This is a genomic window from Psychromonas antarctica, assembly GCF_022267535.1.
Taxonomy (GTDB): domain Bacteria; phylum Pseudomonadota; class Gammaproteobacteria; order Enterobacterales; family Psychromonadaceae; genus Psychromonas; species Psychromonas antarctica.
The window spans coordinates 1-42555 of sequence record NZ_JAHNZV010000021.1; the positions used below are offsets into that span (position 1 = coordinate 1).

Below are 42555 nucleotides of genomic sequence, written 5' to 3' on the forward strand. Positions count from 1 at the left end.
CCCCCCCCCCAACTCCTGGCAGATGAGAAACAGGCATCTAAAGTGAGTTGGGAATTAAAACCTTTCTGTGACCAAATTATAACTTCCATACAAAACATCTTGTCCTTTCTCTTGTAGTCCCATAATGTAAGTCACGAGAAAGCGCTTACATTTTCGACTTGTGAGCACGCCAAACGACCAATCACAATAAGCAGAGAGCTGAATTAAAGAGGTTACAATGAAATCAAAGTCCAAAGAATCACAGCCTATACTCCACAAACTAGGCAAATATCGAACCATCCTAGCAGGGGCATCGTTGCTCTGCCTGACAGCTCCGGCTATGGCGGGTTGGGAAGTGCAATGGATTGATAAATTTGACGGTACGGGTGTTAACTGGGATAACTGGACGGCGCAAACACAAGCGAATTATAACAACGAAGTGCAGTGTTATACCGATGATGACAGCTCCGCAGAGAAAAATTATGATGTATCCAACGGCACACTGAAAATAATTGCCCGTAAGCAAAATATCAGCTGTCCCGGCTTAGGTGGGGCTCAAAAAACGTGGACTTCTGGCCGTTTAAACGGCAAGGATAAAAGTGAATTTCTGTATGGCCGCATCGAATCAAGAATTCGTTTTCAAGAGTTAGCAGGAGGAACTTGGCCAGCATTCTGGATGTTAGAAAATAGAATCCAAGAGCAACCCTATAAAAATGATAATGATTTCAGCCATTGGCCAAATGCGGGTGCAGGTGAAATTGATATATGGGAATGGTTTTCTAACGAACCAGACACTTATATCACCAACTTTTTTAACACCGAAAGTTGTGCTGGTGAACGTCGTTATAGCTACCCAAACGGTGCTGCTGATGTGCAAAATTGGCATAACTATGCCATGGAGTGGACAAAAGATAAGATCGATTTTTACATAGATGAAACGCTAGTTGTCTCACAAGATGTCAGCAGCTGTAGCCAATATCAAGAACCGATGTTTGTGCTGCTTAATGTTGCTATGGGTGGAAACCTTGGCGGAACAATCAATTCCAGCCTTACCACAGCCACCATGGAAGTTGACTATGTTGCACACTGTACTGCAACAAATGCGAATAGCGCAACCTACTGTAATGAGAGTGGTATCGTTGACAATGTCGTTGACGACACAGTTGATGATGTCGTTGATGATGTCGTAGATAATCAGGTTAGCAGCAGCGGTGGTAGCCTTGGTGGTAGCCTGCTGTTAGGTTTGTCTATTATCTGCTTATTTAGACGTAAGATAAGTACCCATTAACCAACCGATATATAAATACCCAAGCGACCAGCATCAACCAATCGCTTGGGTAGCATCCTGTAAATAATGCCCCCCACATTGATACCCAATTTTTTATCAGGCCCCAGTACGGAGGGCAGAATAAGACTCTGTATGAAAGCCTTTTGAGCGATTAACTGTTCAAATGCTACAACGTAATACTTTTTTGAGCTGCGTCCCCGCAGAGCAGCTAAATTGAACTTACAATTTAGCTAATAGCAGTTGTCGATTATCACCTATAACATAAACATTTCCATCGCCAATGAGCGACAAAGTAGCAGTGACTAACCCGTGGGTATTAGGTCGTTTAATGCTTTCACTGTTAACGACAATTTGTTTTTGATGAGTAGCAAAAGTTAACTCCCCGTAACTGCTATCAACCCAGTGTTTGTCTTTATTGTATGCTCGCACTTCATATAACAGTGTCAATGGCTGTGCCGCCACGCCACTGCGGGTGACAATTATATTATCAGCTTGTGCTTGCGCATTAACCTCAACCAATTCAGGCAAAATTCCCTTTGCTACTTTAATGCGCACGGGGTTAATAGCGACCATGCGTACATTTTCATTATCATTCATGGAAAAAGCGGCAATATAAAAACTGCCGTTGCTATCCCATGAGTCATAACCGGTAATAAAATCTTCCGATGAAGCACGTTTATCAAGCTCTTCCATATTGGCGAGTTCGAATGAGTCACCGCTGGCAATATCATACTCATAAATAGCATTGCGGCTGGCACCCATATCACTCCGACCAATATAAATTTTCTTCTCATCTGCTGATAACTGAAATATCCAAGTTTTGGCTGAGCGGCTAAAATCAGGACGGCCTAAAAAAGTCCAACTGGCGGTGGCATCAGTAAACAGGTAGATATTGCCCTGATCATCACTGCTATAAAGTTTTTTATGTGTACGGTCCCATTGGCCCACTTCTATTGCATTCGCACCTTGCAGTGCAAACGCCGGCAATTCACCAAATCCGGACAGCGGATCGTAATACCAGACATGATTAAAAACTCTTTCTGGCTCATCTTGATTCCATTGACGGCGCGAAGATCCCCCGGTGATGTACACTCGACCTCGTGAATCAACCCACATAAAACGATTGCTGTAGAAATAGCCATTCCATGCTGGAGGTCGACCCAAGACGGTAGTTATACCCTGCTCAACATCATATTTGAGCAGTTTGTTTTCGGGCACTGACATGCCGTAGAGCAGATTATTTTTAGTATCTTTTTGAATAGTCACAATCTGCAGATGCGCTGCGCCAACACCATTTTGTTCACTGGCACTTAAATCAAGTAACTCATTATCAACTTTGTCATAGCCGTACCAATGAAATCCGCGTGTAGAAAGATAGCTTGTATTCATACCCGATTTATCAAGTGTGGCCACATAGACACGGCCATTATGGGCAATCGGGCGAGTATGAAATTTCTCCGCCGACTCACCGACCTGCCAGTTATTTGCAGTTTGTGATGCAGTGCGCGCATCACCCACCCAGCGTAGGGTGTTATCACTTTGATGCATACGATATAGCATGGAATTGCTTATATGATCATGGCCCGATATATAAATATCGCCTTCAGCATCAGAGCCAACCGCTAACCAGCATTGGTCAGGCCGTTCGCCACCAGGTGCATTCGGCAGCTGCCAAACAGTGACACCATCAATTTTGCCGGCTCTTTCCCTCGCATATGGCACACTTATCACTTCCGTTAATTGGGGAAGTGGCAAGCCCCCTTCGGGTGGAGTTTTTGATGTGCTGGCACAAGCTATTAAAGTCGCTGTTAAATAAAGTATGGCCAAGCGTCGCAAGCTTGTTAAATTGAAATAATTTGTCACTAACAATTCCCTAAAATAATAGAATGATAAAAATATAACGGCTAGTTTGCATTCTCGATCTTGCTGATTGATAAGCAAATTAGCTTTGCCCTACAACTGGACCCAGGCCATTGGGCGTTTGCTTATAGATCGTCCCTGCTGAGAGACTAACCCGCTTTCGCCGCAAACCACTTCAAAAATAGGGGGAAACGAGCAAGGCTAATAAGCAATAAAAACGGCCTTAAATCGCACTAGTGGATTTAAAAATCATATTAGTAATCTTCATTATTTGACAACAGCTTAGCCAGCTAGAAACAAGTATATAGATTAAAAACCGAGCGACTATCAATAGACAATTCGCTCGGCTTTAATTTATTGCTGTAACATACTTTTTTATAATAAGGTCGATATAAAGCTCAAGCTACCTATGGCTTATTAAAGCTGCGGACACCTATTTTGTAATATTGAAATCAGTGATATAAATATTATCACCTGCGGCTCCGCCAATGCCATAAATAGCAATCTGACTAATTTTCGTTAGATTTAAAGGTAAATCAGCCAGATTAAAAGATACATCGGTCCAATTTGAGTTAACCGTAAGTGGCAGCTTAAGCTCCGCACCAGCCGCTGTAACGAAGTCTATTTCATAACCTGTAAAGTTACCCGCCGCGGCTATTTTAAAATTAACCGTGTTGTACTTAGTCAAGTCAAGATCGTATGTTAATACGCCACCGTAAATGTCGCCCATCATAGCAAGCACGGCTCCCCATCCAGCGCCTTTGGTTAGTTCCATCGCGCTCAAACCGTCATAGACGACATCAGCAGCAAAGCTAGTTCCCGTCGACCAATCATTAATAGTAATATTACCATCATGAACAAAATTATTATCGTCAACAATGATGTCGACTTGTTCATCAGATGAGCTGATAAATACAAATTTGTCATCAGAGCTGTCTTTAACAACCGTGTTTATAACACCACTATCATAAGCCACAAAGTCGGTAATATAAATTTTCTGTGAGGCAGGCGTGCCATCTTTATAAACACCAAACAACGCTATTTGACTAACCTTAGAAAGATCCACTCCATAGCGATCTAAATTAATATCGATTGTATTCCACTCGGCCTGATCTAACAGTGTAAATCCAACTTCTTGAGTTACTTCGTAAGTGCCGGTTTTAGACGCAAGAGCTAAGGAATATCGTTCAAAATCTCCCTCGGAAGCTATTTTAAATTTGATATTGGTATAGTTAGAAAAATCAACATCATAATTATCTATATTTAAACCATCCGAAATATCGCCCTGTAGGGCAAGTACAGCGCCCCAACCTGCAACAGCTGATAGCTGCCAGCTTGCCAAATCATGATAAGTTGTAGAAGCAAGCGCCGTTCCAGTATCCCATTCACCAAAAATAACATTACCAACAGCACTATTGTTATCATCATCGACCACTAAACTGCTGGTGACTTCGGCATCAGATGATTTAAAAACAAAGTCGCTTTCTGTATCAGTATCGATAGCAATTGCACTCTCTTTCTCAAGCTGTAAATCCGTAATATATATTTTTGAAACACTAGGCGTACCGCCAACACCCATTACCGCAATATAATCAATTTGTGATAAATTTAATGCGAAATCAGCAAGATTAATGGACTGTTCTTGCCAGGTAGATATTGCATCATTAACTGGCAATACCACCTCTTTACTCATGCCATTTGCAGAGATGGCAACTTTATATTGACTATAACCTCCTGAAGTCGCAAATTTAAGTTTTATTGTGTTAAATAAACTGAAATCACCCACGATACCATCTTGAAATACCAGTACGGTTCCCCAGTTTCCCTGTTCAGCTGTTTTTATAGCAGATGTTACTGTCCAGGCATTCAGCCCATCATAAGTAGTTTCACTAATTTGACTCCCCGTATCCCATTCGCCAACAGTGTTACCGGATGAAAAGTCAATATCACTTGTGGCGCCTGAAGATGAGATTAAAACAAACTCGTCTGCTTTAAATATTGTGTCAGTATTAACCGGATCAGTGTTAACCAGATCGGTATTAGCAGGAACGGTATTAACCGGAGCGGTGTTAACCGAATCGCTACCTCCACAACCAGATAAAGCTAACGCCACAACCAGATAAAGCTAACGCCAAAGCCGTTGCAAGTACGGTATTTGCCAATTTATAACCTTTAATCACTTTCATTTATTTTCCTCTCTTTTATATCTCAAAAAATTTTCATAACAAACAGGACATATATGTACACAGCAGCATTACGTTCATTTTTTTATCCATACAGATTTTAATCAGATGATTAACCTGCTTGTTTATTAGCTCATATATGGATTATATAGGTTAAGACTTAAGCAGTAAGTGACCACAACCCAATATGAAAGCGCTTACATGGCTTCGCGAGATCTGTACGTCCGCCTACACTTGGCCTGAAACTGCAATAGAAAGTCATAGATAGGTGGATAGATAAGGAACTGTTTTGTCATTTGAATTTCAAACTCATTTGATGCAGAAACTGCGGATGTACAAAAAAAAGGCCTTGAATCGCTGCATACTGATTCAAAGGCCATTTGGATGCTTAGATTTAATAAAAGTAACTCACTACTGTTATTCTAACCAAGAGATATTTCTCACTTCAATCGTACTTAGTGTAGGAGCACTACCTCCCGACTGATCGTAAATATCAGCGATGGTAAAGGGTGAATTAACAACGCTCAAATTTGCACTACTAAAAGCAGAGAAATCACTCAAATTAACAGTATATTTAACAAAGGTGTCAGTTAGCGTGTAGTCACCAGTATTAAATCTGATCCAGTGGTTTGTGCCGCCGGACGCCGTTGTTTGAAAACCAAGGTAAAATCCAAATGCGGCATTACCTTTAATTTCAAAGGTCATCTTAGTATAATTGTTTAAATTGCTGGTCTGATCTGCGATACCCACTCCTGCTCCCCAGCCCCAAGATGATGCAATAGCGGGATCGGTTGCAACAGTTAATACACCTGCGTCATCGACACCAGCCCAAGCATTGGCAGGATTATCCCAACCGTAAGCTGTCGCGCCTTGGTATAATGCGGTGCTTAAGACAGCAAACTCACCAGTAACAGGCGCTTCAATTACAGGCGCATATTTGGGTGGAAGCACAGTTGCCATTAACGTTTCTAAATCACCCCCGAAACTTTTAGCAAATACTGAAACGTCACCGCGCGTTAAGCCTAAGTCATTTAATGTTTGAACTTTATCCCATGCAAGATATTTCACGTTACCGGCAATATCAATTAAGCCAAAATGCTTTTCTGAGTGTGATGCGTTATTAGGATCGCCTTTCCATGGTTCATCAAACGCTTCAAAGAAGAATAAAGAAGCACCAAACTCATTGGTAAATGTGCGCATCGCATCATAAAACGCTTTTTGTTTATATTCATCAGCAACCTGAGTACCACCGGCACCAAAATTTTCAGTAGAAACGGTAGACCAGCCAGTCTCACCAAGATGGATAGGCTTAGCCGCATCTACACTATTAATAAAGTTTTGAGCAACCGTGATTTGCGAAATAGTATGCTTATAAACTCGTACCATAGCCGCATCAATTTGCTCTTTAACCGTTAACTCTTGTTCTGCAGCCGGTACTTTCCATTCAGCAGAAAAAGCGGGATCATATAACGTATCGTGGTGTGCATAGGTGTGTAATGAAATATAATCCACAGCATTAATCAATGCTTTCAAATCAACTTGTTCACCGATATTTGCATTTGCGTCATTACCGGCCCAGACAGCATGATTATCTGAACTGGTGATCCAAATATTCTGTGTTGCAGGATCCTGCATTTTCCACGTTTGTAAATCATTAACGTGATCAAGAATGATCTTAGGCACAACATGGTACTCAGCCCAATCCACCATCGCTTCATTACCGACTGCAATCACTTTAACAATCTCAGGATAAGCAAGCGCCAATTCTTTCGCTTTAGCTATTTCACCTGCATTTTCAGGATTTTCCTGATCATGGACAATAGGAAGGTCAGTCCAAGAATTCAACGCATCGATCCAAACACCTAGCATCACATACATTTCAAAAGAATTATCTTCCTCTTCTAGCTGTTTGATAGCTTCAAGTAAATTTTCAGTATTACTCTTACCATCAGCTGGATTTATAAAGCCTTGCGTGTTGTAGGTTCTTAGTACCTTAATACCCATAGCAGCTAGAATTTTCATATCTTCTTTTTGCTGTGCAACGGTTGGCACGTTAGCACCTGATTCGCGGGTAGTCGTTCTCCAAGCGCCATAAGAGATAGCTAAGTAATCAGGATTACCTAGAATCTGTTCGCCTGATTTAGATAGCGGCGCATCTGTGACGATAGCTTGCGGCTGAAGTGTAACGCTATCGTCAACGCTATCATCTGTTTTCGTTAAAGGCTCATCACCACATGCAAACATAAATATCGATATGAATGCGACTAAAAATATTTTGTAACTTGTTTTTTTCATTGTGATTTTCCTATTTATGACTAGCAGTAAACTTGTCTATTTTGATTCGTTGATTACAAATTCTGGATTGATACTTTTAACTATTTACGCCTGTTTTAAAACTAGCTTATGAGTACTTATCGATTTTCACAAAAAACACAGAAAGCGCTTTCTCTTTTGTTGAAAAACCGGGTCCAGAGACCCGGTGTAATTATCGTACTATATAGCTTCTATTTGAAGTAAACGTTATCAACGTAAATTCTTGAAGCTGCAGTCATGCCTCCTGCATTTGTATTGTAAAAAGTCATACCAATTTGAAAAACATCTCCATAAATCATCTGACCGGTAGTCATGCTGGTTAAATCAAGATCCATAGACACCCACTGACCTGTTACCGGAGTAATAACTTCTTTCACGTTACCGCCATTGGTTCCATCTATAACCTGTACTGCGATTGAAGTCATATCTTGAACATACCAATCCATATGCAGAACTGTTTTTCCTGATAGATCTACATTCGGAAATTCAATCCCAGATGCATCGCCATGAGCATTCGGTGTATATCTTTTGACATTATCACCAGCAATAACGATTTCGGAAAAGGTAACACCACCCCACCAGTCTTGAGACCAATTTGTGACTACAACATCAGCGGCTTGCGCATCACTGAATAATACAACGGCACCTGTTAAATCAGCAGCTGTGGGTGTTGGCGCTGCGGTTGCTGGGTCAACAATTGTTGCCATCACATTGATAGTTCTCGTTACTTGTGTTGCTAGGTTGCCATCAAGGTCTGTAACATCGTATGTGACTTGGAATGTGCCTTCAGCTGTTGTAACGACTGTATCTCCCCCAACAATAACATTTGCCGCAACATCACCATCAAGATTATCGGTTGCCGTAAAGCCTGGTTCGACATAAGTATCACCAACATAAATCGTCATTGGGTTATCACCCGTTAACGTTATAGTAGGTGGTATCATCGCTGCAGTTACTGGTGTAATTGAGATATTGTCAAAAGTAACAAGCGTATCCACACCAGCACCTAGACCAAAGATTAGATCTGCCGTTGTACCCCATGTGTTAGTGGAAGTGAACACTACTTCATGGGTGTCCATTGTTGTTGTTAAAGCAACTGTTGTATCAGGCATATATGAATTATACCAAGGAGCTCCACTTAGTAACTGCCCCACTTGAACTACCACATTTCTTGCTTCAGCGGCTCGTGCATCAAAAGTAACTTTATAGGTAGCACCTTCAGTAAGCACTGTATCAGTAGACTGTACTAATCGTCCCTGATACGCAGCAGCACCAGTCACCATGTCTACAATAGCTAATTCGCCATTTATAATGGTAGGTGTCCCTGTTCCTTCCCCGAAGGTCCACTCACCAGCTAATGCAGTTGAAAAATCGCCATTAGTGATAATAGAAACACTCGGATCAGAGACCACAACCGTTCTTGTGACTTCAATGGCACTGTTTGACACCGCATCAGCGACGTTATATGTCACCACATATGTACCTGCAACTGCTGTGTTAACTGTATCTCCAGCAATCACAACGCTTAAGGCGACATCACCATCGACATTATCTGTCGCTGTAAATCCAGGCTCTACGTAAGCGTCACCGACAACAAGTGCCATTGTGTTACCACCAGTCAGGGTGATTACCGGTGCTTCTGTATCAGTCGAACTTACAATAACGGTTCTTGTTAGTTCCACTGCGGCATTTCCGGCTGCATCCGATACGTTATAAGTTATAACGTAGGTGCCATCTACTGAAGAATCAACTACATCACCACCTAAGGTAGCAACTAAACCATTGTCAATATTATCTGAGATTGATACCCCTTCATCTACGTAGTCAGTACCATGAAACACGTTAACAGTAGCGTCACCAAGCAAACTCATTACAGGCGCTTCTGTATCTGCAACCACTCTATCTACGAAACGTACATTATCCATGCGGTAAACCGCACCTGCTGCATTACCCCAGGCTGGAAAAACCATCACTTTATCAATGGCAGTCAGATCCAACCCTAACCCCTGAAGATCCGCTAATGTAAAACTAAAATCTTTCCAAACACCAACAAGTGGCATATCTAGTATTATTTGGGCAAATTCACCAGTTGCCCCTTCTGCATCAGAACCACCGTTACTTTCAATTTTTACTACCCAATCAGTTGTTGCGTTTTCTGGAAATGCAACCACTTTTAGACCAAATTCTAACGTGCCCGTTGCCGCGATGGCACTAGCATCATATGCGGTTGTCGTTTGAAAACCCAAGGCATTATCTTGAATATCAGAAACAAACTCCATCACCATACTACGTTCTGTCGATTCTAAAACAGAAGTTGGAGTCAGGCCGCCACAGCAATCATATGTAGACCAGTCAGCGCCTAAGATATCACCAAATATGACACCGTTAACTTCCGCAGGGAAAGTTGGTGTTGTTGGTGTTGTTGGTGTTGTTGGTGTTGTAGGCTGTGTAATTGGATCATCACCACAACCAGAAAGAGCTAAGGCCAACGCCGTTGCAAGTACTGTGTTTGCTAATTTAAAACCTTTAATTACTTTCATTTACAGATATCCTTTAATTATTATATTTCCGTTTCAAGAACTAGTTTTAGAAAAATTGCCCCAAACACAAAAGTAACCGCTTTCTTTTGCGTTTTAAAAAATCCTCATCGGCATTAGGAGCCATCGAAATTAGCTATATTTCGCTAATAATCAGTTATTCACATCACGCAGAGAGTATAGAGTACTGAACCTGCATAAAAAGCGAGCAGGATCACACAAGCAAGCGCTTTCATGAGGAGAGGATCACACTTTTGATTGCAGGAATAATATGCAAGCGTATTTATTATTGATAAAAATTGTTACGCAGTCTTTGCTGGTAAACCTAAACTTTGTAAATTAAAGGTTACTAAAAGGTTAGTTTATTAATTCAAAGAACGGGTTGTCGATAAATTTAGCATTACATAAAAACAGTTGTGAAGTTGTTCTCAAATTTAGATGTTAATAGCGCTTATATGAGCGCTTATATTTTAACTCAGATAGAATAACCCTTAACTAAGAAAGCGCTTACTATTTTTAATGTATATATAAGGAAGGGACACATGAAAAGTACCGTACGATACTCAACAGCCAAAATAACAGCTATCGCACTGGCGATATCGCTTGCCGGCTGTGCTTCAGACAGCAAAGTTTCCGCTGCAGATGATGCACTTGAGAAAACCTCTACACCAAAAGCACTTGTGCTGAACGCCGATCCGATAACGCCATCGAATAAATGGCAATTACTTTGGAGTGATGAATTTGACGGCACAGAAATTGACAAAAATAAATGGGAACGCATTGAAGACTGTTGGGGTGGCGGCAATAATGAACAGCAATGTTATACCCGGCGCGACAGCAATGCTTTTGTCCAAGATGGCCTGTTAAATCTTGTCGCTAAAAAAGGAAACTTTACCGGTCCAGATAATGTTGATGGTAATCCTGGTACTCGAACTTTGCCTTACACTTCGGGCAAATTACGATCCGTTAAAAAAGGTAATTGGAAGTATGGCCGCTTCGAAGTGCGTGCAAAACTGCCTTTTGGCCAAGGCACTTGGCCTGCAATATGGATGCTACCCACTGATTTTGTTTACGGTGGCTGGGCAGCCTCCGGTGAAGTCGATATTATGGAAGCGGTTAATCTAAAAACCCCTTCTACTGAAACAGGCGCTAGCGATGGTGAACTTGAGGGGCGCATATTCGGCAGTCTGCATTACGGTAAGCCTTGGCCTGATAATGTATTTACCGGTCAAGCAACACATCTCCCCGGTAATGTAAATCCAGCTGATGATTTCCATACTTATACTATTGAATGGGAAGAAGGTGAAATCCGCTGGTATATCGATAATGTTCATTTTGCGACACAAAGAGAAAATGGCTGGTACAGCCAACATATGGAAGATGGCGTTTTTGTCAGTGCAGGTAAGAATGCACCCTTTGATCAGAAATTTCATATGCTACTGAATCTTGCCGTCGGTGGTAATTGGGCAGCCAATGCCAATAATGGCGGAATTGATTCATCTGTCTTCCCGCAAACATTAGCCATTGACTATGTACGTGTTTACCGCTGCTCAGCAGATCGATGGAAAGGCAAAGGCTGTGCAAGCATCTCCGATCAAGCCAAATTGGTTGAAGGAACAGCAGAGCCGGAGATTTTGATCGGTGATGGTAACTTCGGTAAGGGCCCTGTCTTTGACGTTTACAAAGATTCGTTAAGTCTGGGTATGGCTTTTGATGGCTACAATCCGATCAAAGTTGTAACACAGGAAGAAGTTGATGAACCGGGCCATGGTAAAGTATGGCAAATAACTAAAACCGGCAAAGCGGGAAATGTTTATTTACGTGCGCCGAAAACCGATCTAAGTCATTGGCTTGAGAAGGGGGAATTAGTATTTGACCTGAATGTTGTCAGCAAAGACGCGGGTACAGAACTACTTGTCAAAATGGACAGCGGCTGGCCGAAAGCAAGTGACATTAGTGTCACGCAACCCGCCGTGGGCACGTGGGGTGAAATTCGCATCAAAGTTGCTGATTTAATTGCCAGTGGAAATAGATTTTCAGCGGGTAGCAAAGCCGATATTAAAGGAATTTCTAATGTGCTGGTCATTGAACCTCTAGGTGTAATGACCTTAAAAGTTGATAATATTCGTTTTGAATATCCAGCGCAGTAAGTCGTTAACATGGTAAAGTAAAAAGCAGTTAAAATGTGGTTGAATTCAGCAATGAGTCAACCACATTATTAACCCATCATCGAACGAGCAAGATGCTGTAATTCCCCCCTGCTCTCCTCTCATTCCCATGACTTTGTTGACTCACATTTAGATTTTCTTACTTTTACACCTGTCGTACAATGCGATAAAAATAGCAGCACTCAATTCTTTGCCCCAAAAAACTGTTTTGTATTTAAAAATACGCCTTTTGAGTAAAATAGCTCTGTTTTGATGATGGTTTAATCTAAACGGGGATAAGCAGTGATTTCTGTTTTTAATCATTATCCTTTATTCTTAAGATCTGTTAATCGAAAAGTGAATTGAGCACAAGTGGGGTAAACTCACTCACCAATCAGCATAATTTAGCGCCATTTACCCGTGAGCGAGGTAAGGTGATATGAGTATTATCAATGGAAGGGAAGGAACGAGGGGGAAAAGCTATCAACCACGAACACACGAAGGAAAAGGAAGGGTAAATCTAAAAAAACCTAACCTTCTTTTTTTCTTCGTGTTCTTTGTGTAGCACAGCGGCTTCGTGGTTAGCTGTTGTGTTGCTAGTCGGTTATACGCTACATTTTGCTAAACGTTCTTTGTAGAGTCCCTGCATAACCAGTTTAGGGCTACGATCAACATGAAACAATCCCCAGAATTTTTCCGGCTCTAATGGATCCGAGTCGCCTTTCCAAGGTTCATCAAACGCCTCGAAGACGAACGTCAGTATCTTTTCTGTGCTGGTCCACTCAATTAATTGCTCGTAATAAGCAGCCTGCAGTTCCTCGGAAGCATTCCAGCTATCAATCCCCCGTCCATTGGAAGCCGTTGTCCAGCCCGCCTCGGTAATGACGACTGGCTTGTCTGGATAACGATCTGCGACCGAGTAATAATTCTGTTTCGTATACTCAAGCGCGTCATCCATGGTTTTAAATTCCCATGCGGGGTAGGTATGCACCGAAAGAAAATCTAACTCAGCGGCTAAATCTTGCAGCTTATTTGTCCAGGGAACATAATTTTCACAAAAAGTAACCGGATGTTTAATCACACTTTTAATTTTGCGTACGTAGCCGATCAGGTTTTCTACTGGCACCAGATGATCCGTCCATTCTACGCTGGCTTCATTGCCTACCGAAACTGAAAAGACAATCTCAGGGTATTTTTCCACCAAAGCGATTAAACGATCTATTTCATCACTATTATGCTGGCGGTTTTCATTGAGCTTTTCTTCGCTGAACCATGCTCCCCAAGGACACTGAGGGTTGCTCATCTCTGCCGCCATATCAACACCTAGCATCACCTTGAGATCCAACCCATCATCACGGATCACCTGTAGCACTGTTTGTGCATGCTGACCGCAATCGTACAACCTGATAAATTTCCAGTTCTCCGCTAAAATAAGCAGATCTTCTTTTATTTCCTGGTAACTCGGATAAATTCCTAAGCAAGGATTCTGCCCTTCACGGTAGCCAGAATAACAAATAGCATTGCCATGCTGCCATTGCATCTTATTATTATGGACTAAATCCATTTTATACACACTCCTGCAACTGTTGTAAGTCGTCACTATATTTGAATTTACCCTCTTTATCCCACAGTCCCCAGTAGGCACCAACATCACCTTCAACTTCCACTTTCCAGGTTTCATCAAAAGAGGAAAAATAAAATACCTCAATCCCCTCTTCTTCTGCCCATAAATAGGTATCGATAAAATATTTCATCGCGTTTTCATTAGAAGGAATCGCCCCCCCTTCCGCTGAACCAATACTCGGCCAACCTGTTTCCGTGATAATCACCTTCTTACCGCCACCGGCACGCACTGCTCGGCGATACATATCTTTCATATATAGCAACGCGTATTGCGCAGGACAGCCTTCCCAGAACGGATAACAATTAGCTAGAATGACATCACAGACTTGCGCGACACGGGGATGATCTTCAAATTCGTAATAAGCATCCACATAACCGACATCAATATCAGGAAGAGCCTGCTTTGCACGCTTGATGTAGTCAATTAGCTGATCTTCAGTCAAATCTCCGCGCAGCAGTACTTCATTGCCCACGGCGAGAATAGTTGCATGCCCCGCTTTTGCAATTTCGATAGCATTAGCCAGTTCTTTTTCGTTCATTGCCAAGTCATCGCCCAGCCAGACACCGACCATCGTATTAAGGCCGTTCTGTTGCGCAACTTTAGGGATTAGTTGATTACCATCGGTACAGGAAAATGAACGTATCCAGTTGACATTTGACTGGATAACTTTCAATCGTTCACGGATCTGTTCTTCCTTAATTTGCGTACCCGGCCCCTGCCCTTCTATATAAGGGCTAAAGGAGATGCCATGGATCTTATCCGCAATTATCTTTGCAGCAATTCCTCCTAGCGCCTCATGAGATAGGTTTAAAAAATTAACTCCCGCTAATGACATATGTTTATTGTATTTACTCGACACGCTTCTCTCCGCTTAACTGCATTATTAATTTTATAGGTATACCCAAACTACGTGAAAATGTAGATTATGAGGCTAACTGAAATTCGAATCTTAGGCGCTAAACAAGTGCTGTAAGCATCCCATTTATAATGGCTTGTAGACAGGAGTACATTGCCACCCACCAAAAGAAAGCGCTTTCAAGTTGACGTTAAACGCCTCATAAAGAGTAGGCAAGATGATTTATAAAGAAGCAATACTTGGATCACACGAAGCAATAATTACCCCCATAAAATTAGATATTGAACACGTGATAAGTCTTAACTTTTTTGCAATTACAAAAAGCCAGCAATAAATTGCAACACAATATAATCAAACAAGCCCGCGAAGTTACAGCGGGCTTTATGAGAGCGGATAATGCAGCACAGAACTACATTCTCCAGCAATAAGACGTTGAAAACGAATAATCCCACAGCGAATTAGCAGGTCATTTATTCGCTTATTCATATTTACCACGCAGATATTTCTACATTGAAAAAGACTTTATTTCCGCTAAATAAAATATCACACAAAAGCGAAAGCTCTAGCAATAGAGCTTAAATAAATGGTTGAAGTAAGTGAATACTTACCTCGTCGATTAATATAGACAGTTAAATTACACTTTAAATCGATGCACCAACTCATTCTGCTGATGAGCCAATTCATCTAATTTTCTACTCACTTGCGCAACTTGCTCCATTGATAAGTTGTTATCATCTGCTATCTGACTAATATCGACTAGACTGCGAGAAATAGAATTGCTTGTTGAACTTTGCTCTTCCGCAGCATGTGCGATGTGGTAACTCATTTTACTGATCTCAATAATATTTGCCTGAATTTCCTCCATGGCACTATTCGCATCTGAAGTTTGCGTTAAGCTCTTATCCATTTCACTAACACAAGCTTGCATTACTGATGATGCTTGCTCTGATTTTTCCTGAAGGTTTTGAATCATATCTTCAATTTCAGCCGTCGATTTGGTCGTACGTTCTGCTAGTACTCTAACCTCATCAGCAACCACAGCAAAGCCTCGCCCTTGCTCTCCAGCGCGAGCGGCTTCGATAGCCGCATTGAGTGCCAATAAATTAGTTTGCGCTGCAATATGACGGATAACATCCAAAATAGATCCTATGTTACTGCTCATCTCTTGGACTGTTGAAACCACTTTGACTGATTCATTCAGATTCTCTGATAACTGGTGAATAGTAGAAATGTTATCACTCATCACATCACGACCGGTTTGCGCCGCGACTTCGACATCGCGCACTTTTTCCATAGAGGTCTGCGCACTAGTGGCGACATCTTTAACTGAATGCTCCATCTCGGTCATTGCAGTAGCAACCGATGCGGTTTGATTACGTTGCTCATTTAAACGAGCTCGAGATTCAGTCATCACAGATTGATTCTGAGCTGACACCTCCGCCAAATTACCCGAAGTTGAACTTAATTCACGCAAGATATCCTGTAGATTGGATGCCAGCGTATTAATATGCGCACTGAGTTGGTTGAACTCGATAAAGGTATTACCATTAACCCTGATGGTCATATCACCAGCAGTTAACGCCTCAAGCGCTTTGAGAATAGAAACCAAAGGTTTACGTACATTCTGTGCGAGTAACCACCCCAAAAACAGAAGGAAAACAGTCACCACGCCACCTATCACTATCGCCTGTGTATAACCCTTCAAATAGATTTTATTAGCCGTTTCAATAGCACTACTCGTGAGGTGCTCACCTTCAACACGAAAAGTTGCAAGGATAGCCATCGCTTGATCAACTTCACCGGCAAGGACGGCGATATTTCTATACAAAAGATCGCGAGATTGTACAAATTTGAAGTGCTGATCGAGTACGCCATCTTTTTTACCCGCATCTTGGATAAACTGTGTATTAGATGCGTCAAATTCATCTTTGAACCCAGGCAATTCCGATAGTAGCCCTTCATAAGAATATTTTATACGCATGACACTACGCCGATTTGCTTTCATCGCTTTGCTGATTTTTTTGCTGTCGTCACTTGCCAGCGCATCCGAAGTAACGGTTTCTATGAGTGTTAATTTATCAAAATAGGTTTTAGCTATAATTTTAACCGTATCCGTCGCGTATTTATTAACATAATCAATCATGCCTAAGCGCAAATCAGTCTGTAATTTTTGATAGCGACGATTGGTTTTTTTACGCTCTTGTTGTGCATTTAACTGCGTTTTGTAGTTAGCCATCGCATTATGTGCTTCCGTAAAGTAACGCGACTCAAGCGACTGCAGCTCAGCTAATTGGGTATCCAAAGCGGGGTTAGTAGCCGAAATTTTAGCTAATTTGACAAGCGCCGCACTAAAGTCTTGATGCGCTAAACTAAACTTGTCTTCATAATCCTGCATGCGTTGTGCGTCTTGCGTAGTTAAAAAGTCTTTAAATATTTTATCTACCATCAGCAATTTAACACTGGTTTGATTCGCAAAAGTAACCAGCGGTAGCGCTTCTTCATTAACAGATTCAAGTTGATTATAAATATGACTTGTTCCATTTAACATTAAAGTGACTGTCGCTATAAAGAGTAGCACCATCAGCGCAAACCCAGCGTACATGCGTTTAATAACCGAGGTCTGTTTATTTTTTTTAAACATCTTATTAATTTCCATTATGAGAAAAACATCATCTATAACCACACTAATTAATACCATTTCCATTCATTAAATGTTCTATTTCGGCGTAGGTGAAATGCATACAAGTAAGGTGTTGATTTTATAACGAGTAGTTTTAATTATAAAATCAACAATAAAACGCAAATCTTATTTACGTTTAACTCGCATCCATTTTAATAAGCATAAATGAATATATAATGAGTAGATTTGCTATAAAGTAGCAATCCAGATTAACAAATCGTGTAGCCTATACACGGCTACAGCTAAGATGATAAGCGGAGTCAGTCCTGCACTTATCATCTTACTTAGCTGAATAAACCTTTACTTAACTAAACGGACATTTTTGAAACTAAATGCCACTCCCGCTTGCGGGTTCGCCCACGCAGGTAATATGACAAAAGGCTTAGTAATGGTTTTTACTATTTCATCGGTCACTAATTTATTAACTGGCACAGAAATGGCGGTCCATTCAGCAACAGGAATAATAGGCAGAAAATAATCCGGGCCGCTGTTATTTGGCCCTTCCATTTTAACCACTAGACCATCAACATTGGCGGCATAATCACTCACCATCAGATCAAACTGCAGGGTCCCCCTCTCTCTATAATGGCTTAAGTTTTGTGTTTCACCACTTAAGATAACCACACCTTTTTGTGTTTCCAAAGCCGCGCTATTGTAAGTTACATTAACCACGGTCTCCTTATCATTAACGACGGTTTCAGTACGAATAAGATCCGCTGCAGGACTCCAGTCCGTTATATTCGCACTCCATACTGACACACTCGAATTCCATGGCGCGCTGTAAATATCCGAGAAAGCCTCATCTAGTGCAGGTAATGCGGGATCAGCTAAATTGGCACAACTAAGCTCCGCTGCTGCCGTATCGAGACTACGAGGGACAAAACGGATCTCACCTAAATCAAATTCCATTTCACCAGCTGTCGAGATCAATAAGGCGGTATTCAATATCGAATAATCCATGCCTTGCTTGGCAAAACAGCTTAACGGTATTTTAATAGTCGCCCAATAATCAGACACGGCGGGTAAAAATCGATTGATTTTGACTTCGCCTAAGCATGGCCACTGACAATGCATCGCTATTTTAGTGTCTGCAGTTGGCGCTTTATGCATACGAATATCGAACTGTAATGTTGAATCAGCATTCGCATAACTATTTTTATCCAAGCTTAATGAATCACCTGTTTGCATATAGAACTGCGCAGCATTTTTCCCATCAAAACTAACATTTAATGCATCTTGTTGATGCTTGTAGTTAATAGGCCTTGTTGTTAAACCGGCAATGGACGTTTCGCTGCCATTGGAAACATCAACACTCGCCCAACCATTTGCTTCCCCACCTATCCTTGCCACAAATTCCGCTGACGCGTCGCGACCAAAAACTTCCATCTTGGTTGTCGCAAGACCCCGATCCGGTGCATTTTGGCCACAACCGAAATCCCGTGGGTCAAGTGCGAGGTTATTTAAATCATGCTCCGATGTAACCGGTGAACCGTAAAATAGACCATAACCATAGGCAAATAACGGTTTATGTTCGCCGCTGATATCCTGCTCGGTGGGCGGTGTTTTGTAACCTACTATATTGGGTGCAATGCGATTAATCGTTGTGGAACATTTCTTCATCGGCCATGAGTAAGATAAACGCCCGCTAAAGTGCTTACCTTTTTTATTAAACAACACATCGGTTATACCACCGGCTTCAGTACCGGGAAGCCATGCAGCCACAAAGGCATCCGAATTATTAATCTCTTCATTGACATACAACGGGCGACCAGAATAGAAAATCGTTACAACCTTCAACCCAGCGGCCTTGAGCGCTTTGATTTTTTCTAAATCGGCCAGATAGGCTGGTTTAATGGTAGAGAATTCCAATGTTTTATTGGCTTTTATATCACCAAACATTTCCGCATAGGGATCTTCACCGATCACAACAACTGCGACTGTCTTCTCGTTAGCATCACTCATTTTTGAAATGATATTGTCGCGACCAACGACACCCTGTAGCGCCATTAGCATGGTTGTAGCACCGGGAAAATCATCTTTGACATTGTTTTCATTGCCCTGCCAGGTGAGTGACCACCCACCAGTTTGTTTCTGAATATCATTAGCAGCACTACCCGCAATTAAGATCTTTTGATCCACAGCTAAAGGTAATATATTGTCTGCATTTTTTAATAATACCAGCGACTCACTGACCGCCTGTCGGGCTAAGGCTCGATGCTCAGCAGAGCCAAGCAGTTCTTGATGACCTGCAAGAGGTCGCTGTGATGGTTTTACTTTCGCCCATAAATTGGCGCGCATTTTTACGCGTAAAATACGTGTCACCGCATCGTCGATACGTGATAATGGGATAGTTCCGTCATTAACTTGCGCGATCACATTGTGATAAAAAGCCTGCCAATCATTACGAGCAGTCACCATAAACACATCATTGCCTGCATTGACCGCAGCAGGACAGTTTGCAGCGCTACAACCGGAGATCTCACTCTGGCCATTCCAGTCAGTTACAACAATACCGTCAAATCCCATTTTGTTTTTAAGTACATCGGTAATCAAATATTTACTGCCATGGAGTTTTTTATTGTATTGTCCATCTTTAACTTGTGCGTAATTTGCGTCATTGTGCCAGGAGTTAAATGAGGTCATCACCACTTGCGCACCCGCTTCTAATCCGGCGAAATAACCCGTCGCATGTATATTACGTAAATAATCTTCTGAGTAATGATTTTCACCGCGATCGACGCCGTTTTGCGTACCACCATCGCCAACCCAATGCTTAACATTGGAAATCACATGACTGTCACCAGCAAGTCCTGCAGCCCCACCTTGAATACCCTCGACCATAGACTTTGCATATTGATAAACAATTTCAGGATCTTCTGAGTAACCTTCATATACCCGGCCCCAACGGTAATCTCGAGGCGTTGCTACGGTTGGTGCGAATGTCCAATCAAGCCCTGTCGCGGCTATTTCTAGGGCTGTGGCTTGACCGATTTTGTAAATAAGATCGGGATTATTTGCCGCCCCTAAACCGATGTTATGCGGGAAAACGGTCGCTTTAAAAACATTATTGTGGCCATGAACCGCATCGGTTGCCCACATAAACGGAATTTTAAATCCGCGTCCTTGATAAGCTTCTTGTAAAGCTAACCAATATTTATCTGACGCTTGCGCCCAATCTTTTGCTGTCGCGTATTTATTATTATTAGGCCAACCACCGCCACCATTTAATAATGAACCCAACTTATAGCTTTTTGCTTCCTGTGGTGTCACTTCACGCAGTTCTGGCTGGATCATCTGACCCACTTTTTCTTGAAGGGTCATTTGCACCAATATTTCAGTGATTCTCTTTTCAATTAACGGATCTTTGCCAATCGCACTTTGTAACGTGGGCCACTGTGCAAAATAAGGTACTTTAGATTCTATCGCAGTGCTTACGGAGTCTTGACTGTTGAGCGCAGCGTAAGCGGAAGAGCTTGTGATTAATGCGATGACAAATAACATCAATTTTTTACTGAATAACATAAATAAAATTCATTCCAACATGAACAAAAAAAGGGCCATCGTTAATAAAAAGAAAAGGGCCATCGCAATAAAGTGATGGCCCTTTAAAATTAACGATTATTTAGTGCTTACCACCACATATCAGCTTGAATACCAACGATGAAATCATCATCACCATTATTAGTACCTGCATGATTTAAGTAAGTGCCTAATAGACGAATTTCTGGTGCAGGGCCTTGGCCAGTACCGATAACCCAAGTAGGTGCGATAGTTATTTTCGCGTTATTACCACTTCCTTGATAGCCATCACCTTCATAATGGTTATATTGAGTACCGAATTCAGTCGCAACCATGAAGTTATCAGATACTGGGAAAGTAGGACGTATCATTGCCGACATCCAGTAATCACTGCTGCCATCGTCATTGTCATTGTATTGTGCTTGCAGAGCAGGGAATAGATTAATGCCGTTCTCTAGGAAATAACCGCCCCAAAGTAGGAAACGAGCAGAAACATCACCATCATCAACATAGCTCATTTGATCAGGACCTGGTCCACCAGCAACCCATCCGTTGTAGACATTCAATGTACCACCGAGCAATTGATGAGAGCCTAGACCGACACCAACTTGACCGATAATTTTAGAAAAACCATTACCTGGAAGACCAAGGAAACTGTCAAGATGAACGATAGCCGTTAAATCGGCACCAGTTTCTGCATACTCATTGCCAGCAGAATCCCAGTTATCAGTCATCGCTTTAACCTGACCATGTAGTTCGAAGCTACCAAAGTTAGCGCCAACATGAACAGAATGCATCAAGTTATTGGTATTATCGCCCCAACGTCCAGCTGCATTTCCGTTACGGTCAGTAGACATATAAGCGAAATCAAATTTTGTATCGCCAATTTCATAATCGCTTACACCAAGACCTAATCCAGACATCTGCGTGTAGAAGAAATCAGTCATAAAGATATAGTTATCTTTACCGTAATCACGTTTACCAGCCCAGAAAGTACCCGTTTCAGTCAAGCCAGCAAACTCAACATAAGTTTGCCCAAAGCCCATACTATTATCTACACCACCGGCATCTACTGAAGAACCCAGCGCTTTATCATCACCCGTACCCGCTACTGCTACATGAATGCGGATATTTTTGCCGTCATCAAAGGCCCATTTTTTGACCAACTCAAAACTCATATCGTTATCGGACTCAATACCTAAACGGCCTAGTTGTTCTTTTGATGCAGGGTACTTAGCACGCTGTAAGTCATCTTCAACGCTTAAGATAACTCCAGAACGAAAGTAGCCGTGAAATTCTAGCCCATCAGTGACTTCTGCATTAGCACCACTGGTAACAGCGAACCCCGATGTAGCAAGCAGACATGCAAGGGTTAATTTTGATAGTTTCATTGTAACTCCATAGTTTTATTGTAATTCCGAGTGTTGACCAAGAAAGTCGCAAGTAAGCGCTTTCTTGTATTGTTAAGAAAATACCAAATATGATCAGGTAACATTCAATATGCAGTTAAGACCCGTTGGCTAATTTCAGAAGCAAGTATAAAGACAAAATGGCAGGTATAAAGTGAGCGCCGTCACTAAAGTAAGCGCTTTCACGTGATGTGAGTCACGCAATTTAGATTCTAAAGTGAACTAATAGAACGTTCTGAAAAATAATATAATCGTTCCTATTGATCTCCAAGCTCAAATAAATGCTGATCGGTGCCTAAACACACACGAACCGACTTCACAGAGTGTGTACGTTATCCGAAGCCATGGAAGAAAGGGCTTGCTCTACGTCAAAGCGAGGTGCAGAATCGAGCAATAAATGCGAAACTAATGAGTTGAAAAATTTCAATCATTATAACGGCTTAATTCAAACCACCCCATAAAATAATATAGGAGAGTAAGTTGATCACCATCAAGGAAGTATCCGAACTTGCCCAAGTTTCTCAGGCAACTGTTTCAAGAGCTTTAAATGGCCATCCGACAGTCAAAGAAGCGAATAAAATCAAAGTGTTTGCAGCAATAGAAAAACTGGGTTACAAGCCGAACTCCTTTGCTCAAGCACTGGCTTCGAGCCGCTCAAACAGTATCGGCATGCTAGTAGGCTCTCTTGAAGGGCCCTTTTATGGCCCTTTGATGCATAATGCAGAAGATATTGTTCGTAAAAAAAACATGCATTTAATTGTCACGAGTGGGCAAGAATCAAAAGAAAAAGAAAAAGATTCGATTCGCTTTCTGCAGTCTAAACAAGTTGACGGCTTAATCATTCACTCAGATATGTTATCTGATAATGAATTAATACAAATAGCCAAAGAAACCACTGCAACAGTCATTCTAAACCGCTATATACCTGAACTTTCTAAACAATGTATCTGTATTGATAATGAACTTGGTGGTTATCTTGCAACTAAACATTTACTTGAATCTGGCCATCACAAAGTTGCTTGTATTACCGGGCAGCTTAGTAAAATTGACAGTCGAGATCGCTTACAAGGATATCGAAATGCACTCACTGAATATGGCGTAAAATATGATGCCAGTTTGATTGTAGAAGGTCGATTTGACCATCATGGTAACCATGAAAAGGTCAGACGCTTACTGGATAGGAGTAATCACATTACAGCTATTTTTTGCCAAAATGACAATATTGCTTTAGCTGTTTATGATGTCTGCAGTGAGAGAGGACTTATTATTGGTGAGGATATTTCTCTTATTGGTTTTGATAATGATACTTACAGCCAACACATAAGACCCAAACTCACTACGGTTAACTTCCCTGTTATCGAAATGGGCATCGAGGCAGCTAACTGCGTACTCTCTCTAGTGAGCAAAAAAACCTATTCGGTGCAAAATAAATTAGCCCCAGAGCTAGTGATCAGAGATTCAGTTAAAATAATAGACTCGAGTTATAACGAAGAAAGCAAAAAGGTAAGCAGTGTGACTTATTAAAATAGCCCCTAACTGTGTTATGAATTTGATTCAAAACATCACCTTGTTAGCAACTAAAGCAGGCCACAATGGATCCATCGGATGCGCTGAAGTAACAACAACTATGTCTTGCAACTCATGCCTTCCTAGCCCCTCTTTTTATGCCCATCATTGCATTAATTGGCTATTAAAATAGCCAGCTAGGCCGGCTATTTTAATACATCCAAAATGCTAATTAGCGATTCAGTTAGCTTTAATTAATACCAATCCTATTAAATATGTGATCTAAATTTTACGCAGGAAAAATTGTTTAGTTTGAGGCGAAAGTTAATGTAAATGGTTGTTCCCTTTACGAAACTTTCAACAATGAAATAAGCAATTTTAACAAGTAAAATAGATCAGCTAATTATTACGATTGGTATAATAGTGCTCTGATAACATCTATTGTAGTCCGCTAAATAATAGAGGCATGTACCTAGCCTAAAAAAAAACGAAAAAAAAGGCAGAAAAACTGCCTTTAATAATACCCGAAGCGATTATCACCAATGTTTAGTGGTTATCGCCTTTAGCTTGTCACGTATGTGCTCATCAATCATAATCTTTGGCGAATTATTGTCATCTGTATCTCGATTTTCGACGATCAAAACCTTAGCCTCTTTATTAAGGGTGTGCGTATGGTATACGCCACGCTTAATATTGTAGATCTTGTTAATTTCCATATCCCAACTGATTATTTCAATAATATTATTTTTCTCATCAAGCTCGGCACAAAATAAAATACATTTGCCTGATAACAATACAAATACCTCATCGGTTTCATTATGACACTGAAAGTTATCTATTTTATCAGCGTCTAACTCGTCAATGTAATTGAGCATTGCGACTCGCCAGGTCTGAAAATCGACGACAGGTGCATAACCTGCCGCGTTATATTCAGACACCTCTAACAGGTGATTATTCACAGTCACTCCCAGCGAGTTTTAATAACATGCTTGCAGGAATGGACACGCTCACCTGTTTAATACCACCGCTACGAGAAAATATTTGACGACTTAGCAATGTACTCAGTGCGAGTCTATTTAACTGTATAGTTTCACCGTTTTCAAGCAGCACTTCCACTTTTCCTATTTCAGATACCTCATAAATGAAAGGCACTTGGCAGTAAGTAAACCCTAACTGCCCTATCTTAAGATCAATCGATTGCTGTTTGCTATCAAGGTTAATGAATGTGAATTTATCCGCTACAGTTAAAAATTCAGTCTCTTTTAGTAGAGAAGGTCTAAAGTTAATTTTCCCCTCGTCGACAATCAAACCTAATTCACCAAAGCGTGTCAAAATCTCTTCTTTTACCTGCCCTGTCATCCCCGGCTGCTGAGCACCCGCTTGTTTAGGCGTATGTGAATAAGGGTCGGTCGGGAAGGCACCATAAACAGCAGGGGTTTTATTAAAGCCAATACCGGCGCGTACTTTATAGTAATATTGAGCAAGTTTTTGGGTTGCCGGTGACGCAGGATCTAATTCCAATGCGGCAAAATAGTTTTCTTGAACAGCAAGTAATAATTTAGAAACCATGTGCCAGTAGATAGATCCCAAACCTTCATAGCCGAACATAGTGCCTGAACGACCAGTAAATGCCTGATGATTAAATACTTCTTCATAACAAGCGAGTACATCTGCGGTGCTTTCGCTGGCAACATCCTGATAGTCAGACGCGACTACTTGCAATGCTTTCGCTAATACTCCCGCATTCTCAAAGTTTGCATTAAAATGATAGGCCCCCTCGGAATCGATCTCGATGACACGACGATCACCTTTAACTAACATTGCTTTAAGCAGCGCGTTAGCATTAACACGCGCAGCATCAATGCAGTTTTTGTCAACAAAAAGAGACAAATCACGATCTGGATAAAGCATAAATGTTTTTTGATCCGCGCGATACATTTCACTCGCATATAAATTATCGAGCAGCGTCACAGCTTGCTCTGGTGAGAGTACACTCGCCGACAATACTGCGACCTGACCTTCAAGCATAGGGTAAAGCAAGTCAACATTTACGGTTTCTGCTGTGTAATTAATAATATTATAAGCATTGTAAAGACCGTCTTTACGCAGATTGCTGTGGATGCTTTCGTCGATAACCTCAAGACTCACATCAAGCATTTCAGTAAGCGTAGTAAAATCACACTGTTTTTTACCTGAGAAACCACTTTTATAAACAGCTGCACGATAGTCAGCCGATGCACTAGCAAGTTTACCTAGCACCTTACTACGTGCTTCACTACTAATAATGCCAACTGTAAGTAGACTATTCGCTTCTTGTAAAATTTTTGACGTCGCAACAACCCAATCAGCTAAGTCAGTTGATAGCTGCACTTGACCCATATTACCTTTTAATAACGCTTGTAAAAACGCAACATAACGGCGCATATAGTACAATGTCACCATAGATAATCCAGTACCAACAATCGCATTATTTGCATCATTCCATTCTGGACGCTGCGTATTAAGCCAGATACCACCATCAACAACTAAGTTACCCAGCTTCGCTAACAATGGAACCAATAATTTCTCGGTCAGGTTAACCATATACACATTGTTATTCTCATCTAATAATAGACGCCCATCACTGCCCAGTTCTTGCACGCGATTATCGATAACCGCCTGTTTGTCGTCATTAAAAATCACCGTATTTTTAGCATCAGCAAACAATTTATCAACACCTTCAATTTCATAAGGCACATTTGCATAACTGAAAATTTCAGCATTTAATAATTCACTGAGTTCTTGAGGTTGGAATTTTTTAGATAACTCTAAGAATTTAAGTAAATAGATAATCTGGTGATCACCCCAGTAACCAATATTACTCCAAGCATCATCAGCCTCTAACATCTCCCAATCGACCCCCGCTTTAGTAATACGATAAGGGTTATAACCATCGATAGTAGAAGCATTAACAAATTTAGAGATAAATGACTTAATAAAATTAGGGTAACTTAGGCCTAGCGCTTCCCAGTTTTGGAAAATGTCACGCCAGTTCCCTTGATAAGATAATAATCGATCACCATTTTCATCTTTTAATTTGATTTCAAAATGGTTCCATGGACGGCTTGGATCACCATGACGACGACCAAAAGTTAACGGTAAATATTCATGGCAAAGACGAATAAGTTGCGCATCATTTTGCTTACTTGCTAACCTGATCAACTCTTGGTAATCAATACGCTCAGGCAAAGTTGCAAAAAAGTCTCGGCATTTTTCTGCTACCACTTTATTTGAATGGGTCAGGTTTTTTACAAAATCTTGTTTCTCTACCCAATATTGATCAACAACGACACCACCACGCATATTATTAAATAAAACGTTAGCATAGTGATGAACAGTCGTCTCTTCTTGCGCCGTTTTTTGGTAAGCATCACTACCTGCCATTAGCATTAACAGATCTTGATGGTTAGCATCAACTGATTGATTAATATTGGCTGTTACAGCTACACCCAATTGTAAATTTTTCTGTAATTGAGCAATATCACTGTGTGTTTTATCAATATCTGCAATTATCTGCCAGCTGTTTTCTTGACCGGCAGCAAGCAGACAGCTTTTGTGAATAAAATAAGCACCTCTTAAACCACGACGCAGTGTTTCATTGACTATTTTTTCTCCGCGACGGAAGGCGCCGAGCTGTTCACTTGACAGTAAAATAGATTGGCAATCGTCGGCAACACTAAATACGGTTGTGGCGCGTAATGATTCCGCGGGTTCGGCGCGATCACTTAATTTGGCATATAAGCTATAGGTTGCCAATGCAGATTTAGGTAATAGTTCATTCCACTTGTAAGCATCCAGTAAGGCGCTAGATGTCTGCATAAGCGTAAGCGGCGCATTAGGCGGCAAAATATTTTGAATACCATCTACAATTTCAAATTCAATGGCTTGTTGCACATCGTTTTTCACTGTAGAAGTTCTGACAAAACCATATTGCTCGCTAGTAGCCCACTGATATTTAAAAGTAAGCCCGAGATCAAGATTGATTTCTTCAAAAACAATCTTATCACCGGCAATATTTTTATAAAGATTACGCTGGACTTGATAAAGGCTATTATGCTGAAGATTAAACGGTTCCCATTGTTTGCAACCATTTTCAGTCATTACTTTAACAATGGTTTTACTGCCAGTATTTTCAGCACTCTCATGGATGTAATCCACTGATTTATATGGGAACAAAGCATTTTCAGGTCGAATTCTACCCGCCGATAAACAACCGGTTGATGAAATAAATAACCAGTGATCACTGGCCGATACAACACTGATAAAAAAGGGCTTCATCTGATCAGCATTGGTTATCTGATAGTATTTATCTCCATCAATGGAAATGAATTTTCCCGAGATAGCGGGAGATGAATTATAACTATTTTCGTTTTTCATGGTCAAACCCATTAGTGTAAGCGCTTACTTTTTTTGCGCAGGGTAAAAAAAAGTGCTTAGGTAATAAACAATATCCATAAGCACGTAAAGCCAAATTATTCAGTGATTAAATATTATGACAACGAATGAAATGCTCCTCTGCGATTTGCGTAACACCAGGGAAACTATCATTACATTTATCTAATGCACGAGGGCAACGCGCTGCGAATGGACAACCTTTTGTATCACCTGTCCACATCGGTATTTCACCTTTTTTAGCCCCTAATTCTCGGCGCCCTTTTTGTCCCGCTTCAGGCACAGCAGAGAGCAATAATTGTGTATAGGGGTGTTGCGGTGTTTGTGTGACTTTATCACTATTGCCCCACTCAACCATATGGCCGACGTACATAACCGCCGTTTTTTCTGCAAAATATCTTGCGGTTGCAATATCATGAGTAATGTACATAAACGAAATGCCGTGTTTATCTTTGAGATCGGTCATTAAGTTCAAAATACCCAGACGAACAGATACATCGAGCATCGAAATCGGTTCATCGGCTAAGATTACTTCGGGATCTACAGCTAATGCACGCGCAATAGCCACACGTTGTCTTTGCCCACCACTGAGTTCATGGGGGAACTTCCCTGCCGTTTCAGCAGCAGGAAACAAACCGACGAGTTCAAGAAGCTCATAAACTAACTTCTCAATGGTTTTTTTATCTGCGCGTTTATGAATAAGTAAAGGTCGAGCAATATGATGAAAAATCGAATGCACCGGATTAAGTGATCCAAAGGGGTCTTGGAATATCATCTGTACCTGACGGGCATATTCAAGCGACCCATGTTGCTTAACAAACTCATCTAAAGGTTGCCCTTTAAAAATGATATCACCACCCGTTTTATCATAAATACGAGTAAGAACACGAGCGCCAGTACTTTTACCTGAACCAGATTCACCTACTATGGCTAGCGCTTCGCCTTTGCACAAATCGAATGACACTTCGTTCACTGCGCGCATAGTTTTCTTTTTTCCGATAGAAAAATCTTTAATCAAATTTCTGACTGAGAGCACTACCTCGGGAGTATTTGTCGTTTCCATTATGATTCCTTAAAATTTATGACATGCGACTTTGTAATCGACATTAAGCTCAGCCAGTATCGGATCGTCTTTCTTACAGATATCCATACAATCGTTACAACGTTTCTGAAAATTACAGCCAGTCGGTAGATTTAATAAATTAACCGGATCGCCAGGTATGCCATAGAGGCGTTCTTTTGGCCCGTGAATCGTCGGGAATGAAGCAAGTAAACCTTTTGTATAAGGATGAGATGGGTTGTTAAATACTGTTTTAGCATCACCAATTTCAATCAAATTTCCCGCATACATAATACCAATACGATCGGCGATTTCACCCATTAAACTTAAATCATGACTGATAAATAGAATGGAGAATCCAAATTTTTCTTTCAAATCATATAATTCATTTAAAATTTCACGCTCAACGACCACATCTAATGCAGTTGTCGGCTCATCCATAATAATCAGCTTCGGCTCAAGCGCTAATGCAATAGCGATAACAACTCGTTGTCTCATGCCGCCACTAAGCTGATGTGGGAAGCTGCTCAAGCGGTCACCATGGATACCAACCACAGTAAGCAATTCTTTTGCTTTTATAGAGGCTTGCTTAACGCTGATTCTTTTGTGAGCAACAATAACATCGGTAAGTTGCTCGCCAATAGTAATAACAGGGTTCAATGAGTTCATGGCACTTTGGAAAACAATGGAAACATCATTCCAACGGAACTCTCGCAACTCTTTGTTGGTCATTTTTAAGATATCACGACCGTTATAAATAATTTCACCTTCTGATATTAGCGCGGGTGCTTTATGTAAACGTGTAATTGCAAATGCTAAGGTACTTTTCCCGCAGCCTGACTCTCCTGCTATACCTAATGTTTCACCAGGCGCAATCGACAAACTGACGTTGTTCACCGCTCTTGCTACACCATTGGGAGAAACATAATCAACACACAGGTTATTTATTTCTAAGAGTGGTTTTTTCATACTAGACCTCGACGCTTTTCTGTTTCATGATTCATTTTTTTCCATAACTTCAGATGCGGACCCGTTTTAAGTTTCGGATTACTGACCTGGTCAATCGACATATTAATTAACGCTAATGCCCCGCCAGTTAGTGCTAAAGCAATTGCAGGTACAAGCATCTCCCACCATGCGCCAGTATATAAAGAAGACGATACTTGCGCCCAGTACAACATTGATCCCCAACTAACTTCTGTAGCGTCGCCTAAACCGAGGAAACCAAGCGCTGCTTCTGCACCCATTGCATAGATAACGGTGCCCAGGAAACCACCAAACACAATCGAAATTAGGTTTGGCAAAATTTCAACAAGAATAATGCGTATTTTTGACTCGCCCATCACTTCTGCTGAAATAATAAACTCTTTATTTCTTATCGCCATTGTTTGCGAGCGAATCACCCTCGCCCCCCAAGGCCAGGAGGTAAATCCAAGTAATACGGCAATCACCATCGATCCGACTTGCCCCAAAAATGCAGCGAGTACAATCAGTAAAGGAAGCTGAGGAAAAACCAAGAATACATTCGTCGCAAAGTTCATCCACTCGTCAACTTTGCCACCCATATAACCCGATGTAACGCCGACGGCGATAGCGATGCTCATTGCGATAATGCCCGCAAAAAGTGAGACCGCTAAGGTTTTCCTTGCGCCGTAAAGTACCTGACTGAATACATCTCGACCGTTGCGTGTTGAGCCTAAAATATGTTCCGCATTGGGAGCCACGTGCGGTCTAGCAACACGCTTATCTGGATTATGGCTGGATAATATTGGCGCAAATAACGCACCAAGCAAAATAACCATAATTAAACTCACACCAATAATCGCCGGTGGGTTACCACTGAAAAATGCTTTGCATTTCATCCAGACAGTACTACATGTCTGTCTAAACTGACTTTGTTGGTTAGGAGCAGATGCAATTGAATTGTTCATATCTATACCTTATTTAGAAATACGAGGGTCAAGCCATACATATAGTAGATCGGCTATAAAATTGGCGACTAACACAGCAGTGACCAGAATCAATAGAATGGCTTGGATAAGCGGATAATCTCGCGCCATAATGCCTTTAAGCAGGATATTTCCTAAACCTTGATAGTTAAAGACTACCTCGGTCATAATTGATCCCGCGAAGGAGAAACCGATCGCCATCGCGATTGCTGTTGCAACGGGTAAAATTGCGTTTCTACCTGCATAGCGATACATCACCCGATAACTGCTTAGCCCTTTGGCTTCAGCCATGGTGACGTAATCTTCACCAAGCACATTGATCATCGCATTACGCATATTAAAGACCCAAGTCGCGATGCCCACTAAAATCATTGAACCCATAGGTAAAATCGCATGTTTTGCCACACTGCCGATAAATTCCAAAGAAAACCCAGGTGCTAATGAAGGATCATAGGTGTAGGCAAGTGGTAAAAGTTCAAGTTCCAGACCGAAAAAGTAAAAGAGTAATAATGCAGTTACGATATAAGGAAAATTACTCAAAAAAGCTAAAAATGGCGGCACAAACTGGCCGAAGAAACCATCTCGTCTATAAGCTGAATAAGTGCCGATTGAAACTCCGATAATTAAAGCAACAATCAATGAACCTAATGCTAAAAACATGGTCCATGGCAGAGACATGCCGACAACGGTTGTCACATCAATAGGAAACATTAAGACTGATGGTCCAAGATCCAAGGTAAAGACACTTTGAATATATGCAATGTACTGCTCAAAAAAAGAGCCGTCCATAAAACCATACATCTCTTTTATTGCATCCATTTGCGCAGGATCCATTTTCCCTTGCGCAGCTGCGAATAATGCGTCAATGGGATTACCCGGCATCATTCTTGGCAGTAGAAAGTTAAATGAAATTGCAATCAGAAAAGCAGTAAAATAAAAACTAAGTCGGCGTAATAAAAAACTCATAATTTGTTCCAATAATTAAAGAGCCACAAAGTGACTCTTTTGATAGTTCTAAGTTACTTGAGGTGCAGATTATTAATAATCAAGTTACGGTTACCACCGTCATAGAAACTTGGTTGAACGTACGGATTTTCCTCACTTGGCCAGCCAACAAATTTGGCAGTACTGTATTGGAACCAAGTTGCATTTGAAAATAGCGGAATAAACGGTAGATTTTCAGCGGTAAACTCTTGTAGTTTATCGAGTATAACCTGCTGTTTCTTCGCATCGTTCGTCAGACCGAAGCTATTGATCAGCGTATCAATTTCAGCTGAATGAACACCATGACCTGCATGCCAGCTTTTACCAATCTGTGACGTTAAGAAGTAGGTCTGGTAAGCTTCAATCGGGTTAGTCGCAACCTTTGACCAGTTAATAGACATTTTATAAGTACTATCTTTTAAGCCACTGTCATAAACAGACCAATCGACAGTTTTTACGTTCGCTTTAATACCTATTTCTTCGAAATACTCAGTCACCATCTGTACGACTTGAATCCAGTCAGTCCAGCCATTAACAACATTGATATCGAAGTCAATGTTCTTGCCATCCATCTCTCTGAATCCATCACCATCAGTGTCTTTATAACCTGCTTCATCAAGTAACTGTTTAGCTTTTTCTGGGTTATAAGTTGTTATCCATTTATATTTATCAGAGATTTTTTTATTGATAAATGGGGCATATAGTTCAGCAATACCACCTGCGTTAAAGTTAGCCGTTGGGTAACCATAAGCCGCTATATCGACAATCTCATCACGATTCAACGCCATCGATAATGCTTGACGCACGTTTAAATTATCAAAAGGTTTTTCTTTCGTATTAACATAAAGGTGGATTGCATCGTTTGCTGGGTACCAGAAATGATTGTTTTTAGGATCTGCAGCAACAAACGTATTTTCAACATCAGCAATAAAGTTAGAACCCCAATCAATTTCACCTTTCATCAATGCAGGTTGAATTTGAGAGTTATCATTGTATGAGCGGAAAGTGATGCAATCAATGTAAGGACGGTTTTCAAGGTAATAGTTGTCATTTCGACAAACTTCTATCTGTTGTGGCTTAACATATTTAATATCAGTCAGAGGGCCGCTGCCTACAGGATTTGGATTGGTAAACGTTGCCAAGTCTTTCGCTGCAACTTTGCTCCAAATATGTTCTGGCACGATATGGTAGTTAGACAATCCCCAAATAAATGTTGAATCTGCGGTATTTAATTTAAAAACAACAGTTGTTGGGTCAGTCGCTTCCACACTGATTAAATTACCAGTGGTCCAGATCGCTTTTTGGTCAAATGCAGGAGCTGTCTTGGTCATATTGTAACTAAATGCTACATCTTTTGCCGTCAATGCTTTGCCGTCAGACCATTTTAGTCCATCACGCAACTTAACAGTGATGGTTTTCAAATCAGTAGAATACTCAGCCGATTTTGCTAAACGGTATTCAACACTATTAGTCTTAATATTGAACATTATTAATGGCTCGTACAACACGCCATCATATAACCCACCAGAGGTATATGGGTTAAAGTTATCAACAAAACCAGTATTGATAATAGGAACAACTAAGTTCCCCCCCTGTTTAATTTGATCAGCCATAACAGCACTTGAAGATGCTAAGAGTCCACATATGATCGATGCTAAAATCTTTTTACTATGCATTAAATAATCCTTTTTAGTTTAAAAAACTGGAAGAAAACGGTCACTATTTGATGTATGAACAAAGACTATTTGCTATCGCACATCCACAACACACAAGAAAGCGCTTTCTTTAACGAATAGTATGCTGCCGAAACCACCGGATCAACCTGATTCATTAGAAAGCTGTACTTCGATCACACTTTAGCATGAGAGGCTTCTTTTATGAACTATTGTGCTCATTACAGCAGCCTCAAATCAATATCATTAACTAAAAAACGAATACATTATAGAGCTCCAAGATTATCGACCATGTGGCCTGTTGTGGTAACGCCATCGAGGACATTTACCTACCGATAATGTCTTCACTATCTACCACCAAATCTACAAATTATCTATGCCTTTATGGTTGTTTAAATGAAGGCTAAATTCGTTATTAATTTTGTAATCAGAAACAACGATTGACTGCAAAAAAGGCTTTTGCTTTAATTCATTTTATCTATGCCTCAATAGAGCACTATGAAAAGGGTATAATTTGATAGTGTTACCTTTTAGATGTTTAAAAATATTTTTCAAAAAACAAAACTTAAAACAGCGAACGTTAGCGATTCAGCTGTTTTAAGTATCAAGACAACTAAATCACTACGGTGTGAATCGATCTTGGCAGCATAGTGATATAACTACCTTTATCTATATGATGTAGTGCATAGGTTAAACTTTGTTCAGAGTTATTGCATACTACGATGACTTTTTCCCCATTCGGATTAATGAAGCCCGTAGCTTCAATAACATCAGTGGTAGTGCATACTGCGATGCGTTTAGCACCTCGCTTTATAAATTTAGAGAAATGAGCAAAATAGTAATATGATGGATTAACTGTAATTTCATCATTAACCGTATCTGCGATGATGGGCGCACTGCATAGATTATTCACATGATTTGGCCCACCGTTTTCATCAAGAAAAAGGTTCCAGTCACACCATGCAGATGTATTATGGTTTAAATCATTAATCATCGAGTGCGCATACCGTTCACCGACATTCCAATCACCTAGATGTGGTCCATTTTCCTGACACCCTTCTGTAAACCATATTTTCTTATCAGGGTAGATATCATTGATTAACTTAAGGTTTTGGTAGTTATCTCCCATATACCAATGAATGCCGATACCATAGACATACTTGCTCGCAACTTCATCATCAAACATCTTCTGAGCACGATCATAGGCTTCGGCGCGATTATGATCCCAACAGACTAATTTAATATGTCCTAATCCCTGTTTTTCTAAGGTAGGCCCAAGATAATCGCGGACAAAATCACGCTCCTCTTCCGAGCTATAGACACAAGAATCCCACACTTGTGTCGCAGCTGGTTCATTTTGTATTGTCAGGGCTGATATCGTTATCCCCTCGGTTTGCATCGCTTTAATATACTTACAATAATAAAGTGCCCATGCCTGACGGTATTGATCTTTTAACTTTCCACCATTATTCATCTGGCCATTGGTTTTCATCCATGCAGGCGGACTCCACGGCGAAGAGAAAAGGGTAATATCTTGCTCTGAAAGCTCTTTCGCCCATGCAATCATTGGGATAATCTGTTGCTTATCGCGTCGCAGATTAAAATCAGTCAGCGTTGGATCTTCTGTCTCGCAGCATGCCCAGTTTTCTAAAGAAAAATCACAGCTGTTGATGTGGGTTCTACAAAAGTTATAACCGATCCCTTTCTGTGGGTGAAAATACGCCTCCATCATTATTTTTTGTTTCTCGGGGCTCATTCTATTAAGCACATCCGCGGCGGACTCTGTAAAAGCGCCACCGAAGCCCTCCCACTCTTGAAAAGTCTTAGATTCATCCATATAAATCTTATGCAGTTCACCCGCATCGGTATAGGTCGTAGTATCCTCCTGCTCATAATTTTTATATAAATCCGCATGTTCCGTTTCACTTAAACGAAAATCGCTATCTTTAACTGTTTGATAAAGTTTCATAATATCTCCAAAAAATTGCTGCTAAGTTACGCACGCAGTATAAATATATGACATACCCAATTACAAAAGGAAGCGCTTACTTGTGATCTTAATCACATTCAATGACATATAGAAGCAGACTCTTCAGCTAGCTCAATAAGGATAAAATGTCTTATGCTTAATAATTGAATCGTTCTTGTCTTAATTTATAAACGTAGCGCAATCTACTTGATGTTTTTATTAAAATTTTCAGGTCTTACCCACTCATGAAGAGGTGAATGTTCTCCCAATTTTTTACCCTTTGATTCAATCACTTCCTTGTACCAATAACCAGAATCTTTGACAGTCCGTTTCTGTGAAGCGTAATCAACATGAACCATACCAAATCGTTGTCCGTATCCTTCTGCCCATTCAAAATTATCAAGAATAGACCACTGAAAATAACCGATGATATCGGTACCATTTTCAATTGCTTGTTTAGCACCTAGAAGGTAACGGTTCAAGAAATCAATCCGTTTAGGATCGTGTACCTTACCGTCTAAACTTACCCAGTCATTTAGACTTAAACCATTTTCAGTCACAATAATCGGCTTTTGATAACGTTCATACAAAAATTGTGTTCCCCAACGAAGCGACTCAGGACTCACTGGCCATTTAAAATAGCTCATAGGGTGATCACTCGGGTACTCCACTACCTCAGGCTTTCCATCAAGGCCAGCCCTAACTAATGCAGACGAGTAAACATTAAAACCGACAAAATCTAGCGGCTGGCAGATAATGTCCATATCCCCCTCTTTAATGACAGGCGAGTCATCTGCAAATAATAACAAGCCGTCTTCCGGATATTCTCCTTTAAAAGCCGGATCCATCCACCAGGTCGCATTAAACATGGAATCATCCAACATACTAAATGTATGCTGACGAGCAGCCTCAATGTCCTCGGCAGAGTGACTAAAAGGTACAGCCGTACGAAAGCAAGGAGCAGCGCCCACCTTAGCCGGAGATTTTGCCTCCTCTCTAATTATTTTCACTGCTTTCCCGTGCGCTAAAAGTGCATTATGCCATGCTCTATTGACCTCTTTATTGGCAAGTTGCAAGCCTGGTGCATGCATACCTGTTTGATGCCCATGACCAATAAAGCAGGCTTGTTCATTTAACGTAAACCAATTGCTGACTCTATCTGATAATTTCTCAACAATGACTCGCGTGTATTCGGCAAACCAATCACTTGAGTCATCATTTAACCACCCACCTTTGTGAAAAAGCGCTATCGGATAATCCCAATGAAAAAGTGTCACCCAAGGGTCGATTCCTTTGCTTAATAACTCATCAATCAAACGATCGTAATAATCTAGTCCTTGTGCATTGACCTTTCCAATACCTTGAGGCTTTACCCGTGGCCACATAATACTTAGTCGATAGGCCTGCAATGACATTTCGCTCATAATCGCCACGTCTTCTTTATAGCGATTATAATGATCGCACGCTACAAAGCCGTTATTACCGCCTTGGACAAAGCCTTTTTTACGGCTGCACATATCCCAGACAGACTCCGCACAGCCATCAACAAATTGTGTACTACCTTCAATCTGGTAACTGGCTGCTGCTGCACCCCATATAAAATCATCTTTAAATGCCATGTTGAACCTCATTATTAGTAATAAATTCTTTCTGGTTAATGCTATTTTTTGACCCGATTAATGTGTTAAAAATACCATTATCTGCGATCTGCTAGTATGAAAATAATGAGCAAAAAAGTAATCAAAAGGATCACTAACTCAATCGAAAAACCAACAAAAATGACACCTCGCAATATATTTCTCACTGGTAAACATTTAACCCATAATTACAATGACATCAAGATGCCAAACCGGCGACAAGGGTTAAATTATTCATCCAACGGCGTTGCAAATAACGATGAAAACAAAGTGAAAATTTAACAATCTCTTCAACAATCATGATCAAGTACACATATCGAAAATCCCATTCAGCAATGAAAGCGCCGTAACCTGCCAGCGGGATCCCGATCATCCACATGGCAATAAAATCCATACGCAAACAGAATAGGTTATCACCACCCGCTCTTAGAATACCGTTAATAATAAGCATGTTAAGCATGCGTAACCAAATTGCACAGCTCAGTATCGTGATTGCCGGAGAGGCTAGAGGGTATAATGCCAGACCAGTTAAACCTAACCAACTCAAGATATATTCGCTCCCTGATAGCAGTAGTGCACCGAGAAACAAACCACAGACCAGCACAGTACGAATAAAAAAGTAGGTCATATTTAAGGCTTGGGCATATTCATCTCGACCTAATGCTTGCCCAAGTAATATTGAGCAGGCGACTGAAATACCGAAGAAAACAGAGTAGCAAAGTGATTCAAGGGGGCCCAACATACTATAAACAGCAAGTTCACTGGTACCCAGATGACCAAAAATAGTTTGGTAAGCGAGCGTGCCAGCCGCCCATAAAAGCGCATTTGCAGCAGTAGGAAAAGCAAGCGTTTTATACACTAACCACAGCGAATGCGTTTCTTGTAAACTTTTTTCTTGTATTAACCAATGTTTTTTACGCTTTAAATAATAGGCAATCAGACATACTTGCAACAGACGAGAAATAGAGGTGGCGAGTGCAGCTCCTGCAACGCCCATCATCGGGAGACCTAAACCTCCGTTAATAAACCAAAAATTAAGTACTATATTGACAATAATGGTTAAAGCACCCAACAACAAAGGGGTGAAAGCATCACCACTAGCACGCATGCTCGACTCTGCAACGATAACCAGATGGGTCAGTAGCAGCACTGGAAAGCTGTAATAAAGGTAACTTGCTCCAAGTTCGATTACTGTCAAGTCAGACGTTTGCAGCAATAAAATACTACTGGCAAATAAAGTGATCAGTAAGGTGATCGGGATAAGCAGTTTAATGCCAAACCATAATGCTAATTGAGTTACCGTTTTAGCCGAACGGCGGTCATTTTTTCCCCAATACTGCGCAACCAACACCCCATTAGCAGATGATAGTCCAGCCATTATCATAATAGCAACAAAGTGCCATTTTGATGCGATTCCCACAGCTGCCGTTGCTGCCATACCAAAATCACTAACCATTAGCAGATCAGCTAGCGCTAACACGGCAACCAGTGCACTCTGAATGGCAACGGGAAATGCCAACTTACCAACCTTAAGTAGCATAGGGTTTTGCATTGATTTATAGTATCGATTAGCGTAACTTTTGAATGTCATAAGCAGTCCTTAATATTGACCCAAACTATAGAGCGACCTTCAACAGATGAACATGTGCAAAAATAGAGAAAACCTGTGCAAATCCGTCATTGAAAAAATGACACCTAAATCAAAATGGGTTGATAAGGTGTTTTTGTCGGAATCATGCAAAGAGCGCTTTTTAACCCATTCTAATATTCCTGAATTAGCACAAGATGATATCTTTATGGCTGGTATGGCAGACTTAAGAGATGGTTATCAAGTTGAAAGAGATGGTATTAATGTACATACCATCTTATTTACTCTCGAAGGAGGAGGCATTCTAACTACATGCGCTTGCGTTGAACTGATTGAGCCTTATACTATGGTCATCCTTCCGGCACACTCCCCCTATCGCTTTGAAATAAATCCAGTAGACAACCAATGGAAAATGGTGTGGTTTTTACCTAACCCGACCCCAAGATGGCAGTTTGTCGAAAATATTGGCCAGAAGATCCTACCGTTTAATCATAGCGAGCAGATTTGGTCTTTGATGAACTTGATTCACTACGAAATAGGAGGACGGCCAAGCTTTCGACGCTTGTTAGTAAGTGAAGTATGCCGCTTACTAACTGGCTTTGAAACCAAATCATCCCGCTCTGTGGCTCGGGTACAGGCGTTATTTAATAACGTAGAAAGTCAGCTTCACTTAGCTTGGACAGTAAAAGCAATGGCGCAGAACTGCTATATCAGTGAAGAGCAGTTTAATCGCATCAGTAAATCCCTATTTGGGCTCTCGCCGCGCGCGAAACTTATTCAACTACGCATGGATAAAGCCGCCGATCTACTCAATTATAATGATTGGACAGTGACGATGATTGCACATCGTTTAGGCTATAAAGATCCGTATAATTTTACCCATCGTTTTGGGAAATATTTCGGTTGCTCTCCAAGCTGCTTTAGAAAAAACATGAAATTGTTACAAGCGGAAGGCCTAGCGGTACAACAAATCTAAAGAGATTGTTTTCCTGTTGCTATTGCACAGTATAGATTTCAGTAAATCGGCAAAAGTTTTTAGTAGATATTGGTGAACAATGTGGGAATTATAGACTTGTGGTTTAATAAGTAATAAAGATGGTGGGCGATACTGGGCTTGAACCAGTGACCCCCGCCTTGTAAGGGCGGTGCTCTCCCAACTGAGCTAATCGCCCATCTTTAACTTTTTCAACTTCAAAATTATGAAACCTAAAGACATCAGCGTTGTTCTCCGCAAAACGGCACTAATCGCCCATCTTTAACTTTTTCAACTTCAAAATTATGAAGCCTAAAGACATCAGCGTTGTTCTCCGCAAAACGGCACTAATCGCCCATCTTTAAAATTCTTAACTTTTTCACTCTAAAAGCATCGAGCTATTATGCTCAACTAAAACAGCACGAATTACCTGCCCTGTTTGTGCTGCGTATTATAGGGAACGCCCTTTTTCAGTCAAGCCATTTCTATAATAAAGATCGTGTTTTATGGTTAACTGCTCAAAGGGTAAACAATATAGGTAACTTTGAGCATCAAGTTTACCTTTTGTATTGCTCAACCAAGCAGACAAGGATAAAAATAAAATAGTTAATGTAATTACAACGGTATTCGTTAAAATACGCTATTACTTTCGATCCTATATATAAAGGAAACTTCTAAATGACAGTTAAAACACGTTTTGCCCCTAGCCCAACAGGATTTTTACACGTAGGTGGCGCTCGAACTGCGCTTTATTCTTGGCTACATGCTAAAAATCAAGGTGGCAAATTTGTATTACGTATAGAAGATACTGATATCGAACGCTCAACTCAAGAAGCCGTCGATGCTATTTTAGAGGGAATGACATGGATGGGATTGACTTGGGATGAAGGCCCTTATTACCAAACTAAACGTTTTGATCGTTATAAAGAGATTATTACCAAGATGCTTGCTGATGGAACAGCCTACAAATGTTACTGCTCAAAAGAGCGTGTAAATGCACTACGTGAAGCACAAGAGAAAGCAGGACAAACCGCTCGATACGACGGGAAATGTCGTAATTTAGCCCCCCTTGATACCGATGCTGCTTATGTTATTCGTTTCAAAAACCCAAAAGAAGGATCGGTTAAATTTGCCGATCACGTACGTGGCCATATCGAATTTTCTAACAGTGAATTAGATGATTTAATTATTCAACGTACCGATGGCACACCCACTTACAATTTCTGCGTAGTTGTCGATGACTGGGATATGGGTATTACAGATGTCGTTCGTGGTGAAGATCATATCAATAATACACCTCGCCAAATCAATATTCTCAAAGCATTAAATGCTCCTTTACCTGAATATGCACATGTAGCTATGATTTTAGGTGATGATGGCGCGAAGCTTTCTAAACGTCATGGTGCAGTCTCTGTTATGCAATTTCGTGATGAAGGCTACCTGCCTGAAGCCCTTAAAAACTACCTAGTTCGTTTAGGCTGGTCACATGGCGATCAAGAAATTTTCTCAGAACAAGAGATGATAGAGCTGTTTTCACTCGATGCTGTCAATAAAGCCCCTTCTGCATTTAATACAGACAAATTAATTTGGTTAAATCAACACTATATTAAAACGCTTGATCCCGCTTATATAGCGACTCATCTCACATGGCATATGGCGAATCAAAAAATTGATATCGCCAACGGTCCTGCCCTGCCAGAAATCATAACCGCACTTTCAGAGCGCGCCAAAACCTTGGTTGAATTGGCCGCATCGAGCCGCTACTTCTATGAAGAATTTGAACAGTTTGATGCAGCTGCCGCGAAAAAGCACCTTCGTCCAGTAGCAAAAGAGGCGCTTATTTTGGTGCAACAAAAACTGCAGTCCACCGATGACTGGACAGATGCAACACTACATCAAGTCATTAATGATACGGCTGAAGAATTAGAAGTGGGTATGGGTAAAGTGGGTATGCCATTACGCGTAGCAATTACAGGTGCAGGACAATCCCCCTCTTTAGATGTAACACTACGTCTAATTGGCAAAACACGAAGTATTACACGGATCAGTCGTGCGCTTGAATTTATCGCCGCACGTGAACTCGCCCAGTAAATCAAAAAAATAGTAAAATTTGTTAACTCATTGAATTGACAAAAATTAACAGGGCGCATATTATACGCCCTGTTAATTTAACAAAGAAAATCCCAACCCAATTATGGGGCTATAGCTCAGCTGGGAGAGCGCAACGCTGGCAGCGTTGAGGTCTGCGGTTCGATCCCGCATAGCTCCACCACTTTCTCTTAGTGGTCACACCAATACCCGTGTATTTATCTCGAAAAAGAAAAAGTAGTAATATAAAGTTGTTTATTATCATTTGCTTATCCAATGAATAATTTACCTATACGCATATT

Annotated in this window: 24 protein-coding genes and 2 tRNA genes; 6 read left to right on the forward strand and 20 right to left on the reverse strand. The window is 40.9% G+C overall.

The genetic code is table 11. From position 1 onward, the window contains the following. Window positions 1-217: 217 nt before the first annotated feature. Window positions 218-1267, forward strand: coding sequence for a glycoside hydrolase family 16 protein (locus tag KSO91_RS07450; protein ID WP_238742332.1), 1050 nt, complete (start codon window positions 218-220; stop codon window positions 1265-1267). A 219-nt stretch (window positions 1268-1486) separates the two neighbouring features. On the opposite strand, the gene KSO91_RS07455 is transcribed toward KSO91_RS07450, so the two are convergent. The 4 genes from KSO91_RS07455 to KSO91_RS07470 all read right to left on the reverse strand — a co-directional run bounded on the left by KSO91_RS07455 (window position 1487) and on the right by KSO91_RS07470 (window position 10163). Further along, on the reverse strand, window positions 1487-3130 hold the full coding sequence (locus tag KSO91_RS07455; protein ID WP_238742333.1) for a hypothetical protein: 1644 nt from the start codon (window positions 3128-3130) through the stop codon (window positions 1487-1489). A gap of 430 nt (window positions 3131-3560) precedes the next feature. Next, a complete protein-coding gene (locus KSO91_RS07460) occupies window positions 3561-5240 on the reverse strand; it encodes a hypothetical protein (RefSeq protein ID WP_238742334.1) in 1680 nt (559 codons plus the stop codon). A 487-nt stretch (window positions 5241-5727) separates the two neighbouring features. Further along, a complete protein-coding gene (locus KSO91_RS07465; protein WP_238742335.1) occupies window positions 5728-7605 on the reverse strand; it encodes a glycoside hydrolase family 17 protein in 1878 nt (625 codons plus the stop codon). A gap of 209 nt (window positions 7606-7814) precedes the next feature. Then, window positions 7815-10163, reverse strand: coding sequence for an immunoglobulin-like domain-containing protein (locus KSO91_RS07470; protein WP_238742336.1), 2349 nt, complete (start codon window positions 10161-10163; stop codon window positions 7815-7817). A gap of 539 nt (window positions 10164-10702) precedes the next feature. On the opposite strand from KSO91_RS07470, the gene KSO91_RS07475 reads away from it, so the two are divergent. After that, the gene (locus KSO91_RS07475; RefSeq protein ID WP_238742337.1) at window positions 10703-12310 is read left to right on the forward strand and encodes a glycoside hydrolase family 16 protein; all 1608 of its coding nucleotides are present in this window, start codon (window positions 10703-10705) and stop codon (window positions 12308-12310) included. A 601-nt stretch (window positions 12311-12911) separates the two neighbouring features. Here the strand turns inward: KSO91_RS07475 and KSO91_RS07480 are convergent. The 5 genes from KSO91_RS07480 to KSO91_RS07500 all read right to left on the reverse strand — a co-directional run bounded on the left by KSO91_RS07480 (window position 12912) and on the right by KSO91_RS07500 (window position 22377). Then, window positions 12912-13871 (reverse strand): glycoside hydrolase family 17 protein, encoded by a 960-nt coding sequence (locus KSO91_RS07480; protein WP_238742338.1) that lies wholly within the window; start codon window positions 13869-13871, stop codon window positions 12912-12914. 1 nt (window position 13872) lies between these two features. Beyond that, a complete protein-coding gene (locus KSO91_RS07485) occupies window positions 13873-14790 on the reverse strand; it encodes a glycoside hydrolase family 17 protein (protein WP_238742339.1) in 918 nt (305 codons plus the stop codon). Between the two features lie 631 nt (window positions 14791-15421). Beyond that, window positions 15422-17428, reverse strand: a complete 2007-nt coding sequence (locus KSO91_RS07490) for a methyl-accepting chemotaxis protein (RefSeq protein WP_238742340.1) — start codon at window positions 17426-17428, stop codon at window positions 15422-15424. 339 nt (window positions 17429-17767) lie between these two features. Further along, the gene (locus KSO91_RS07495) at window positions 17768-20989 is read right to left on the reverse strand and encodes a glycoside hydrolase family 3 protein (protein ID WP_238742341.1); all 3222 of its coding nucleotides are present in this window, start codon (window positions 20987-20989) and stop codon (window positions 17768-17770) included. Between the two features lie 107 nt (window positions 20990-21096). Beyond that, the gene (locus KSO91_RS07500) at window positions 21097-22377 is read right to left on the reverse strand and encodes a carbohydrate porin (RefSeq protein WP_238742342.1); all 1281 of its coding nucleotides are present in this window, start codon (window positions 22375-22377) and stop codon (window positions 21097-21099) included. Between the two features lie 498 nt (window positions 22378-22875). On the opposite strand from KSO91_RS07500, the gene KSO91_RS07505 reads away from it, so the two are divergent. After that, entirely contained in the window at window positions 22876-23919 is a 1044-nt protein-coding gene (locus KSO91_RS07505; RefSeq protein WP_238742343.1) for a LacI family DNA-binding transcriptional regulator, read from the forward strand. 518 nt (window positions 23920-24437) lie between these two features. On the opposite strand, the gene KSO91_RS07510 is transcribed toward KSO91_RS07505, so the two are convergent. The 10 genes from KSO91_RS07510 to KSO91_RS07555 all read right to left on the reverse strand — a co-directional run bounded on the left by KSO91_RS07510 (window position 24438) and on the right by KSO91_RS07555 (window position 39060). Further along, window positions 24438-24860 carry a hypothetical protein gene (locus KSO91_RS07510; protein ID WP_238742344.1) on the reverse strand — a complete coding sequence of 141 codons (423 nt, stop codon included), beginning with the start codon at window positions 24858-24860 and terminating at the stop codon, window positions 24438-24440. Next, a complete protein-coding gene (locus tag KSO91_RS07515) occupies window positions 24853-28317 on the reverse strand; it encodes a hypothetical protein (RefSeq protein WP_238742345.1) in 3465 nt (1154 codons plus the stop codon). The genes KSO91_RS07510 and KSO91_RS07515 overlap by 8 nt, the downstream gene beginning before the upstream one ends. 106 nt (window positions 28318-28423) lie before the next feature. Next, window positions 28424-29395, reverse strand: a complete 972-nt coding sequence (locus tag KSO91_RS07520) for an ABC transporter ATP-binding protein (RefSeq protein WP_238742346.1) — start codon at window positions 29393-29395, stop codon at window positions 28424-28426. A 9-nt stretch (window positions 29396-29404) separates the two neighbouring features. Continuing rightward, window positions 29405-30361, reverse strand: a complete 957-nt coding sequence (locus KSO91_RS07525) for an ABC transporter ATP-binding protein (RefSeq protein WP_238742347.1) — start codon at window positions 30359-30361, stop codon at window positions 29405-29407. Further along, complete coding sequence (locus tag KSO91_RS07530) at window positions 30358-31323, reverse strand: ABC transporter permease (protein ID WP_238742348.1); 966 nt, start codon at window positions 31321-31323, stop codon at window positions 30358-30360. The genes KSO91_RS07525 and KSO91_RS07530 overlap by 4 nt, the downstream gene beginning before the upstream one ends. Before the next feature lie 9 nt (window positions 31324-31332). After that, window positions 31333-32307: an ABC transporter permease gene (locus KSO91_RS07535; RefSeq protein ID WP_238742349.1), complete on the reverse strand. Its 975-nt coding sequence runs from the start codon at window positions 32305-32307 to the stop codon at window positions 31333-31335. A 53-nt stretch (window positions 32308-32360) separates the two neighbouring features. Then, window positions 32361-33938: an ABC transporter substrate-binding protein gene (locus KSO91_RS07540; RefSeq protein WP_238742350.1), complete on the reverse strand. Its 1578-nt coding sequence runs from the start codon at window positions 33936-33938 to the stop codon at window positions 32361-32363. 673 nt (window positions 33939-34611) lie between these two features. Then, window positions 34612-35967: a glycoside hydrolase family 30 protein gene (locus KSO91_RS07545; protein ID WP_238742351.1), complete on the reverse strand. Its 1356-nt coding sequence runs from the start codon at window positions 35965-35967 to the stop codon at window positions 34612-34614. Window positions 35968-36170: 203 nt separating this feature from the next. Next, complete coding sequence (locus KSO91_RS07550) at window positions 36171-37586, reverse strand: GH1 family beta-glucosidase (protein ID WP_238742352.1); 1416 nt, start codon at window positions 37584-37586, stop codon at window positions 36171-36173. A gap of 217 nt (window positions 37587-37803) precedes the next feature. After that, window positions 37804-39060, reverse strand: a complete 1257-nt coding sequence (locus KSO91_RS07555) for an MATE family efflux transporter (RefSeq protein WP_420830946.1) — start codon at window positions 39058-39060, stop codon at window positions 37804-37806. A gap of 181 nt (window positions 39061-39241) precedes the next feature. On the opposite strand from KSO91_RS07555, the gene KSO91_RS07560 reads away from it, so the two are divergent. Further along, window positions 39242-40168: a helix-turn-helix domain-containing protein gene (locus KSO91_RS07560; RefSeq protein WP_238742354.1), complete on the forward strand. Its 927-nt coding sequence runs from the start codon at window positions 39242-39244 to the stop codon at window positions 40166-40168. A 120-nt stretch (window positions 40169-40288) separates the two neighbouring features. Here KSO91_RS07560 and KSO91_RS07565 read toward each other — a convergent pair. Continuing rightward, window positions 40289-40364, reverse strand: a tRNA-Val gene (locus KSO91_RS07565). A 479-nt stretch (window positions 40365-40843) separates the two neighbouring features. On the opposite strand from KSO91_RS07565, the gene gltX reads away from it, so the two are divergent. Both gltX and KSO91_RS07575 read left to right on the forward strand, forming a co-directional pair. Further along, window positions 40844-42256 (forward strand): glutamate--tRNA ligase, encoded by a 1413-nt coding sequence (gene gltX / locus KSO91_RS07570; RefSeq protein ID WP_238742355.1) that lies wholly within the window; start codon window positions 40844-40846, stop codon window positions 42254-42256. A gap of 105 nt (window positions 42257-42361) precedes the next feature. Next, window positions 42362-42437: transfer RNA gene (locus KSO91_RS07575), tRNA-Ala, on the forward strand. Window positions 42438-42555 lie beyond the last annotated feature (118 nt).

Coding starts and splice junctions, on each gene's coding strand:
- KSO91_RS07495 (WP_238742341.1), bottom strand. CDS start 20,989: ATGTTATTCAGTAAAAAATTGATGTTATTTGTCATCGCATTAATCACA.
- KSO91_RS07535 (WP_238742349.1), bottom strand. CDS start 32,307: ATGAGTTTTTTATTACGCCGACTTAGTTTTTATTTTACTGCTTTTCTG.
- KSO91_RS07470 (WP_238742336.1), bottom strand. CDS start 10,163: ATGAAAGTAATTAAAGGTTTTAAATTAGCAAACACAGTACTTGCAACG.
- KSO91_RS07540 (WP_238742350.1), bottom strand. CDS start 33,938: ATGGCTGATCAAATTAAACAGGGGGGGAACTTAGTTGTTCCTATTATC.
- KSO91_RS07550 (WP_238742352.1), bottom strand. CDS start 37,586: ATGGCATTTAAAGATGATTTTATATGGGGTGCAGCAGCAGCCAGTTAC.
- KSO91_RS07560 (WP_238742354.1), top strand. CDS start 39,242: ATGAACATGTGCAAAAATAGAGAAAACCTGTGCAAATCCGTCATTGAA.
- KSO91_RS07520 (WP_238742346.1), bottom strand. CDS start 29,395: ATGGAAACGACAAATACTCCCGAGGTAGTGCTCTCAGTCAGAAATTTG.
- KSO91_RS07515 (WP_238742345.1), bottom strand. CDS start 28,317: ATGAAAAACGAAAATAGTTATAATTCATCTCCCGCTATCTCGGGAAAA.
- KSO91_RS07545 (WP_238742351.1), bottom strand. CDS start 35,967: ATGAAACTTTATCAAACAGTTAAAGATAGCGATTTTCGTTTAAGTGAA.
- KSO91_RS07490 (WP_238742340.1), bottom strand. CDS start 17,428: ATGTTTAAAAAAAATAAACAGACCTCGGTTATTAAACGCATGTACGCT.
- KSO91_RS07475 (WP_238742337.1), top strand. CDS start 10,703: ATGAAAAGTACCGTACGATACTCAACAGCCAAAATAACAGCTATCGCA.
- KSO91_RS07450 (WP_238742332.1), top strand. CDS start 218: ATGAAATCAAAGTCCAAAGAATCACAGCCTATACTCCACAAACTAGGC.
- KSO91_RS07555 (WP_420830946.1), bottom strand. CDS start 39,060: ATGGTTAGTGATTTTGGTATGGCAGCAACGGCAGCTGTGGGAATCGCA.
- gltX (WP_238742355.1), top strand. CDS start 40,844: ATGACAGTTAAAACACGTTTTGCCCCTAGCCCAACAGGATTTTTACAC.
- KSO91_RS07465 (WP_238742335.1), bottom strand. CDS start 7,605: ATGAAAAAAACAAGTTACAAAATATTTTTAGTCGCATTCATATCGATA.
- KSO91_RS07480 (WP_238742338.1), bottom strand. CDS start 13,871: ATGGATTTAGTCCATAATAATAAGATGCAATGGCAGCATGGCAATGCT.
- KSO91_RS07525 (WP_238742347.1), bottom strand. CDS start 30,361: ATGAAAAAACCACTCTTAGAAATAAATAACCTGTGTGTTGATTATGTT.
- KSO91_RS07500 (WP_238742342.1), bottom strand. CDS start 22,377: ATGAAACTATCAAAATTAACCCTTGCATGTCTGCTTGCTACATCGGGG.
- KSO91_RS07530 (WP_238742348.1), bottom strand. CDS start 31,323: ATGAACAATTCAATTGCATCTGCTCCTAACCAACAAAGTCAGTTTAGA.